Consider the following 55,182-nt stretch of genomic DNA (forward strand, 5'->3'; position numbering starts at 1 on the left):
ACATACGGAGACCGATAATGAAGATCCTGATGGTGCTGACCTCCCACGATCAGCTCGGCGACACGGGCCGCAAGACCGGCTTCTGGCTGGAGGAACTCGCTGCGCCCTACTACGTGTTCAGGGATGCGGGCGCGGAGATCGTGCTCGCCTCGCCCCAGGGGGGCCGGCCGCCGCTGGACCCGAAGAGCAGCGAACCCAGTTCCCAGACCGATGCGACGCGCCGGTTCGAGGCGGATTCGGATGCCCTGTCGGCGCTGTCGAACACGACCAAGCTCGATGCCGTCACCCACGACGCCTTCGACGCCGTGTTCTATCCGGGCGGGCACGGTCCGCTCTGGGACCTCGCCGAGGACCCGGCCTCGATCACGCTGATCGAGACGACGCTGGGCGCCGGCAAGCCGGTCGCGCTCGTCTGCCATGCCCCCGGCGTCCTCCGCCACGCGAAATCCCCCGACGGGACGCCGCTCGTCCAGGGCAAGGCGGTGACCGGGTTCACGAACAGCGAAGAAGAGGCGGTCGGCCTCACCGAGGTCGTTCCCTTCCTGGTCGAGGACGAGTTCCGGCGGAATGGCGGCCGGTTCTCCAAGCTCGGCGACTGGGCCCCGCACGTGGTGACCGACGGCCTGCTGATCACCGGCCAGAACCCGGCCTCGTCCGGGCCCGCCGCCGAGCGTCTGCTCGAGCGTCTCGCGAACACCTGACGGACAACCTCAGCCGTCCCCGAATGCCGACCGACCGAGACGCCATGCGGTCGGACGGCCGGCCCCGGGTCGGTGCACGCCGCCCGGTCCGGCGCAGGTTCGGACCGCAGCGGGGAGTCCCGCCCGCAACACGCATCGTGAAGGATACCGGCCCATGACATCCGACATCGTTTTCTCGGACGCCACCCAGCTCGCCGCCCTGATCCGCAGCCGCCAGGTCTCGCCGGTCGAGGTGATGCAGGCGCATCTCGACCGCATCGCCGCGGTCGATCCCAAGATCAACGCCATCGTCACCGTGGCGGAGCGGACGCTCGACGACGCCCGGGCGGCCGAAGCCGCGATCCTGGCCGGCGGCGAGCTCGGCCCGCTGCACGGGGTGCCGTTCACCGTGAAGGATTCCATCGACACCGCGGGCGTCCTCACCCAGCGCGGATCGCCGATCTTCAAGGGCCGCATCCCCGAGGCGGATGCCACGAGCGTCGCCCGGCTCAAGGCCGCCGGGGCGATCCTGCTGGCCAAGACCAACCTGCCGGAATTCTCCTACTGGATCGAGAGCGACAACCTGCTGTCGGGCCGGTCGAACAACCCCTGGGACCTGGAGCGCACGCCCGGCGGTTCGAGCGGGGGCGAGTCGGCGGCCATCGCGGCCGGCATGTCGCCGCTCGGCCTCGGCACCGACCTCGCCATCTCGGTCCGGGGACCGGCCGCGCAGACCGGCATCGTCTCGCTGAAGGCGACCCACGGGCGGGTGCCGATGACGGGGATCTGGCCGCGTGCGCCGCGGCGCTTCTGGCATGTCGGCCCGATGGCGCGCTCGATCCGGGACCTCGCACTCGCCTTCTCGCTCCTGTCCGGCCCCGACGGTGAGGACGGCTACGCGTCCCGCACCGTCGCGACCGATACCGGTGTCGGGTCCGCGCCCGGCCGTCCGCTGCGGGTGGGCTGGCTGGTCGAGCCCGGTTTCGGCCCGATCGATCCCGAGGTCGCCGCGACCGTCCAGGCGGCCGCCGAGGCCCTCAAGGGCGCGGGCTGCATCGTGGAGGCCGTACGCATCCCGGCGCTGGAGCGCGACTTCGCCCTCGACGTGTTCAACAAGCTCCACGTCATGGAGATGAAGCCGGCCTTCCGGGAGGCGACGGAAGGCCGGAGCCGGGACGAGCTCTACAAGATGGCCAGGACCATGCTGGCGCTCCCGGACACGTCGATGGACGACTACATCGCGGCCGAGCAGGCGGCCGAGCGGCTGCGGGACGGCTATGCCGAGTACTTCCGGCGCTACGACGCGCTGATCACCCCGGTCCTGCCGATCCCGGCCCACAAGCACGGCGTCACCGAATTCGTCATCAACGGGCAGACCGTCGATGCCACCTATCTCCAGGGCGCGACCGTACCGCTGAACGTCACCGGCCTGCCCGGACTGTCGATGCGGTTCGGGACCAGCCGCGAGGGACTGCCGATCAACGTCCAGGTCGTGGCCGGCTGGCAGGCCGAGACGACGATCCTGCACGTCGCCACCTTGTTGGAAGCGGCCAGCCCGGTCCGCGACCGTCATCCGAGCCTCTGAGGCGCTGGGCTCGGCACGGAGCGGGGCGTTGCGGCCTTGCTCCTCCCGGTCGGCGGGCCATGGGCCTGCCGGCCAGCGCAGGATGGTCCGGCGTACCGCGCGGCACGCCGAGCGTCGACCGATCGGGAGAACGCCCCGCCGAGCTATGCGATCTCGGCCGCGCAAACCCTCATGGCCGAACAGCGCGTAATTGCTCCGGCTGTCCGGTCCTCCCGGATCAAACGACCCCGTCCGGTTCGCCGGTTCGGGCTTTTTGTACGGCCCAAACTTTGCCAGCCCAGACGTTGCCAGAGCGCGCCGGCGCCGCGAAGAGACCGCGATCCGGCCCGCGGTGCGATCCCGACAGCGTGCGTCGCACCGTCCAAGACATCGTGCAGGGCCACGAGTGACCGACGGCAAGAGCGGTCATCGTTCTTCCACCGGGCCACCGCGCTGGGGTTTATCTCTCGCCTGGGCGCAAATCCGATCAGACTGCCGGCAGACCTCACCAGAACCAGATCACGCGGCCCGCAAGGTTATAGATCGGCACCCAAATCGCCGCGGCGGATAGGACGGAGGCTACGACCAGCGGCAGCGGCGGGCGGGTGCCCGACATCCTCGTCGGCCGCGCAGTCGAAATCACGTCGTCCACTTTCGTAACCTCAAAAATTGCCATTCGGCGGATCAGACCGTTGAACCACTCGATGACCGGGGCGGACGACTGCAAAATCCCCTCGGGATTTGCTGTACTCGCTGGAACCGGATGAGAGCGGCTCTATGGCAGAACCACCGGACCAGCACAGCTCACTCAGTCGGGTGGTCAGCCATGTCGTCACCGCTGGCCGGTAGCGGCCAGACGTGGGGCCGAAGGCGCGCAGGGCGACGGCATCGTGTTGGTCCCTCAGCTCAGCAAACCGATCCGAATGCTCCTGAGTCGGGGTCGTGACCTGAAGTCCGGCCGTGGTGCTGCGGGGCATGACCGACCGCAAACGTCACACCGCGAGGTCGGCACGGCGAGCGGGCGCGTTCAACGGGCCGGCGGCGGTGTTCCGGTCTGCGGATGCGACTGTGGCAAGCCGAGCTGCAGCTTCGGCCCAGCTTCGCGCGCCGGTTGAGAGAGGGGCCGGAATAAGCCGTTATCGAGAACGTCAACCTCTGGCTGCGCCAAGCTTCGCCTCGCCATCAACCTCGCTTGGCCTATGAGGAAATTCATGCGTTCAACCGTTTTCGGCGCCGTCGTCGCGTTCCTGATCCCGGTCTCAGCACTGGCCCAGGAGGCCGGTGATGCGGCGGCCGGCGAGAAGGCGTTCGCCCCTTGCAAGGCGTGCCACAACTTCCAGAAGAATGGTGTTGGCCCGGACTTGAAGGGCGTCGTCGGGCGCAAGGCCGGCACCTACGAAGGCTACAATTTCTCCGCGGCCCTCAAGAATTCTGGCATCACCTGGGACGAGGCCAACCTCCACGAATGGCTGAAGAACCCGAAGGCGAAGGTGCCGGGCAACAAAATGATCTTCCAGGGCATCGCGGACGACAAGAAGATCAACGACGTGATCGCCTACCTCAAGACGCAGTCCTAAACGGGCCGCGTTCCTGAGAGCTGCGAGCACATGAACCGGCTCCGACAGCATTGATCTTAGACCCGCCCGGCATCGCTGGCGCGGGTCTTCGTTGCGCATCGGGCAATCGAACGACGATATTAGACCGACGTTTTGAGGATCGAATTGTCTTGCTGCAACCCGTTTTGCGGGTCGAAGACGGTCGCCGGCGCAGCGGATTCGGCGTCGATTTCCTCGGTCCCCGCTGGCCCCGCCAGGCGGGGCTTTTCGTGACTTGGTCCGCCTTGACCGACAAGCTTAGGAACAGGAGGGGGCGGCGGAGACGATGCGGATACCATGCTTCTGCCGCGGGTTATCCAGTATCGACTGAACTGGAGATCCGCCGTGAAGAAGCTCCTCCTTGGTGCGTGCGCCCTAGCCCTGTCATCCTTCGTTGTGACGCAGACGACCACTCCCGCCGAAGCGCGCTCACGCCACATGAAATCGGCCAAACGGACCGGCATCCCGATCACGAACAACACCGGCGGACGCGGTTCATCTGGTTCTGCTGCGGGTGGTAATGCCGGCCAGCCCTCCCGTGGGTCGCGCTCGATCGGCGGCAGCGGCGGTGGTGCCGGCAACGGCGGCGGCGGCTGATCGCGATACGGCAAGGCGCTGACCGCGAGCCGCCGGGACGGGCCGGCTCAGGAGGGGCCTGCCGATCCGGAAGTTCGTCGCGGCATGCGGCTGAAGCCCCGCCGCCTCGGCCGTCAGGCCGGCAGGATATGGAGCATCCCGCCGATCGCGCCGAACAGGCCCATGCCGATCAGCCCCGCGGCGATGTAGATCCGCATGCGGCTTCGATCCGCGGACAGGGGGCGGGTTTCTTCGAGGTAGTCAGACCAATCGACCACGGAGCCCCGTCGGGTTGCACCAGTTGCAGGGCGCGTCCCCTATGCCCCGGCCATGACGGTGCGGTGACCTCGGCAGTTCATCGCGCCTGCTGCCGATCGCGCTGGGCATCCTTGCGCCGGTCCTTCCTCCGGCGGGTGATCGGGATCGGCGTCCCGCCCTCTCCGGCGGCAAGCTGGGTCGGCGCGACATCACGGAGGCGCTGCGCGCGGTCTGCATTGCCGTCCACGGCTTGCGTCAGGGCATAGAAGGCCGCCCGCGCGATGTCCGTCGCGGATGCCTTGGGGTGCTTCTCGCGGGCGGACGCGAGCAATTCCTTTCACTTGATCCCCGGCGCAGCCAGCCCGCGACGCCATCATCATTCCTTCCGTCGAGGGACGATGGCTCGGCTTGCCTGCATCGCAGGCCTCGATTCGCAGCCCCCACCGAGAGACGCGACACGGCCTGCTCGAAGCATGAAGGCGTCGTCTCATCCATATTACAATTGCATGACACGGCCACACCTTGGGCTTATCGGCCCTCGCGCCTTGTTCGCCCGAGGATCAACCCATATTCAGCCGACGTTCCTTCCCGAGACCGGAACCAACTCAGGGCGCGCCTTGCGGATAGGCGCGCCTTTTTCGTCCCACCACCGGCAGGCGCTTGCTCCGTCGATCCCCGGGCTCGCCCAACCCCCATTGCAGCTCGCAGTTCCTGAGCCACCGGCACCCGGAGTTACGCCTCCCGCGGCCTACCCGTACAACTGGCGTCCTCGACGAAGCCAAGACCGAGCACGCGCGCCACCCGCAGGACGGCGGATTGCGCGCCGCACCGCACCCGGCGGGCAGCCCGGAGGGCGCTGAGCGTGAGACCGCCACTCCGGGGCAGCGGTCGGGCAGATTACGGTGCGCCCAGGAGGGCCGCCTGGCGATACGCGCGGGGCGCCAGACCGTGGCGCTCCTTGAACCGGCGGGAGAAATGGGCCTGGTTGGCGAAGCCGCATCCATAGGCCAGGGTGCCGATCGGCACATGTACGAAGCCGCGATCGGATAAGCGATTGGCTGCGGCCGCGAGCCTGCGGTCCCAGATCCAATCCGAGATGTGCTGGCCGCGCTCGTGAAACAGCTCCTGCAAACGGCGCAGCGAAACGCCCATTGCGACGGCGAGTTGCGGGGGATCGAGGCTCGGGTCGCCCAGATGCGCCTCGACATAGGCCTTGGCGCGCTGGACGACGAGCGTGCCGTGGACGGGCCGGGGCGCCTCGTGGGCGAGCCGCTCGGCCAGGCAGGCCACGATCAGATCGATACCGATCTCCGACATACGGATGGCTGTATCCGGGGCGAGCTGACGACGGATCTTGATCAGATCGAGGAAGAACGTCCGCGCCAGGGACAGCGCCCCGACATCCGCCCCGACGGTCATGCTCGTAAACAGCCGAGCCGACCCGAGCACGCTTTCGAGCCGCTCGCGGGGAAGCTCCAGATACAGCGACTGATGGCCGGCGCTGGTTGTGAGAACACCCGGTCGGTGGTCGAGCACGACGAGATCGCCGGCGCGCTGCACCGAGGACCGATCATCCTGAAGGCTCGTCAGGACACCGGCGAGCTGGAAGGTCACGATCAGGGTCCCATCCTGACCTCTACGCTGAATCATGTCGCGCGATGTATTTGCGCGCACGGCGCCTTGCGTGAGGCGGGTCAGATCAAGGGACCCCACAGTCGCAGTCTCGATCGTGGCCTGGAACGGCACATCATCGAGCCGCTCCAACTCGATCGGTAGGCTGCGGTCAGATAGCGTTTCGCGCCAGATCTTGAAACTGTTCTCCCTATGCATTCCTTCCGTCGAAAACAGTGTCTGCATCGTTCTTGTCTGGCACGGCATCAGCAGATCGGGGTTTTAAAAACCCCGTTGCGATGACGGCGTCAAGTATCCGCACCGAATCCCCAGGGCTTCCGCGCGGGACCGAGGGCGACGACTGACGACAAAAATGACCGATGCCCGAGGCAGGTGGGTTCCGCTCGGTGTTCATTGCGCGACGTATGAGCTGCAGGATTGAAGCCTTGTCGCAGCGGCACGAGGTCTTCCGCTTCGCCGGGGCCTGGACCGTGCCGGGGCAGACGGCGAACACAACGGGATCGCACTGTCGGCTCGCGGTGCAACGGCGCGCAACGGGCGCGATCGGACCGAGCAGGCCAGCGTCCGCCCGATTCCGCGTGGGGTTTCGGACCGGCCTGCCCCTGTCTTGCCCTACGCTCAGGCGTGTTTTCGCCCGATCGGGTCCAGCGCTACGGTTTGGGCTTCTGGCTCGGCGGAGCCGCCTGGTCGGTCTGCGGCTCCATCTTGGAGGAATCCGCCTTGGTGGGCGTGTTGTTCTCGGCCTTCTTGTCATCGCAGCCGGTCACGCCGATGGCGAGCAGGGCGATGAGGGCGAGGGGCTTGAGGGCGTTCATGGCGGTCTCCAACACGGTCCCGTAACGGGCGCAGAGAACGCCGGGTGGATCAGGACCGTTCCGGATGCGCTGCTCCGTGCGTAAGCCAGTCAGTGAAGCTGAGGCGCCGTGCTCAAGCCGATACCGTGTGGCGCAAGGCCCGAGGCGATCCGCCGGCGCTCGGTCGGGCCGCAATGCTCGTCCCGGAACGCAAAGACGACCATGCCGGTGCGTTCGCAGATCACGCTCACGGATGTCGCACCGTTCCGGGTGTGCTGGCGGGGGTACTGCGCCAGGGCATGTGCGGTCGCGGCTTCGAGGCTGCGCGGCCAAAGCTTGGCGGCGACAACCCGGTGATCCTTCAAGAATTCAATCCTGTAGGCCACTGGCGTCCTCCATTTTCGATCACCATAGGCCCATCGTCAGGCCGCGACATGCAGTCGAACCGCATATCTTCGCACCGACACATGCAGCCTGCACACCCCGCGCGCGGGGTTCGGATGGGCGACGCCGCCTGTTTCGCCGACAATGGAGCAGTATTTGAATAATATTTTGCAATAATAATTTAATATTTTAGACAAATGGGCGCATCTCGAATATATACGGCAGATTGTCGGCCATCGGACGCATATGAGTTCAAGCAGGGCCCGCAAACCCTCATCTCCCAAAGCAATACTTAGCGGTGGTCAACCGAGGCCGGTCGTCGCTCGTGGCCGCGCCGGCAACACCGAAGCAGCTTGTCGCCACGAGACTATGCGGACTGAGGTGAAGACCGAGGTGGCAGCACGCCACTCGATCGGCTGCCCGGCCAGACGCGGCCTGGGCTTATTCCGGGTTGACGATCGCGTCGGCCAAGTCGCAGGCCATCGGTCAGAATGTGGATCTGGAGGCCCCAGGCCATCGCTCCAGTGCGCCGTCGGCCAGGGACTCACCAAGCTGGCGAGGCTCAGTCGCGCTTTGGCCGTCAGGCTGCGAGGCCTCTCAGGATGACGCCCACTGCAACGAACGCCCCTGCCGAGTAGGCGACCGTGAAGGCGAGGTCGAACATGATCTGCGGTCGCTCTTTACGAAGGCACGGCCGGCCGGGGCCGGTGCTCCGCCGCAGGGGCGGAGCCAAACCGACAACCCAGAGCTGAACAATTAGTTTCTTGCACGCCTCTGGATTTAGCCCCCCCGACGCAACCGCGGGACGATAAGAGCTCCAGGAGCGTCGTGCCGATGTCGTGGATATCGGCCCGTCGCCCATAGCGATGGCGTGACCGCGGGAGCGAGCGAACCAAGCCAGGCTCGCAACATCCCGAGCTTGCCGACGGATCGAGTGCCCGCCCGTGCCGGCCCAGACTTGGCTGATCCCGATCCCGCGGCGGGCGATGCGGCGCCCGCGATGGCCGCGCTGTTGCGTTAGGCGTGGCCGCAGACCTTCATGAAGGGCCGTTTCCGCCCCACCGCCTCGACGCGCCGCAACCGGCTTTGTCAGCCGTTCTCAGTACCCATACTCTCCACGCGCGGGACGCTGGGGCGCACCATAACCTGGGCCGCGCGGCTGGACGCGAGCGCCGTAATCGATCTCGCGTTGCGCCCGTCGATTGGCCAAGGCGCGCCCTGCCAGACACCCGGCAACGGCCCCGACGACGCCACGCTCGGCCAGGTAATGACCCGCGAGCCCGCCGATAATGGCACCCTTGATACAGCCCTTCGCCTCGGCCGAGCCAATGCCGACCAGTGTGATGAGCGCGACCGCTGCCGCTTTAGCTATGACCCGCACGATACCTCTCCCAACCTGTGCCGGACCAACAGCGCCGTTTGAAAGACGTTCCTCGGACGCGCAGCCGTCCGAGCGCGCTTGGGACGAATAGTGAGTCTGCGCGCCCGCAGGCGGCGTCGGGGACATTCTCAGTCACGAGAGGGACGTCCTTGAGCGGCCTATTGGCGATCGCAATGAATGCCGCTGGTTCCCCCGGATAGATTGGCTGCTGCATCTTTCCGGACTAGTTCTCGTTCAGGGCGACGTGCAGCCGCGCGCGGGTCCTCGGAGAGCGAATTCATGCCCTTTATCGAGCAGCCGAACGCGGAGGGCCACCGGCGGTGACGGGGTCCCACGCTGAACCCGACAAGGTGGCGGAGGTCGCCAGGCTGGCGACGGCTATCGCCGACCGCATCCTGGAGCAGAACGCCGCCGGCACGACGATCCCGCCGGAGCAGTTCACCATGCTGGTCCGGGCCGCCCGGATGCTGCTGGATAACGGCGCGCCCTGGCCCGCCTCCGTCGACCAGGTCGTGATGGAGGTCGCCAAGCGCATCGAGCAAGACGAAGCGCGGCCCGACCATGGTGCGGCCGCGTCTGAGGGCGACGATGCCGTGACGCACCTGACGCGGTTTCTCGGCGCGGTGAAGCGCTCCTGATGCGGGAAGCCTGGGGCCGCAATCCCGAATCCGAGGCTTGAGATCCCCCCGCTCGACAGCCGCGATCGCGACCCGTCCGACTTTGCCAGCTCCTCACCGCCGGTGGCGCGCGTAGAGCCTTGCGGCGAAAGTCCGCGCTCGGACGTTGGGGCGGACAGCTGCGGCCAACGGTTTGGCGATCGAAGCCATCGTGAGCGAGCCCGATGATGCGTCCAGCGCGGGTCCGGACCCGGCCCCTCCGCTTCCGTCGCAGCGTCGTGCGTGATCTGCGGAACCGGATCCGGTTCGCCCTCGTCGGCCTGCTGGTCCTCATCGGGCTGCACGTGGCCGCGATGATCGCCTTCGAGGGGCTGAGCCTCGGCGAGGCGGTGTGGCTGACGTTCACCACCATCACCACCACCGGCTACGGCGATCTCTCCGCCAAGACCCCCACCGGGCGGGCCGCCACCATTGTCCTGATCTACCTGTCCGGAATCTTCCTGCTGACCCAGGCCGGCGGTGCCTTCTTCGAATTCCGGATCCTGCGGCGTGAGCGCAAGCGTCGAGGCGAGTGGAGGTGGGACATGCGCGACCACATCGTCTTCGTGAACGCCCCGGCCGACGAGCCCGGCGACTATCTGCGCCGCCTCCTCGACCAGTTGCACCGGTCGCATGCCAACTTCGCCGGCGTGCCGTCCCTGATCCTCACCGAGGCTTTCCCGGACGGCCTGCCGCCCGATCTCGAGGACGATCCGCTCATCGTCCAGCTCAAGGGGCGCTTCGACGATCCCGCTGCGCTGGAAGCGGCCGGTGTCGACCATGCGCGGGTGCTGGTCATCCTGGCCGAGCAGGAGGGCGAGCGGTTATCCGACAGCCGAACCTTCGACATCATCCATCGCCTGCGCGAGCGGGGCATCAAGGTGCGCATCGTCGCCGAGTGCGTCGATGACCTGAACCGTGCGCGCCTGAAGCGGGCCGGGGCGTCGGCGATCGTCAGGCCCCTGCGCGGTTACCCGGAGATGATCGTCCGGGCGATCGTGGCACCCGGCACCGAATGGATCATCGAGCGCCTGTTCTCAAGCGAGGGTGACGAGTGCCTTCGCTTCGACGTCACGGTCGCCGATATCGTCTGGGCGGATGTCGTCTCCGCCATCCTCGCCGGAAACTTCGGCACCCCGGTCGGCTACGCCGATGAGGAGGGCCTGCCCCACAGCAATCCGCCGCCCCACAGCGTCGTGACGGCTCAGGCGCTGTTCGTGCTCGTGGGCGAGACGCAGCGATCGACCGACGCCGCGCTTCAGGGGCTGCTCGACACGCTTGCCAGCCGCCGGAAGGCCTGAGCGCGACGAGCGGGCGCAGGAAAAAGCCCGCCGCGATGGCAGATCCATCGGGTGGGCATTAAGCCGCGAACAGAGGTGTCACCGGCAGGCGTGAAGCCGCCGCCACCGTTCCAGGCAGCGGTGACGGCGGCAAGCCACGGCCGGACCGATCCGGCCGTCGACGCGGCCCGGCGCGTTACCCTACTTGCTGCTTCCCCCGCCGCCGCCGCCTTGAGGCGCGGCGCGCTCAGGCTGGTTCGCATTCCCGGCCGAGGACGAGCTGTTGGACCGCGTATCCGCCGGCTGTCCCGTCGGCGACGCCGTCACGGCACCATTGCTGCCGGTGGTGGAGTTTTGCGGGGTGACCACGCCCGAGGCGCCCGGATTTGCCGGCGCAGGAGCCGTGGTGGGCGCCTGTGCAGAGGCCTGCCCAGCGAGCAGAAGGCTGGAAACGGCGGCTACCGTGAGAACGCGAATGAGCATGGGGACCTCAGCGTGATCTGGAGGGTAAGGGACGCAGGGACGAGCGCCTTTGCTAGTGCCGGGCCCTTCGCCGTTGGACCCAGGTCATCGCGGGGCGTCGCATAGGGTGGCGCCGCATCCGAACGTCGGTGCGCAGGGCGAACGGTGACGAGACGCCCGCCCCCGGTCCGGCGGGAACAGCGGCAGCGGGAAGGCTCAAGCCGGCCAGGCCGGCACCGGCGAGCGCGGCGAGAATGAACAGACGCATGGCGGCCCTCCTGGCCTCGGCGCAGCAGGACGGCGTCGGCTTATGGGGAAGCCCCGACACGCGGTTCTGGTTCAATGAGCTTCCGTTGCCGCGGCCATCGTCCATCCCCAGGCACAAAGCATCACGTCGCCGCGGCGTGCGCAGCCGCGCGAATGGGCCCGGTCCGACGAGCCAGCCGCGTGATCGGCCGGCCCTGATCGCGCTCATCGTCAGGCCTCGGGGACCAGTGCCCAACTCGCGCGTTGGCAGCCTCATACAGTCCCGCCTGGAGCGTCCGATGCTCGTCCGATCCGCACTCCTTCTGATAGCCTTGACGTCGGGCGCTCACGCGGCCGCGTTCGACGACGTGAAGGGATATCTGGCGTCCTGCCTCCGGTTCGAGATGAACGGCGCCGATGCGCAACGGGGGGCGACGCCGGCATCCCGGGTGCGCTTCGCGCTGGAGCGGTGCGGGCCCGAATTCGATCGCCTCGAGCGGGCGGACGGACGGCGCCTCCGCAGCGATGGCGGGATCAGCCCCTCGACCAAGGCTGTGATCGAGAGCGTCATGGGCCGGAGCGGGAACGGCTTCTCCGCCGTCCGGTACTGACGATCCGACCGCTCCGACGGGGGCCGGTGGGTTCGATCCGGCCACCGCAGAGGGGGCGTCTCGGCCGTTCACTCCGGCTGCTGCGTTTCCGCTGGCGCCTTCTCGTCGGCCGGGGCGCGTGTGCCGCCGTGCTCGATCGTCCGCTTCACCTCATCGTTGCGCGGCGTGCCGATATCACCGGGCTCCGACGCCCCGAGCGAGCGCGGGCCCTGTGAGGTCCCACGGACCGGTGCGTCCTCGTAGCCGCGCTCGCCCGGTGGCGTCTCGGCGGGGTCGGTTTCGGAGCGCTTCGGGTCGATCATGGTGGCGTCACCCTTCGTGTCGGTCTTCGGGCAGCGGGCAAGCAGCCCGGCTCACGTCGGCTGCACCTCGGTGTCCTCGACGGCGGGATCGTCCTCTTCCGGCACGGTCGGCTTGGGCGGCGGCTCGATCTCGTCGAGGCGGGACGGATCCTCGATCAATGCGCCCGGATCCTCGCCCGGCATCGGGGTGTCAGCCTGAATCATGATGTGCGCCTCCGTGGTATCAGCGCTACGCTCCGTGAGCCCGGGCGTTCCCGTTCGATGCAGCTGTTCCCACTCTGTCGAGCGATGAGGCCCTGGGGGGGCCTGGCCGGTGCTGCGCTGGCGCGCCCCGTGTTCGCGCGCTCCTATGAGGGGCCAACGGTGTCGGCGGCAAAGGCCTGCCGGGATCCGAGAGGCTTCGGATGGCCGGTCGTGCTGTCGCGCGCCGTTTGTCGCTCCATCTCGGCGTTCAGCTCAGCGCCGAGCAGGACGATGACCACCGACAGCCAAATCCAGGTCATGAGCCCAACGCCGGCGCCCAGCGAGCCGTAGATCCGGTTGTAGCTGTCGAAGCTGGCGACGTACCAGGAAAACAGCGCTGAGGCGCAGACCCAGCCGAGCGCTGCGACGAAGCTGCCCCAGCTGACCCAACGCCATTTGGCCTCCCGCCGGCTCGGCCCATACCGATAGACCAGCGACAGGCCGAGACTCACGAGGATGAGGAGGGCCGGCCAGCGCAGGATCCGCAGGAAGGTGTCTGTCCGCGCGCCCAGGCCGATCTGGTTCAGCAGGAGGGGCAGGCCGACCAACATGCCGGTGGCGGCGACGACAATGAGGATCCCGCTGAGCGTGAACAGGAAGGTCGTCGCGTAGAGGTGCACCAGGGTCCGCTTCTCACGCTCCCTGTAGATCACGTTGAGCGCGTCGAAGAGCGCGCCCACGCCTGAATTCGCGCTCCAGAACGCGATCACAAGGCTGACCACCGACGCGGCGCTGAGCGTTCCGGTGCTTTGCTTGGTTATGCGCAGGAGCTGGTCGGCCAGGAGTTCGAGCACCCCGTTGGGGAGAACGCCCGTGAGCAGGCTCAGATGTTGGCTCAAGACGCTCGGGTCCGAGAAGAGGCTGTAGAGCGAAACGATCGTCGCGAGACCCGGGAAGGTCGACAGCAAGGTGAAGAAGGCGACGCCCCCGGCGGTGGAGAGGACACGGTCCCGGGGCACGGCCCAGAACACACGGTAGAGAATATCGCGCCATCCCGGAACCGGGATCTGCGTGGGCCGATCCGCCATGCGGCCGTGGCCCGGTTCGCGCGCCCGTGCGTGAGCCGCCTGGATCGCCGCGTCGTCAGGCGTGCGCGTGCTGACCGAGCGCCAGTCCTCACCGTCTGTCTCGTCTGGAGTCATGAGGCCCGCCGCGCAGGATAGCGCGGATCCTGTAAGCCGATTGCCGGTCTGTCCAGTGCGGCCGCGGGCCCGCCGCCTGCCCGGGCATCGCGCCCGTGAGCTCCGTCTCCCGAGCGGCATCGACCACGACACGCCATGCGGCGCGCCCGGATGAAATCGTTCCGCAATGCAGCGTGTTCGATCGCACCGCACATCACGGGCCGATCAGGCATCGTCATTGCAGATGGTTTCGACGGGCTTCGCTGAGGCCCCCACACGAGGAATGGAGCGCACGCTATGGTCTTGAAGGGCTTCTCCTACGCGATGATCGGCGCCTTCGCGGGCGGCCTGGCGATGACGGTGGCCGGTTCGGCCGGGGTGCTGTTCGGCATGTGAGCCGCCGGCGCCTGGCGGGCGCCCGGTCGGAAACTGACGGATCTGCGGCGGGGTGAGAGCCCCGCCGTTTTCGTGTGCGGGCCTGGGCCTAAGACTATGGGCGCCAGGCGGGCAGATCCGTCCAGGCCTCGCGGACGTATTCGAGACGCTGCGCGGCGCGGGCGGGGTCGATCTGTGCGATCTGCTCCAGGACATCACGCATGGCCTCGGATCCACCCAGCGCGGCAGCCGCCTCGCCCTGGCGACGCATCGCGGAGCGGTGGGCTCGCATGGCGGGTCCCGCCTTCGGTCCGGCTTCGATCGCCTCGAGCGTCCTGATCAGGGCGGCCACGATGGGGGCGGCCTCGCGCCAGGAGGGGGCCGGCGACGGGTCGAGCTCGGGCGCGGAGCTCGGTGCCGGCGCCGCGAAGTTGGTGGTCAGCGGGCGCTTCATGAAAAGGCTCCTCAGACGCTGGAAGAGGGACTGATAAGCGCTCTCAAGCGTTGGCACAGGGGGGCGCGCGTATGGCCCGGAGGCTTTGACCGCGCAGGTCCGGCACGGGGAAGGTCTCACGCCCTATCCTGCTGGGTCCAGGCGTTGCGCCCGGCGCGCGCACGACGCCGGCCGGGCCTGTGGTGATCGGCAAGGATCCTGTCCGGCCCAGGCGCGCCGAAAAGGCTGCCGCCCTCCTGTTCCGGGTCGAGCCGCCTGACGGCCGGGACCGACCATTCCGTCCGCCCATCGCTGATCGCCATCCCGTCCGGCCAGGAGACCATCTGCGAAGCGGGTGCCGAAGCCCTCCGGATGGCCCGAAACGGCATCCGCCTCAGGCGTGTTCCGGAACACGTCGGCCCGGAAAGCCTGGGCCTACATCGGATTCACGCCGCGACGGCAGTCGCGAACCCGATGGAGACGACGATGACCTGGACGAACCGCATCACCATAGCCGCGGCCCTGATCGGCGGCGCTGTCGCGCTGATGACCTACGCGCAGGCGCTGGGCCTGCCCGCTCACTTCGCCTGAGTGGGATGGAAAAGCTCCGACCCGGTTCGGGCAGGGCGTCGGTGGGCCTCGAACGCGGCCATCGCCTTGTCGGCGACGGCACCGTCGGCCGTCCGTCGCTTGTCCCATCGCACCCGCAGGGCCCGATCCGGCGTGAGGGCGCGAGGGGCGCAACGGGATCGCCGCGCCCCGAGATCGGGCCTGGTGGCGTATCAAGCGATAGCCTGAACGAGCGAAACAACGCCTCTGTGACGACCTAAAGTATAGTACTACAAATGCCATCCAGTTCGGATTAATACATATATTCGATGTCTAACTTGTGGTGTGTATTAGAGTTCATTAACCGCCACTCGCCATAGACCTATGTCGTAGCTCTGCTGTGAGGTGCGGACGGCCATATCGCGCGTTAAGGCGCCGGGCCGGGCGCGACGCGCCATGGCACGCTCACGCATGCGCAGCCTCGGCGCAGCTCGCGGTAGGATCTTATGGCACTTCGCATCGGCACGCGCATACAAGCCATGACGCTGACCGCCCTGGGCGGCATGGCGGTCCTGATCGGGCTGTCGACCTGGGATATGTCCCAAACGGTCACGGATGCCCGCGAGCTGAAGACCCGCGACCTCGTCGAGACCGCGCAGGGGGTTCTCACCTATTTCGAGGGCGAGGAGCGCGCCGGCCGGATGAGCCGCGATGCGGCGCAGCACGCAGCCGTGGCAGCGGTTCAAGGCCTGCACTACGCCGGAAGCGAGTACTTCTGGATCCAGGACATGCAACCGCGCATGGTATCGCATCCGAAGACCGAGCTGATCGGCAAAGACATCGGCGGGATCGTCGACCCGGCCGGCAAGCACGTATTCTTGGATGTCGTCGAGCTGGTGAAGCAATCGGGCGCAGGCTTCGTCCCATACCTGTGGCCCAAGCCGGGCCTCGACCAGCCGGTTGCGAAGATCTCCTACGTCAGGGGCTTCGCGCCCTGGGGGTGGATCATCGGCTCCGGCATCTATGCGGACGACACGGCTGCCCAGATGCGCCCGACCCTGATGCGTCTGCTCGGCGGGGCGGCCATTGTCGCGGCCCTGATCGGCATCCTGGCCACGCTCATCGGCCGCAGCGTCGTGCGGCCGTTGCGGGCCATGACGGAGTTCATGACCGGTCTCGCCGCCGGGGATCTCAGCCGCAAGGTGCTGGGCGCCGAGCGCCGCGACGAGATCGGCACGATGGCGGCGGCCGCGCAGGTGTTCAAGGACAACCTGATCCGCACCCAGGCGCTGGAAGCCGAGACGGCCCAGGCGCGTCTGGCCGCCGAGGCACAGCGCAAGGCCGGCATGCGCCAGATGGCCGATGGCTTCGAGGCGGCCGTCGGCAGCATCATCGGCCTGGTATCCGCGTCGGCCGCGAAACTGCAGAGCACCGCTCAAACGATGACCGCCACCGCGACCGAGACCGCCAGCCAGTCGATGACGGTGGCGGCGGCCGCGGAGGAGGCGTCCTCGAACGTGAACACCGTGGCGGCCGCCGCCGAGGAGCTGGGCTCGTCCGTGCAGGAGATCGGCCGTCAGGTCAGCGGCTCGGCCGAATTGGCGCGTCTGGCCGTCAGCGAAGCGGATCAGACCGGCGCGCTGGTTCAGGAACTCAGCACAGCGGTCGGCCGGATCGGCGATGTCGTCGGGCTGATCTCGTCGATCGCCGGCCAGACCAACCTGCTGGCGCTCAACGCCACGATCGAGGCGGCTCGGGCCGGCGACGCGGGCCGCGGCTTCGCCGTGGTGGCCTCCGAGGTGAAGGCGCTGGCCGAGCAGACCGCGAAAGCAACCAACGACATATCCGGCCAGATCGCGCGGATCCAGGCCTCCACCGGCGGCGCCGTGACGGCGATCGGCTCGATCACGGCGCGCATCCAGGAGATCAGCGGCGTTGCGACCTCGATCGCGGCGGCGGTCGAGCAGCAGGGTGCGGCCACCCAGGAGATCGTGCGCAATGTCGGCCAGGCGGCGGCGGGCACCGGCGAGGTGACCAGCAACATTTCCGGCGTCGCCGGGGCGGCCGAGGAGACCAGCGCGGCAGCGAGCCAGGTGCTGGGGTCGGCCTCGGAGCTGTCGCGGCAATCCGAGCACCTCGCCGCCGAGGTCGGGGGCTTCCTCGCCACCGTGCGCGCGGCCTGAGACGGTCGGGTTTTCTCGGGCCGCACCGGCCCGGGTCACCGACGGGGCGGCCCCCTTCACCGAGTGAAGAGGTAGCCCGCTCGGCCTCGATCGGCCGGCCTCCGCCTCAACGGCCCGATGCCGGCCTCAGGCGCCCCTGGGCCGAGAGACGAGCCCCGGCCTCCCGGCCGGATCGCTTGATCCGCCCCCGGCCGTTGCCGCCTATTCGTGGGGCTCGGTCGGCTCGACGCTTTGGCTCAATCGGCCGCCCTGGGGTGTCCCCATCGGGCTGTGCTTGTCGCCGCCGGTGGGACCCGATCCGTCGTTAGTCCCGGCGTTGTAACGGCTGGTCTCACGGCGCTGGTTCCGCGGCGGATCCTTATGCTTCGTGAGCGGCCGCCATGGGGCTGCCGGCGCGCCCAGACGGAGGAGCTGCGGAGAGCGCGTCAGCCATATGGCCATCACCACCCACGGGACAACGAACACCACGAAAGCAGTCAGACCCATGGCGCAAATCCAGATTTTGGCTAATGGATCTTGGATAAACGCGCCGAAAACTGTTTTTGATCCTTCGTGAAATCTGTATCCGTGCCGGGCGCGGCTGCCGACGGCGCACGCTGTCCCGGCCGACGGCCATGGACGGGCTGCTCGGCGGCCGAACGCGTGAGAGGACTGCAACAGCGCGTCCGTTTCACAAGGCCCTGGATAAACAGGGCTACGGTGCAACTCTGGGTGTTGAATGGCAGCAGCCACACTCGTAACAACCCAGCGAGGGTTCGTAGGCCCTCGTGAGAGTGGGCGCTTCTCATGGATGAGGTCGAGGAGCGGCGGCACGTCGTACTGCGCAACCTCGCCGTGCATGCCGGCGCGGCGCGAGGCCGGCTGCGTCTGTCCTTGGACGCCGCCGCGCGCCTGGCCTGCCTCGCGCCGGAGGTCATTGCGGCGATCGAGAACGGCAGCGGCTGCGCGTCCTCCCTCACGGTCGCGACACATCTCGCCCTGTTCCTCGGGCTGACCGAGCTCGGCTTGCCGCGCCCTCGGCCCGCCGGGATGGAGTAGCCGGTCGTCAAAAAACGCGGCGGGGGAAACTTCGGCCAGGCCGGTCACGTACCGGTCGCCCATGAGCGACATACACGACAAGCCGACCTCTCTGGATGCCGCGTTGGCGACGCAGATTCATGCTGCTCGCCTACGCGGCGCCTACTCGGTCGAGACGTTGGCCGCGCTCGCTCGGGTCGATGCCGAGCTGATCACCGCGCTGGAGAATGGCGCGCAGATCGCCGACGTCGGGGCCCGGGACCGGATCATGGATATTCTCGGTCTACGCCCGGATGGCCATCGCTACCCTGCCAGGTCGGTCGATCCCAATCTGCGCTCCCAGGGTTGAGCCTGCGCCCCGGGCTGCCTGTCTGCCGCGAGGTTTTGGTCCCGCCCCGCGTCGCGCTCGCGCTGAAACACCGCGATGCGGGCGTGTGGTTCGATGGCGCCGATCACGGCTCCGACGAGCTTGTCCCGGATAACAGCCGGTTGCTCGCTTAGCTCGGCATGCTCGGTCGCCAGGGCGAGGAGCCGAACGACCCCTGACGCGACGGCCTCAGCTTCACCAGCGAGACGCTGAGATCCGGCCCATGATCGCCTGCCGGCCCCGTACCGGGCCACCGCAAGAACTGAGCTATTGCAAAGGTTTCGGCCACGCTTGTGAGTAAGCGGGCTTGCAACAACCCATCATCGCCCAGCCAGAGACTATGCTGTGTCAGACGAATTCCGACAGCATCAGTTCCAGCTGAACATCGGCCAAGTAGTTCATGAGCCGATCAGCCATGCCGGGGCTCGCGCACTCGACCGAGACCGGGATGGGGAGGTCGGCCCGAGGAACGACGGCGATCACGGATTCGGCCTTGAGCGCAGCCTCACGCGCGGAAGACGCGGCGACGAGGCGTGCGCCCTGAGGAGTCTCGATCAGGATTGCGATGCTGGCCATGGCGCCTTCAACGAATGCACCGTCACGATCGTTTCGTCCTTTCCACATCTTCTTCGGTCATCGTATTGCACCGCCGCTCGAGGCCGCGGCATAGCGCGATCCACCGTCCGCCTCGCTCGATGCCCGCCGGCGGTACCGCTACGAAAAACCGGTGCCGCGACATGATCGGGCGGTCGGACAGTCGTGCATGAGCGGTCGGCCGAGCGGCATCATTTTGGTCAACGCGAAGGGGTCTGTGTGGCATGGCGCATGAGGGGCGACGTCCTCAATCTCGCATGGGCTTGGCCGTGGCGGTGGCCTTGGGGGTCGCGCTGGCCGGCGCCGGCACGATCGGATGGCGCTGGTACAGCTACGTGACGGCCGGCGCGTCGCCCTACGATGAGGTCGGGATTGAGGTGAACCGGCGCTTGCCCGAGCCACTCCGGGCATGGGGCTGCGCACGGATCAAGGAGCGGTTCCCCCGCGCCGTGCCGCCCTACGGATGCCAGCCGGGCCAAATCTGATTGGCTTGGCCCACTTCATCAGCGCGAGCGTGCCGCGCCTGTCGAGCCCATGAAAGGCCCGGGTCGGTCGATCGAGCCAGGGCGGCGCACATGCACCCTTCGGCAGCGGGAAGGCTGACGCGCCTGTGGGGTTCGGCCGCTCCCGGTCCGCGGACCGCAGCGGCGACGGAGGCGCGCGGCAATTGCGGGGTCCGCCGATCATCCCCCTTAGCTAAGCTTGGGAACACTCACGCCTGCGCGTCGTTCGGCGGCCTTGTTCTGGTCCTGTCGGCGCAGCCGCACCACGCACGAGAGCCGGATCCGGCCGCGCGGAGCAGACTGCCAATCAACCCATCGCCGACAGCCAGGTCTGAGACAAACGCCCGATCCAGGGGCCGGACCGACGCGATCCGGTCCCCGCGCGCAACCCGGATGCAAACCGGTCCACGCGCCTGCCCCAAAAGCCGGATGGATAAAATGCCCGCCCGGTTCGTTAGCGCGTGGACGAACGTCTCCGGTCAGGGCCCAACATGCGCAAACTCACTCTCCTCCTCGGTTTCATCGCCGTCGCGTCGCCCGCTCTCGCGGCGCCGACCGCGACGCGCGGTAACGAGGATCTGCAAACCTATTGTGCGGGCGACGCCATCACGTTCTGTGCCGGCATCGACCCGAACAGCCCGCAGATGGACGCCTGCTTCAAGAAGAACATGAGCCAGATGTCCCCGAACTGCCGCCGCGCGATCGACGCCTACAAGAGCGGGGGCGGGAAGTAGAAACACGCCCTGCAGTCTCAATGACTTACGATAGCGGAGGTCCTTTGTGTTCAGCCACGTGATGGTCGGCAGCAACGACATAACCCGGTCGAAGGCGTTCTATGACGCGCTCTTCGCGGCGACGGGGGGCGCCCCTGGCGTCGAGGACGCGCGAGGACACCTGGTCTACGCGCACCGGGGCGGACGCTTGCTCATCGGCAAGCCGATCGATGGAAAGGCTGCGGTCGGCGCGAACGGCGGCACCATCGGGTTCACCATGGACAGCCCGGAGGAGGCCAAGGCCTGGCACGATGCCGGCGTTGCCAATGGCGGGACCTCCATCGAAGACCCGCCGGGCGAGCGCAGCGGCGCGTCGGGTCCGATCTACCTCGCTTACCTTCGCGACCCTGACGGCAACAAGCTCTGTGCCCTGCATCGGATCGCCGGCTGACATCCGACCGTCTGGACGGGTGCCGACTTCCCCCGCCGACCCGGGATTGGTCCGGGCGGCGGGACCGACGCGATGAGGAGGCTGCCCAGCCGGATGGACCGCGTGTCACGTGGCGGTTTGTCTCATCGGCCGGGCGGGAAACGAAGGTCGAGCCGCTCGGTTCGCGGGATGGCACCCAAGCGCCGTTGGACGCCTCGGTGCACCGCTCACGACCCGGAGCTATCCAGGATGCACCGTCGCGAAATCCTCACCACGATGCTGGGCGCTACCGCTGCCCTCGCGATCACCCGCACCGCCATCGCCCAGGTCACCCCGGCCGGCGCGATCCCGTCGGGCGTCTATCTTCAGATGGCCACGACCGGCGGGATGTTCCTGGAGAATACCGCCCGCGACGCGCACGAGAAGACCAGAAACCCGGCGGTCAAGAAGTTCTCCCGCGCCGAGGTGATCGAGCAGGTCAACCTCTCCCGCAAGTTCGGGGCCTATACGGGCGGCGTCGGCCCGTCCGCGGCCGCTCCCGCCGGCCCGGGTGGCCTGATCGGGGGCCTCGTCGCGGCCCCGGTCGCCGTGGCAGGGGCTGCGGTCGGCACGGCCGCCGGCGTGGCGGGTGGCGTCACCGGCGGTCTGCTCGGAGTTGCACCGCCGCCCGGCGGGATGACGACGGACTCGCAGAAGGCGCAGATTCTCGCCCAGCTCAGCGCGATGCCGCCGGGCCCGCAATACGACGCCACGTTCGTGGCGCACGCGCTGCAGGGCCATCAGGAGGCGCTCATCATCCACGGGTCCTACGCCCAGTCCGGCGAGGATCCGGGCCTGCGCCGCATCGCCCGAGGGGCGCTGCCGTTGATCAACCTCCACATCGCGCAGCTGTCGCAGATGCAGGCCAGGATGGGCGGTCAGCCGGGCTGATGGTCCAGAGATCCGGGACCGGTCCCGCCTTTTGATCGCAGGCCTCCGGCCACGAGTTCGTCGGTTCAAAGGGGCGGGCCCGGTCCATGAGCCTCTCGGCGTCGTCCCGACGAAGGGCGGAAGCCGAGAGCGCCGGCAGGCGCCGGAACGGCGCGATGAACCCCCGGATGCGCTCGAAGGCGGCGGGAATCCTGTCCTGAAGGCAGGGATACGCGTCCGGTCGACCGCCGGACCCGGCAGCCGGTCCCGAGCCTCAGCCGCCACCGACCGCGCTCATCCGGCCGTGGGGCAGAGCGGGGACATGCGATCCTGCGCAGCGCTCTTGCGCCGGATGACGCGGATCAGCCGTTGCGGCGCCCGTCCCTCGCAGCGTCGCGACGCTGATCCTGCATCGCCCGACATTGCACAAACTCGGGCGTTCCGGGCTCGGCGCCGTAGCCCCGGCAGATCGCTTCGTCCTTCGCCGCGATATCCGCGTCGCTCATGAAGAGCTCGCCGCGTCCCGGGCGGTTGGCCGAGTTGCAGGCGGACAGGACGGCGGACACCGCCAGAAGAAGGACGACGCGTTTCATGATGCTCCTCACGTCGGATGAGCACCATGCCACCGCACCGTTGTCGATGACGCGGCCGCAACACACGCGGTCAGCTTGGCCCAAGCAGCACCGGCTGCCCCGTCAACGCGAAACCCGGTCAAGAACGACTTAACGGCCATTCCGGCCCGACCAGCCCGGGGAGGCGGCGCGGCTTGCTCAGGCAATCGCAAGATCCATCGCGCGAATGCTCTATGACAACCGCAACCCGATCGGGTGGGACACACGCGACGAGCTGCTTTATCCAGTCCGCGTGGAAGCCCGATGCCGCCCAGCGGCGCCATGAATACAAACATACGGATCGATCAGATGCGCAGACTCCTCCTTGCAGGCGCGGTCCTCTCATCGCTGTGCTGCCTGCCAGCCTTCGCCTTCCCGGGCGGATCCTACGCGGCGAGCTGCCGCCGCATCCACATGGAAGGCCCTTACCTCACGGCGCTCTGCGGTGATGGGTACAATGGCGCTCGCTGGAGCCGGATCTTCGCGCGCGACTGCGGCGGGACGGGCGTCAGCAACCAGCACGGCCACCTCGTGTGCGGCGGCTACTACCGTTAGGTCGTGAACCGATAATGGGTGGCACGATGACTTCGCAGCACCCCTTCGTAGCGGGAGCGCGCCCAAACGCCCACGATATCTGAAAATAGCGCTATTGCAGTGGGTTAAGGGGTAACTGGCGGAGAGGGGGGGATTCGAACCCCCGATGCCCTTGCAGGCATGCCGCATTTCGAGTGCGGTGCATTCAACCGCTCTGCCACCTCTCCGCAAGGTGCCTCGATGAGACGGGCGGTGCCTAGCACGCGCGCTCGGGCTTCACAAGCGATGTCGACGCGCCGGGCGCCGATCAGACGACGATCGTGATCGCCTGCGCGGCGCGGGTCAGGCCGGTATAGAGCCAGCGGGCGCGGTGCTCGCGGAAGGCGTAGGATTCGTCGAACAGGGTCACCCGGTCCCATTGCGAGCCCTGCGCCTTGTGCACGGTCAGGGCGTAGCCGTAGGTGAACTCGTCGGTCTCCCGGCGCAGGAACAGCGGGATCTCCTCGTCCGTGCCGGAGATCATCGCGCGCAGCACCTTGATGTCGGTGGCCCGGCGGCGCAGCGCCGGGTCGTCCTCGGGGACGACGTCGAGGCGGACCAGGTCCGGGCGCGGCGGGGCGCGCAGGGCCTGGACCGTCCAGGTCGAGCCGTTGAGCAGGCCCTTCACCCGGTCGTTGCGCAGGCAGACCAGCTTCTCGCCCACCGCCGGCATCGGGTCGGTGTGGCCGGCGAGTTCCCGGAGCCGGTTGTTGTAGAGGCGGCGGGTCTTGTTGAGGCCGACCAGGACCTGGTCGCATTCGAGCACCTCGGCCGGGTCGAGGGTGCGGCGGGAGACGATCCGGCTCTGCCCGTAGGTGCCGAGTTCCAGCCGGCCGCCCTCGCGCACCGTCATGGCCATGCGGACGATCGGGTCGTCCTTGGCCTGGCGATGGACCTCGGTGAGCATCACGTCGGGCTCGGCCTCGGTGAAGAAGCCGCCGCCCCGCACCGGCGGCAGCTGCGCCGGGTCGCCCAGCACCAGCACCGGCCGGTCGAAGGACAGCAGGTCATTGCCGAGGTCGGAATCCACCATCGAGCATTCGTCGATGATAATCAGGTCGGCCTTCGCGGCCGGGCCGGAGCGGTTCAGCGTGAAGGTCGGGCCGCCCTCCTCCGCCTCCTTGGTGCGGTAGATCAGCGAGTGGATCGTGGCGGCGTCGTAGCAGCCTTTCTGGCGCATCACCGAGGCCGCCTTGCCGGTGAAGGCGCCGTAGACCACGGTGCCGTCGACATCCTCGGCGATGCGGCGGGCGAGCGTGGTCTTGCCGGTGCCGGCATAGCCGAACAGCCGGAACACCTGGCTCCCGCCCGTCTTCCGCCAGGCGGCGATGGCCTTCAGCGCCGCGTCCTGCTGCGGCGCGTAAGCCGAGGGCAGCCCCGCGCTCACGGCCAGCGCACGGTCGGCGGCAGGGACGACAGGATCGAGGCGACGTTGCCGCCGGTCTTCAGCCCGAAGATCGTGCCCCGGTCGTAGAGCAGGTTGAACTCGACGTAGCGCCCGCGCCGCACCTGCTGCTCCTCGCGGTCGGCCTCGGTCCAGGCGGTGCGGAGGTTGTCGCGGACGATCTTCGGATAGGCTTCCAGGAAGGCGCCGCCGACATCGCGGGTGAAGGCCAGATCCGCCTGCGGATCCCCGGTCCAGCGATAGTCATAAAAGATACCGCCGATGCCGCGGGGCTCGTTGCGGTGCTTGAGGTGGAAGTATTCGTCGCACCAGGCCTTGTAGCGGGCATGGTCGACGCCGTGGGCCGCGCAGGCGCGCTCGAGGCAGGCGTGGAAGTGGCGGCTGTCCGGGTCGTCCTGGTTGCGCCGCCGCTCCAGCACCGGGGTGAGGTCGGCGCCGCCGCCGAACCATGCCTTGGTGGTCACGACGAAGCGGGTGTTCATGTGCACCGTCGGCACATGCGGGTTCCACGGATGGGCGATCAGCGAGATGCCGGTGGCGAAGAAGCGCGGATCCTCGGCGGCCCCGGGCATCTGGGCCCGGAATTCCGGGGCGAACTCGCCGTGGACGGTGGAGATGTGCACCCCGGCCTTCTCGAACACCCGGCCCTTCAGCATCGCCATGACGCCCCCGCCCCCGGGCTGGCCGGTATGGTCGGTGCGGTTCCAGGGCGTCTTCACGAAGGTCCCGGCGCCCGTCGGCGCGTCCGGGTGGAACGGTCCCTCGGCCTCGGCCTCCAGGGTCTCGAAGGCCGCGAGGATTCGGTCGCGCAGGGTCGCGAACCAGGCCGCGGCCTCGGATTTCATGGCCGTCACGTCGGCCTCGGACAGGGGGGCAGTCAGGGCTGCGCGGGGGTCGTCCGGCATCGTCATGCGCTAGGCTTTCCCACCGCGCCGATGGGGCGTCAATCGGCGGGTGGCAATTCGATTTGCCGCGCCGCCCGACGCCGCCTTCCCGGGCCGACGCGCCATCGCGGCGCACGGGCTGCCGGGCCGGTGTCCCCTTCGGCGGCGGGCGCTCTAGATCAGCCGGCCCCGCGCCGGTCCGGCGCCGCCTCGAACCGTCAGGACAGCCCGAGCCATGGCCGACACGCTCCGCCTCTTCACCTCGCCCTCCGCCTTCCCGAATCCCCAGCGCCTGCGCCTGTTCGCGCACGAGAAGGGCATCGCCCACCTGTTCGACGAGGTGATCTACGACATGGCGCCGGGGGGCGAGCAGCGGCACTGGCGCCATCTCAAGATGAACCCCTGGGGCGAGACCCCGACCCTCCTGCTTGCGGACGGGACCATGCTGTCGGAGACCGCCGCGATCGTGCGCTACCTCGACGCGGCCCATCCGGGGCGCCGCATCACCGGCGATACGCCCCTGGAGCAGGGGCTCGACACGATGTGGGAGAACCGGATCTGGGTGCACATCCTCTACCGCATCACCACGATGTTCCACGTGCTGCACCAAGGACTCGGGCCCAAGCTGGAGCTGACGCACAACCCGCAATGGGGCGAGCATTGCCGCAAGGAAGCGCTGGGGCATGCCGCCCTGGTCGACCGCCACCTCGCGGACGGCCGCGCCTGGATGCTCGGCGGCGATGAGCCGACCTTTGCCGACATCACGCTCTGCACGGCGATCGCCTTCTCGAAATTCCCGGTCTGCGCCACCCCGCTCGACGAGCGGTTCGAGCAGCTCGACGCCCTGTGGCGGCGCTGGCAGGCGCGGCCGAGCTTCAAGGCGGCCTATGCCGATGGCGGCAGCGGGCTGGCGGAACTCGACCCTCTCAAGACCGCGTAGGACGGGTCTCGGGTTTCGGTTCGGCGGATGCCCGGCGCCGAACCGCGCTTCCGCCTCAGCGCTGGCCGCTCTCGCCCACCGGCTTGAGCAGGCCGGTGGCGCTCGCCACCAGCTCGCCTTGCACGTCGCGGATCTCGGCCTCGCAGAAGATCACCGAGCGCCCGGCGCGGGTGACGCGGCCCTCGGCGAGCAGGACGTCGCGGCCCGGGGCGAGGAAGCGGGTCTGCATGTCGAGGGTGACGACCGGCCGAGCGGCGCTCAGCCGTGCGGCGGTGCCGAGGGCAACATCCAGCAGGGTGCAGATTACGCCGCCATGCGCGATGCCGAGATTGTTGGCGTGCTCGGGCCGCAGGGCCAGGCGCAGCCGGGTCCGGCCCTCCTGCACGTCCAGCGCCTCGATCCCGCAATAGGTCACGAACGGGATGTGGGCCCCGAAGACGGTGCCCTGTTCCGATGGTTGATCCACGCCGCTATCCCCAGATCATGTTCCGCCGACATCGTCATCGCGCGGGCGGTATACAATCCCACGCGGCCGATCCCACGGAGCGGGACGTGTTTCCGGTCTGTTGCGAGACCGGACAGGGATTTTCGCAGACGAAGCCCTCCGGTTGACGGCCCCGAAAGGCGTAACGCGCGCGGCCCAAAAGGACCCGATCCCGTTCAAGTGCGGCTCGCCGCTATCGGTTTGCTCGGGCGACGATTTCAGCTGCACCCGCGGCTTGAGTAATATGCGTGTTCACGACCGACGCATTGTGTAAGGAAACTCTCGACGACGACTTGATTTTGCTGCACAGACGATAGAACCGTGCACCACCGTCGGATAGAGGGAGTCATCGATGGACGACATCGCCACAGATCAGCAGCAGACCTTTATCGAGCAGGCATCGGACATCGTGTCCGCGTATGTCTCGAACAATTCCGTCCCGATCAGCGAATTGCCCGCGCTCCTGGCCGGCGTTCACGCGGCCCTGGCGAAGCTCTCCGCTCCGGCAGCCGCCGTCACCGAGACGGCCGACAAGCCGACGCCGGCGCAGATCCGCAAGTCGGTGACCCCGGATGCGCTGATCTCGTTCATCGACGGCAAGCCCTACAAGACACTGAAGCGGCACCTGTCGCGCAACGGCCTGACCATCGAGCAGTATCGCGAGCGCTTCGGCCTGCCGCGGGACTATCCCTCGACCGCCGCCAGCTACTCGGCCCAGCGTTCCGAGCTCGCCCGCAGCCTCGGCCTCGGCCAGCAGCGCCGCAAGTCCGCGGCGCCGGTGCAGGAGCCCGATGAGGAGCCGGCCGAGAAGCCGAAGAAGGCGACCCGTGCGCGCAAGGCCAAGGAAACGGCCTGATCGAGCAAACGGTCTGATCTCGAGAGACCCGATCCAGGGACCTCGATCAGACCGATGATCCCGGGCGGCGGCGCGCATGCGTGCCGCCCGGATCGCATGAGCCTTGTCGCAAGCTTCGCGGCCTCGGCGTCGATCAGGCGAAATCCGCCAGATCGTCGGCCACGTCCCCCGCGGCCCTCTCCGTCTCGGCCTTTTCGGCCTCGCTCTTTTCGGCCGTGTCGGCCTCGGGCCGCCGGCCCGGCGATGGCGGCCGACCGCCCTCCCCCGGCGTATCGCCGTCCGGCCCGTCGGTGGTTTTGTCCGGCACCCGGCTCGCCATTCTGTGCTCTCCCGTCGTTCGTGCGGTTGTCGAGCAAAGACATCAGTCTTGCGCCCGTTCCGCACCCGCCGCCACAGGGGTGCCGGCTGAGGGGCTGCCGCGGCCTTCCCCAAGACCTTGTAAGCAGAGCGCGATAACCCGAACCCGGGACGAAGCGCCGCTCAGGCCCGCTTCGCGACGCGCGCGACGATTGCGTAGGATGAACGCAGATTACGGCCACGGGAGCAGGGATTGGGCAATCGCTACGGGCTGGAGATTCGCGCAGCTGCGGGGCCCGACGCTGCGGGCCTCGCCGACCTGTTGGGCGAGGCGGGCGTCGCGGTCGGCGTGGTCGATCTCGCCGTCAGGCTCAACGCTCTCCAGAGCAGCGGCGGCACGGCGCTTGTTGCGGTCGAATGGGGGCCGCCGAGCGGGCTGATCGCGCTCAGTCCCGTCCGCACGCTGGATGCCCCGAAGGCCTTGGGCCTCATCACGATCCTGGTCGTCGCGTCGGATTCCCGCCGCAAGGGCATCGGCCGGGTGCTGCTGAAGGCGGCCGCGCGGGCGGCGCGGCAGGCCGGGTGCGAGCGGCTGATCCTCAGCGTCGGCCCCGGCCAGGATGCGTTGCACGCCTTCTGTCTGGCGGCCGGCTTCACCGGCGACGGGCAGATCCTCACGCGCCCGTTGCTCAAGCGAGGCTCCACGGACCCTTGAGATCCGCGACACCATGGGCGCAGCCAGCGGGCCGTATCGGGCGTTGACCTCATGAGACTGGAGTTCGACCGATGCTGCGATCCGAGACCCCGCCGCCGCCCGGAAACCTGCCGGCCGATGCCCCGCCGGATTCCGAGAACCCGACCTCGGCCCAGCTCAAGGGTGACATCGACAGCGGCCGGACCGGCGACAAGATCCCTCATGTCGATGTCGGGGCCGCCCCGCTCGGCACCTGCGACGAGGCCGGAGGCACGCCCCCGACACCGCAGCGGGTCCGGCTCGCGCGGCTGACCGAGCGCGCGCCCTCCGAGAAGGCGGCAGCGGGCGTCATGCAGCAGCGCACGCCCTGGATCACCCCGGCCTATGCCGGCGCCATCGTGGCGATCGCGGCCGTGCTAGCGATCGCTCTCTGGTTGACGCACTGACCCGGAGCCGGAGCCGGACAGTACCGGGATGGTGCAGGACGGCACGGTGCCGATGCGGGCAGCTTAAAGGTCGATTCACGTCGATGCGGTTAGCGTGAGCTTACTGCAGTCTTGCGTAACCCGATCCTCATGCCCCCATCCGTCGACGCTCCGCCGGACCTGTCCGGGCTCCTCGAATTGTCGCGGATCGAGAATCTCGATCTGAAGCCGGTGATCCTCCGGGTGCAGACCGACCTGTTCGTCCGGTCGCCCGGCCGGGATCGGGCCCAGGTCGAGATCTTCGAATCCCTGGCCTGCGGCCTGATCCCCACGGTGGACGACGAGACCGCCGAGGTCGTCGCCCGCAAGCTGGCCCCCTTCCCCGAAACGCCCCCCTCCGTCCTGGAGGCCCTCGCCGTCCGGGGCGGCACCGTCCGCGACACGGTGGTGACGTTGGCCCCTGTGCTGAGCCACCGCCTGATCGAGGCCGCGCTGGCCGACGGCTCCGACATCGCCGCCCGCATCGCGGCCCGGGTCGGGCTGAGCCGCGAGGCGGTCGACGAACTCTCCCGCGAAGGCCGTCCGGAGATCGACCTCGCCCTCGCGGCCAATCTCGGCATCACCCTGCGCGGGGCAGCGCTGGCCCGGCTGGTGAGCCGCGGCCGCGGCGTCGCCGAACTGGCGCGCCTCCTCCTCGCCCGCCCCGACGTCTCGGCCGCCGACCTCGTGCCGCTCTACCTCCATGCCGACCCGATCCGCCGCGAAGTGATCGGCCGGACCGTCGAGGCGACCGCCGCCCTGCGCCCCTGCCCGCCCCCGCCGCGCGGCCTCGGCGAGACGCTGACCGGCCTCTCTTCCAACCAGGACGTCCCGACCTTCATCGCGGCCCTGGCCGACGGCCTCGGCCTGGCGCACGATTTTCTTACCGTGGTCGCCGAACCCGGCGCGCGCTACGACCTGTTGACGCTCGGCCTGCGCGCCGCCGGCCTGCACGAGGAGGAGGCGGTCTACATCTTCCTCACGCTCAACCAGGGCGTGGCGCGGTCCGCCGAGCGGGTGGCCGGGCTGGTGCGCCTGTTCCGGACCGTGAGCCGGCCGGCCTCGCGCGACCTGATCGCGGCGATCCTCGACACCCCCCTCGCCGAGCGCGGACGGAGCGAGGCCCACCAGCCGCTGCACGGCCCGGAGGCCAAGCTGCGTCAGGGCCCCGAGCGCGCCGGCGCGCAGCGCCCGCCCCTGCCGATGCGCGCCTTCCGGGCGACCGGCGGCGAGGCCGGCTGACGCACAAAGGTCAGGGATCCAAAGGAGCACAGCCCTTGTGCGCGTGAAGGGCGAAGCCCTTCCTCATCAGGGCTCCGCCCTGATAACCCGCCAAAGGGCTAGGCCCTTTGGGAACCCGTGGCTCTATGTCGGTTCAGCGGGGCTCCGCCGGACCATGCCAGGCAGGCTGCCGGTCGGAGGCTTCCAGCGTGTCGTTCGAGGCGGGCTCGTCCACGCCGGCGCGGCGGCTCAACTCGGCCATCAGGCCCCGGGCCAGCACGGCGCGCACCGCCCGGCTCTCGGGGGGAACCGCCTCGAGGGCGGCCGGCAAGGCCGCCTTGGCGCCCGCGACCGCCGATCCGGTGAGCTTGCGCGTCTCCGCGGCCGGATCCGTACCGTTACGCAGCATCGCCAGATACGAGAGCGCGCCGATCACCAGCGCGGCGCGCAACAGGAAGGTCATCGGACGGGCTCCTTCGCGGACATCGCGCGCTATCGAAACCCGAAAATGCGTCGGGTTTCGTGAACTCCGCCGCAACCCTCCCGGTTTTCGGCGTCCATGGTGAACGAAGCCCATTCCCGGGCGTCTGGTTACCTTGCGGAAAGCATCCCGAGCAATCGGACAAGTCCCGCAACACTCGTTTAAGCCGCCCCTGCGACTGTCCGGTAGTCGTTTTGAAGTCGAGCCGGAGGCGCGAGGAATGTCGATTGGCATTCACCGCGGCGCGTGTGAGCCTTGCCTGTTAAAAAAGCCCTGACTTCTCTGCTCGACGACCGCCTCGCGGGTCTGGTCCACGAATCCGTGGCGGACGATGCGAGCGTGCGGTTCCGGCATGAGCGTTTCCTGATGTCGCGCCTCGCCACCGGCATGGTGATGATGGCGGCGCTGCCGCCCTATCTCGTCTGGCGCGGCGTCCCGTCGGGCATCGAGGTGCTGGCGATCGCGAGCCTGCTGCTGCCGGTGCTGGCCGCCGTCCTGCTCGCCCGCACCGGCTCCCTCTGGGTGGCGCACGCGGTGTCGTCGGCGGGGCTGACCGGATTGGTGGTCTGCCTGGCCGGCCTCACCGGCGGCGCCGCCTCCCCGGCCGCGGTCTGGCTGGTGGCGATCCCCCTGGAGGCCTTGGTCTCCGGCTCGATGCGCGCCACGGCGGCCGCCGCCGTCCTGGCCGTGCTCGGCGTGCTCGGTGTCGTCTCCCTCGGCTCCTGGGCCGGCACCGTGCCGATGATGGACATCTCGGCCAGCGTCGCCCTGCCGGTCTTCGCGATCACGGCGATCGGCCACGTCGCCGCCCAGGCCCTGGAGCACATGCGCAACGAGGGCACCTGGCGCGAGCGGCTGCGCGACAACGAGGCCCGCGACCGGCTGCTGCTCTCGGCGATCGACGACCTCGTGACCTGGCACGACCGCAACGGCCGGGTGCTCGAGGCCTCCGTCTCGGCGAGCCGCCTGGTCGGCAGCGACGCGGCGCGGCTGCGCGGCCACGGCCTGCTGGAGCGGGTCCATGTCGCCGACCGGCCGGCCTTCCTTAAAGCGGTCAGCGATGTCGCCGCGACCGGACGGCCCGCCACCCTGCCGCTGCGCCTGCATGTCGAGCCGGCCGCTGGCCGTCCCGACGGCGCCCGCCTGATCCATGCCGAGATGCGCGCCCACCGGATCGAGCACGGCCCCCACGATGCGGCCATGACCGTCGTGGCCGTGACCCGCGACATGACCGAGCATCACCGCCACGCCGAGGAGCTGGAGCGCGCCCGCGCCGAGGCCGAGCGCGCCGACGCGATCAAGGGACGGTTCCTGGCCAACGTCACGCACGAGCTGCGCACGCCGCTCAACGCGATCATCGGCTTCTCCGAGGTGCTGGCCGGCGAAGGCGCGATCAGCCTCAGCCCGGATCAGGCGCGGGAATATGCCGGGATCATCGGCTCGTCCGGCCACCACCTGCTCGGCGTCGTCAACACGCTGCTCGACATGAGCCGGATCCAGAGCGGCAATTTCGACTACGCGCCGGAGATCTTCGATGCCGCCGCGCTGGTCCGGTCCTGCTGCGACCTGATGCGCCTCAAGGCCGAGGCGGCCGGGGTCACCCTGGTGGCCGCCGTGTCGGGACCGATCGAGATCACGGCCGATCCGACCGCCTGCCGTCAGGTGCTGATCAACCTGATCTCGAACGCCGTGAAGTTCACCCCGCGGGGCGGCCGGGTCGACCTGTCCCTGCGCCCGGGGCCGGACGGGCTCGACATCGTCGTGGCCGATACCGGGGTCGGCATCGGCGAGGGCGACCTGCCCAAGCTCGGCACGCCGTTCTTCCAGGCCGGAAGCGGCGGCTACAAGCGCCAGCACGAGGGGACCGGCCTCGGCCTCTCGGTGGTCCAGGGCCTGGTCGGCCTGCATGGCGGCGCGCTGCAGATCGAGAGCGCGCCCCAGGCCGGCACCGTCGTGACCGTGACGCTGCCTCTGGTCTGCCGGGATCCGGCCGCCGCCGCCGGCCCGGCCCCGATCCGCACCGCCGTGCGGGGCGCCAGCCCCCCGCGCCGGTCGGTGGTGCGCCTGCCGCTCGGCCTGTTTGACGCCGAGCCGGCCGCCTCGGAGCCGACCCTGCGTCGGGCCGGCTGAGCCATCGATCCGCGAGAAGGAGACACGATGTCAGGCTACCGCGAGATCACCGTTCCGGGGGAGGCACGCTCCGCCCGCCGTCCGGCGCCGCGCCGGGCCGCCGCCGCCCCGAGCGACTGGCGCGGCGTGCTGGTCGGTGCGTTGAAGGCCACGGGCGCCTCGTGCCGGAACAGCCCCGGCACGGTGCTGAGCAGCCTCGTCGCCGTGGGCGCGGCGGGCTTCATCTGCTTCAACGCGCTGGGGCACCAGTCCGGCCGCCATCCGGCGCCGATCCTGCCGAAGGTCGCCGCGCAGAAGGCCCCGCCCCCGCGCGAGGCGGCGGCCCCGAAGGAGGCGATCCGGGATGTCGCCAAGGAACCGACGCAGCCCGACCGGACCGCCCCCGCCAAGCAGGCCGCCCGCGACCCGATCGCCGAGCTGATCCGCTCCGACGAGACCACCGCCTCGGTGACGCCCCGGGCCGTCCCGGCTCGGAGCACGGCCAAGCCGGTGCAGAAGGATGCGCCCAAGGAGGCTTCGAAACCGGCGAAGTCCGAGAAGGACGCGGATCCGGTGCTGCGGGCGCAGAAGGCGCTCTCGAAGCTCGGCTATCCGGTCAAGCCCGACGGCGCCATGGGGCCGGGCACGCGCGCGGCGATCGAGAAGTTCGAGCGCAGCGCCAAGCTGCCGGTGACCGGCGAGGCGTCGGGGCAGACCCTGCGCGCGCTGATGTCCCGCGCCGGCGGCCAGGGGTAGAGCGCCCGCCGCCGGGGCGAAGACCGATTCGGCGGCCGGCGCGTGGTGACAACGACGACCGACGAGGTCCCGCCGGTGCGATGCGCTCAGTATTGCGTGCCGGTGAAGCGGCAGATCGTCTTGCAGCGCGGGCCGCCATTGCCCTGCCACGACTTCGCGTGACCGATCGACCCGGTCATATCCTGCGTCGGATTTCCGCCCGGGCGATGGACCACGATGTTGCAGGCATCGCTCGGCGTCCGCTGGTAGCGGGGGCACGACCGCGACTCGCGATTGCCCAGCAGATCCATCAGCGTGTCCGCCCCGGCGCTGGCCGGCGCGCTCACGGTGAACACCGACGTCATGACCAGTGCAGCAATCCAAGCGAATCTCGGCATGCAGATGCTCCTTTCCGCGCCGCCTCCTGCAGTTTTGAGCGGCTTATGCTCAGTTAATCATCAGATTTCAGAGTATATGTGCGGAAACACACATCGATAAATTTGGTTTTAATCCCGAATATCTCGGAAATTCTTTCGGGAATATTTTGCGCCCTCCATCGTATGTGAGGATACCGCAGCGACGAGGCGCTCCGAGCCGATCGTCCGGTTGCACCGGTCGGCGCTTTCGCGCATCCCGGGGACGCTTCCGGGAGGCCCGACACGCATGCGCCTGCGCTCCGATTTCTGGGTCTCCGCCCATCTGCGCCGCCTCGGGGTCGAGGGCATCCCGGCCGTGCTGCGCCGGCGCGGCTCTCCCGAGGCCGGGGCGATCTTCGTGAAGGTCGACCGTCTCGACGGCACCGCCGACCTCTACGGCCCCGCCCCCCAGGCCCTGTTCGAGGCCGAGGACAGCGGCGACCGCCGCTTCACCGCCCTGATCACGGGCGGCACGCCGCTCGACGTCGAGGAGCGGTTGACCAAGGAGATCCGGTTCGATTCCGACCTCTGGATCATCGAGATCGACGATCGGCAGGGGCGGCATTTCTTGGAGCTGGCCGAATAAGCTTCCGTCTTCGAGACGATACCTTCTCGGCCGCTTTCATATCATCCGGACCGCGGCATATCGGTCTTTCCGGCGTATTCAAATATATATTTCCGATATTCGCCCGAGTAACAACCGGTTCATCCCCGCGGTTGTCTGACGAATATGCAAATAGCCAGGCTTCAGCGAATAGAATAGCCAGCTTACGCTTATTTCGACCGGAAACCCATGTTCCGAATTTAACTGTCAGTTTATGGAGTGTTTGTACGCCCAGCCTGACGGGGATCTGGTGATGGACATGAAGATATCGTTCGTTCTGAGAGGTCTGATCGGGCTGCTCGCGATAGGCTTCCTCGCGCAAGGCGTCATGAGTGTGCTGCAGCTGCGCGCCGTCAACGCCAATGCCCGAGATCTCTCCGACAACTGGATGCCCAGCGTGCAGGCACTGGGCGACCTGAAATACAGGATTACACGACTCCGGCTCGCCGATGCCCGCTATGTGACCGCGCTCGAGCCCGTTTCCGAACTGGACTCGGTATCCGCGCGCCGCCTCAAGGAGGTCGAAACCGTCGCCACGCGCTACGAGCCGCTCATCGCAAGCGCGGATGAACGGGCCGCGTGGCAGGTCTATCAACAGAACTGGACCGCGTATCTCGGCTTTCGTGCGAAGATCATGGCCGCCGCCCAAGCGAAAGATCAGGGCATCTTGAACACGCTCTTCCAGACGTCGCGCAAGACGTTCGACGAGGTGATCCAATCCCTCGACCGCAGCACGGCCTTGAATGTCTCGGGGGGCGATGACGCCAAGGCCAAGGCCGAAGCGTCCTACGAGCATGCCCTCTGGATGATCGGCCTGCTCTGCTGCGCATCCTTTGCCTTTGGGCTCGCCGGCATCGTCTATGTGCTCGTCGGCGTGACGCGCCCGATCAACCGCCTGATCCTGCGCATGCGGAATTTGGCGTCCGGCGATGTCGAGGCCTCGGTGCCCTACACGGACCGCACCAATGAGATCGGCTCCATTGCCGCCGCCGTTGAGGCGTCTCGGGAGAACCTGGTGCGGACGCGGCAACTGGAAGAGGAAACGGTGCTGGCCCGCGCTTCCGCCGAGGAGCAGCGCAAGGCCGGGATGCGCCAGATGGCCGATGCTTTCGAGGACGCGGTCGGCGGTATCGTCGGCATGGTCTCCTCGGCCGCCACGGAGCTTCAGACGACCGCACAGACCATGACGGTCACGGCGGGGGAAACCGCCAACCAGTCCGGCTCGGTCGCCGCGGCGGCCGAACAAGCCGCCGCCAACGTCAACACGGTCGCTGCGGCGGCCGAGGAACTCGGATCGTCCGTGCAGGAGATCGGGCGTCAGGTTTCGGGCTCGTCCGATCTGGCCCAGACGGCGGTGGGCGAGGCCGACCAGACCATGCAGCTCGTCCAGGCCCTCAGCCAAGCCTCCTCCCGGATCGGCGACATGGTCGGGCTGATCTCCAACATCGCGAGCCAGACCAACCTTCTGGCGCTCAACGCCACCATCGAGGCGGCGCGCGCCGGCGAGGCCGGCCGGGGCTTCGCGGTGGTCGCCACCGAGGTCAAGGAACTGGCCACTCAGACGGCACGGGCGACGGAGGAGATCAGCGGCCAGATCAGCCAGATCCAGGGCGTGGCCGGCCAAGCGGTGGCGGCGATCGGCTCGATCACCACCCGCATCCGCGAGATCAACGGCGTGGCAACCTCGATCGCCGCCGCCGTCGAACAGCAGGGTGCGGCCACGCAGGAAATCGTCCGCAACGTCGCTCAGGCGTCCGCCGGCACCAGCGAGGTGACGAGCAACATCACGGGCGTCGCGCGCGCCTCGGAGGCGACGGGATCGGCGGCCAATCAGGTGCTGTCGGCGGCCTCCGAGCTGTCACGCCAGTCCGAGCACCTGAACGGCGAGGTCCTCCGGTTCCTCTCGACCGTCCGGGCGGCCTGAACCGGGACGGTTACGGCTTCGAGGCGGGCCGCCTTCATGGGCCCGCCGCAAAGCCCGGGATGGACGAGAACCGATCCAACGCCGCTTCGGGTGACCGACCATTGGAGGCTGGCGCGCGCCTCTACCCCCACAGATCCGCCTCCGGCGGGTGCACGATGCTGCCGTCGTAGCGCAGCGGCGGGTCGCGGTCGCGGGCGAGGAGCAGCGGGCCGTCGAGGTCGACGAAGTCGGCCTGGGACGCCAGCAGCGTGGCGGGCGCCATGCCGAGCGAGGTGCCGAGCATGCAGCCGACCATGACGGAGAGGCCCCGGGCCCGGGCCTCGCGGGCGAGCAGGATGGCCTCGGTGAGGCCGCCGGTCTTGTCGAGCTTGATGTTGATCGCGTCGTAGCGGCCGGCCAGCGCGTCGAGGCCGGCGCGGTCGTGCAGGCTCTCGTCGGCGCAGACCGGGACCGGGTGCGGGATCTCGGCGAGTAGGGCGTCGGCATCGGCCGGCAGGGGCTGCTCGATCAGGGCGACGCCGGCCTCCAGGCAGGCCGCGAGGTTGGCCTCGACGGTCTCGGGCCGCCACGCCTCGTTGGCGTCGACGATCAGCCGCGCTTGTGGCGCGCCCGCCCGCACGGCGGCGATGCGCTCGGGATCGCCGGCCCCGCCGAGCTTGACCTTGAGCAGCGGACGGTGGGAGGCCGCCCGGGCGGCCTCGCCCATGCTCTCGGGGGTGCCGAGGCTCAGCGTGTAGGCGGTCACCGCCGGGGCGGGGGCGGCCAGCCCGGCGATCTCCCAGGCCCGGCGGCCCTGGAGCTTGGCCTCCAGGTCGAACAGGGCGCTGTCGAGGGCGTTGCGGGCGGCGCCCGCCTTCATCCGCGTCGCGAGTTCGTCCCGCCCGATCCCGGCGCCGATCGCATCCGCCTGTCCCTCGATCAGGGCGACGACGCTCTCGACGCTCTCGCCGTAGCGCGGATACGGCACGCATTCGCCGCGCCCGACCCCGTTCGCGTCCGTGAGGGTCGCCACCACCACGGCGATCTCGGTGCGGCTGCCGCGGGAGATCGTGAAGGCGCCGGCGATCGGGAAGCGCTCGACGGACAGGGTCAGGCGGCGGGCCATGTCAGACCTCCGGGAAATCGGCGACGATCCGGTCGACCAGCCCGGCGACGCCGAAGCGCACCGGATCGGTGGCGGGCAGGCTGTGCTCCGCGGCGAGCTTGTCGAGCAGCGCCTTCGCCTCGCTCTCGCCGAGCGCCTGCGTGTTCACGGAGATCCCCACCGGCTTGATCGCCGGGTTGGTCAGGCTGCCGAGCTGCACGGTGAGGTCGATCACCTGCTGGAGGGTCGGCAGCGGGTGCTTCACGCCGCGCATCGTGCTCCGGGTGGGCTCGTGGCAGACCACGAAGGCATCCGCCTGGGCGCCGTGCAGCAGACCGAGGCTGACGCCCGCGAAGGAGGGGTGGAACAGCGAGCCCTGGCCCTCGATCAGGTCCCAGTGATTCGGGGCGGCCTCGGGGGAGATCGTCTCGACGGCGCCGGAGATGAAGTCGGCCACCACGGCGTCGATGGCGACGCCCCGGCCGGAGATGAACACGCCGGTCTGGCCGGTGGCGCAGAAATCCGCGTCGAGGCCGCGCTCGCGCATGCCGCGCTCCAGGGCCAGCACGGTGTACTTCTTGCCGACCGAGCAATCGGTGCCGACGGTGAGCAGGCGCCGGCCCGCGCGCTTGGTGCCCTTGCCGGTGGGGAAGCGCTCGTCGGTGTGGCGCACGTCGTGGAGCTGCCGGCCGCGGCGCGCGGCGGCCTCGGCGATGGCCGGGACCGCACCGAGCTTGACGTGCAGGCCGCTCGCGACGTCGAGCCCGGCCTCGATCGCCGCCACGATCTCCTTGACCCAATGGTCCGGCAGGACGCCGCCGGCGTTGACGACGCCGATCACCAGGGTCCGGCAGCCCTTGGCCAGGGCCTCGGGCAGGGTCATGTCGGGGATGCCGAGATCGGCGGCACAGCCCGGGAGCCGCATCTGGCCGACGCACCACTCGGGGCGCCAATCCTTGATGCCGTAGGCGGTCTTGGCCGCCAGCGTGTCGGGCACGTCGCCCAGGAACATCAGATAGGGCGTGGCGATCTGCATCGGTCGGGAAACCTTCTGGGGAAACCGGCGCCCCGTCTATGCGGGATCGCGGCTGCCCGGCGCAATGCACGATGGCGGCCAGGGCGGTGGACGCCGCCCCCGCCCGGCGCGTCGCCGGCCTATGCCCTCCGCCGCGGCGCCGGATTTATCCGCGCGTTTCGCACTTTCGACCGGCCGCGACCGGAACGGGCCGCCCGCGAGCACGATTGCCGTTGCACCCCGCGCTCCCGATTTGCGACTTGTGCCGATCGAGCCGCCATCCGCAACCGGAGGCCCTCCGATGATCTTCATGACCGACGCCGCGGGGGCCCTGACCTATGTCAGCCCCGAATGGCACGGCCTGACCGGACAGAATCAGCGCGACGCCGTGGGCCAGGGGTGGTTCGAGCGGCTGAACACCGAGGACGGCGCGGTCTTGCGGGCGGTCATCAAGGAGGCGGCGCAGGCCAAGGCGGAGTTCATCGTCCGGTTTCGCCTGTCCCGCGACGGCGGCGGCTCGATCTGGGCGGCGGCCGGCGCGGTGCCCTCCTACGGGCCGCCCGACCATACGTTTCTGGGTTTCCTCGGCTCGATCACCGAGCTCGTCCCCGGCAGCGAGGCGCTGTCCGCGCAGGGCGGCCTCGGCCGCTTCGTCCCGCCGCCGCCGCGCCCCTCGACCGCGCCGGCCTCCACCCTCGACCTGGTGGCCGACCACCTGCTGATGGCCCACGGCCTGATCGAGGTCGATGGCGGCAAGTCGGCGCTGGCGCCGCTGCGCGAGGCCCTGTTCCGGGTCGGCCAGGAGATCGCGCAGAAGATGACGGTGTCGCCGGTCTCGTCGACGCTCGAGAACGGCGACACGCTTCACTGACGCCGGTCCCGGCGCTCACCGGGACCGGTCGCGGCGGGCGCGATCAGGCGGCGCGTCGTCGCGCCACCGCGGCCTCGTCCGCCACCGTCTCGGCCGGCGCGACGCGGCCGGTGGCCCGGACCATGCCCTCGGCGCCGGCGAGCGCGCCCGGGCGCAGCTCCAGGCCGAGGAAGCGCGCGCGCTCGAACGGGCCCGGCAGGGTCAGGCCCTCCGCCAGCGCGGGGTCGAAGCCGAAGCGGGTGTAGTACGGCGCATCGCCCACAAGCAGCACGGCGCCGTGGCCGAGCGATTCCGCCCGGCCGAGGGCGGCCTGCATCATCACCGAGCCGAGGCCCTGGCCCTGGATCTCCGGATCGACCGCGAGCGGCCCGAGCAGCAGCGCCGGACGGGCCAGGCCGGCCTCGACGTGCCACAGGCGCAGGGTGCCGACGAGGCGGCCGCGCCGGGTCGCCGCGAAGGCGAGGCCGCGGGCGGGCAGCCGTCCCTCGCGCAGGCGCTCCGAGGTCCGAGCGCGTCGGTTGCCGGCAAAACAGGCGTCGAGCAGGCGCTCGCGCGCCGGGACGTCATGGATGCGCTCCGCGCGGATCTCGATCATGACTGTGCCCTCCCCGGGCCGACAAGCGGGAGAAGCAGACGTTTGCCGGAGGGCCGAACGCCCTTCGCCAAGATGGAGGCTGGAGATCGACGTCCGGCGGCTCGGGGCCGCCGGACATGTCCTACGCAGATTCAGATGACGATCTGCTGAAGGGGCGGGAAGCCGTTGAAGGCCACCGCCGCGTAGGTCGTGGTGTAGGCGCCCGTGCCCTCGATCAGGACCTTGTCGCCGATCGAGAGCGAGACCGGCAGCGGGTAGAGCTGCCGCTCGTAGAGCACGTCCACCGAGTCGCAGGTCGGCCCGGCGATGACGCAGGGCTCGGTCCGGTCCCCGTCCCGGGTGGTGCGGATCGGGTAGCGGATCGACTCGTCCATGGTCTCGGCCAGCCCGCCGAACTTGCCGATGTCGAGATAGACCCAGCGCACCTCGTCGGCGTCGGCGGACTTCTTCGACACCAGCACGACCTCGGCCTCGATCAGGCCGGCATTGCCGACCATGCCGCGGCCCGGCTCGATGATCGTCTCCGGGATCTGGTTGCCGAAATGCTTGGTCAGGCCGCGGAAGATCGCCTCGCCGTAGCTCTCCACGCCCGGCACCGCCTTGAGGTACTTGGTCGGGAAGCCGCCGCCGAGATTGACCATCGACAGGAAGATGCCGCGCTCGGCGCATTCACGGAAGATCGCCGCCGCGGAGCCCAGCGCGCCGTCCCAGGCCTCGGTATTGCCCTGCTGCGAGCCGACATGGAACGAGATGCCATAGGCCTCCAGCCCCTGGCGGTGGGCGTGCTCGAGCACGTCGGTCGCCATCTCGGGCACGCAGCCGAACTTGCGCGACAGCGGCCAGTCGGCGCCGGCGCCGTCGCACAGGATGCGGCAGAACACGCGCACGTCGGAGGCCGCGACCGCCGCGGCCTCGGCGGCCCGGGCGATCTTGTCGACCTCGGCCTGGCAATCCACCGCGAACAGGCGGATGCCGAGCTTGAGCGCGCGGCCGATGCAGCGCTCCTTCTTGATGGTGTTGCCGAAGGAGATCCGGTCGGGGGTGGCGCCGGCGGCCAGCGCCATCTCCATCTCGGCCACCGAGGCGGTGTCGAAGCAGGAGCCCATCTCGGCGAGCAGGCGCAGCACCTCGGGGGCCGGGTTGGCCTTCACCGCGTAGAACACGCGGGTGTCCGGCAGGGAGCGCGCGAAGGCGGTGTAGTTGTCGCGCACGACGTCGAGGTCGAGGACCATCACGGGTCCCTCGTCCTGACCGAGGTCACGGCGCACGCGCAGGAAATCACGGATGCGATCGGTCATGGTCGTCTCCCGGCACGGGTTCGCGAGCGCCCGTCTCGCGGGCGCGCTGTCGATGTGACGACCCCACGGGTCGCCGGCGTCAGGGGGCGATGCGTCGCGCGGACCCACGCGCTTTGGAGACGCGTCGATCCAGGCGGGCGCAGAGCACCCGGAAGCTGCCGTGGATTGGAAGGGATGACCCCCACCGCACGCCGGGCAAAGAGAAACAAGCCTCTTCGGTGCCGGCCTTTGGAGGGCCGACGAGACCAAAAAAGCCCGTTCGTCGTTGCTTTAAGCTGCGTCCCCCGTGGAGAGCGGGGTTCGCCGGTTTCGCCTCCGGCTGCCGGTTGTTGTCGGGGTCCGGTGTTGCCACCTGGATGCCGGCCGTAGGGATCCACCCTTGCGACCATCGATCCTTTAAGACCCCTGGCGGCTGTCCGGCAGTTGACCGGATGCCCACCAACCGGCACGCGGCCACAGGCACGTGCGAAATTGGGCAGGGCGCATATACGGAGATCGACCCCCGACAACAAGGGGATTGCGGCCCGATCGACCCGTATTTCCCCGCCAAATCCGCACCGCGGCCGCGGCGTTGCAAAAACGGCGCAGTCCGGGTGCCGCCGCCTGGCCGCGCGGGCTTCCCAAGCGGTCCGGAAGCGGGCATCTGACCGCCGGAGCGATGTCCTCAGACGAGCGTATGATGGCCGGGCCGAACAGATCGAGAGCGGTGCCCGATCGCCTCGCCGCCGTGCCCGGCTCCGGCGCCTCACTCTTCCGTATCGGCCTGGACCGTTCCGGCTTCGGCGCCGGCGCGACGGCCCGGGCGTGAGCCCCCCCGTGAATGCCGCCGCCGGCATGCCGGTGCCCGCGCCCCGCGGTGACGCGCTCCCGGAACCGCTGATCCGCACCGCCGATCTCGCCGATCTCGATGCCCTGGTCGCCCTGGAGCACGCCGCCTTCGCCACCGACCGGGCGGAGCGCCGGGCGATCCGTCACGCGATCCGGTCGCCCAGCATGGATGTGCTGGCGGCACTGATCCCGGGGCCGGACGGGGATCGGGAGCCGGTCCTGGTCGGTGCGGCGGTGCTGGAGCGCCGGCGCGGCAGCCGGATCGCCCGCCTCGCCTCGATCGCGGTGGCGCCCAATCGCGGCGGCCTCGGGCTCGGCGGGAAACTCCTCGACGCCGCGGAGGCCCAGGCCCGCGCCCATGGCTGCGACCGCCTGCGCCTCGAGGTCCGCGCCGACAACGGCGCCGGCATCCGCCTCTACGAGCGTCGCGGCTACACCCGATTCGCCGTGCAGCCCGCCTATTATGAGGACGGGATGGAGGCCTGGCGCTACGAGCGCGGGCTGTAGGGATCACGCGCCGGGCCGCCCCATCGCGGCCATCGGCTCCTGCGGCTGCACTGATCCGGCGTATCGCGCGAGACCCAGCCCTGACGCATGCTCGGCGAACGGGACCGGCACCCGGACACGGGTCGCCGATTGTTATGGTGCGCAGATCAGTCGCGACACCGGAAACCGAACCGATATTATATCTCTCTTGTTTGAATCAGGCACATCCTGTTGGATATTTATGGAATAATGGCGCTTGAGCAGCGCATATGTCAGTACAGATCATTGAACAAATTTCGCATCTCCGCTTTACGATCTTGAGATTTCAACATATTATCTATCCCAAGCGACAGCCTGTCCTTCCGGGGATTGAATTTTAAACATCAATTTTACGAATGAGCAAAAGTTTTGTCGATCACTCAGTTTGAAATGTTAAAAACGGCGGCACGCATATCCCGTCCCGTTTTATATTCAGAGTTCAGAGACTGAAGATGCCGCGCCTAACCGGTTTCTCGATCCGCACGACGATCTGTCTCGTCCTGTCGGCGATGGGGCTGATCATCCTGAGCTACGCCACGAGTACGCTGATCGAGGTGCGCAGGCAGGCGGTGCAATCGGCCCAGGTCGCGACCCTCGCCCAGGTGAGCCGGGCGTCGCTCAACGGCCTGCTGGCCACGCGCCTGGCACGGGGCGTCGCCTTGCAGGGCATGTCCGGCGACAGTCCCGCGGACGGGCCGACCCTGGACACGCTCGACACGAACGATCGGCTTGTCCGTGACGCCACGACGGAGATCGTGACCCGCCTGCGGGATCAGGATCTGCCGGCGGTCGGGGCGACGCTCGGGCGGCTTCAGGCCGCGCAGGACGCGGTGACGACCCTCCGGCCCCGCCTCGGCAAGGGCATCCGGCTGGCCAAGACGGAGCGCGAGGCCGGTCTGACGGAGGAGACGAAGCGGATCTGGCAGGAGATGCTGGATGCGCTTTCCGCCACGGCCGATGCCGTGGACGCCGCGATTCCCCTGTCGGATCCGGTCCTGCGCCGCAACCTCGAGATCAAGCGCGCGGCCTGGGCGATGCGCATGGCGAGCGGGGCCGTCGGGCTGCGCATCCAGTCGACGCTGGCGGCGGGGCGGTCCTGGCCCCTGGCCGAATCCATGGTGGCATCCGCGGAGCTCGGCCGGATGGAAGCGGCCTGGGCGCGCCTGAGCGAAGCGGCCCCCGGGGCCTCGGATACGGTCCGCGCGGCGATCTGGAGGGCCGGGGCCAGCAATTTCGAGGGGACCGGCCTGGCCCGCCGGACGAGCCTGTACGACGCGTTCAGCCAGCAGAAGCCGCCGGGCATCACGCTTCTGGAATCGCGGACCCGCAACACGGCCGATCAGCAGACGATCGTGGATGTCGGCACGGCCGCCCTCGACGAGATGATCGGGCGCGCCGACAACCTCGTGCACGCGGCGAACGCCGCGCTGGCGCGGAATGCCGTGGTCCTGCTGGCCGCCGTGCTGCTCGTCGGCCTGGGCCTGCTCGCGGTGTTCCGCGGCGTCCTGAGGCCGATCCGGCGGATCACGACCACGATGCAGGTGCTCGCTGACGGCGATACATCCGTCGAAGTGCCCTTCCGCGACCGTCGCAACGAGATCGGCGAAATGGCCGCGGCCGTCCAAGTGTTCAAGGACAATCTGATCCGCGCCCATGCGCTGGAACAGGAGACCGCCCGGGCGCGGCTGGCCGCCGAGGAGCGGCGCAAGGCCGGCCTGCACCAGCTGGCGGAAAGCTTCCAGCAGGCGGTCGGCGGCATCATCAGCCTCGTGTCGTCCTCGGCGACGCAGCTGCAGGCCGCCGCCCAGACCATGACGACCACCGCGACCCAGACCGCCAGCCAATCCACCACGGTGGCGGCCGCGGCCGAGCAGGCGACATCCAACGTCAACACCGTGGCGGCGGCGGCCGAAGAGCTGGGCTCGTCGGTCCAGGAGATCGGGCGGCAGGTCGACGGATCGGCCAAGCTCGCCCAGGTCGCCGTCGACGAGGCCGGCCAGACGGGCATGCTGGTTCAGGAATTGAGCAGCGCCGTCGGCCGGATCGGCGATGTCGTCGGGCTGATCTCGAACATCGCCGGTCAGACCAACCTGCTGGCGCTCAACGCCACGATCGAGGCGGCCCGGGCCGGCGAGGCGGGGCGTGGTTTCGCCGTCGTGGCCTCCGAGGTGAAGGCGCTCGCCGAGCAGACCGCCAAGGCCACCGAGGAGATCGCCGGGCAGATCGCCCGGATCCAGACCTCGACCGGCGATGCCGTGACGGCGATCGGGTCGATCAGCACGCGCATCCGGGAGATCAACAATGTGGCGACCACGATCGCCGCGGCGGTGGAGGAGCAAGGCGCGGCGACCCAGGAGATCGTGCGCAATGTCGGGCAGGCGGCGACCGGGACCGGCGAGGTCACCCGCAACATCGCGGGCGTCGCGGGTGCCGCGGACGAGACCGGCAACGCGGCGAGCCAGGTGTTGAGCGCGGCGACCGAGCTGTCGCGGCAATCCGAGCACCTCAATGCCGAGGTCGCCCGCTTCCTCGACACCGTCCGGGCCGCGTGACGGACCCGCGCCGGGTCACCGGATCGTGCGATCCGGGGGCCGCCCTGTTCCCGCCCTGTTAGGAGAGTCTTACAGCCCCGACCCTACATCGCTGAGGCCGCCCCGAGACCTCGCCGCGCATGAGACGCCGTCCATGGCCGTGATCGCCGCCTTCGTGATCAATGCGGGGCTCAACTTCGTCCTCGGACTGCTGATCGCCCAGCTCCTCGGGCCGGCCGATTTCGGCCGGTTCGCCCTGGCGACCACCGGGGCGGTCGTGCTGAACACGGTGCTGTTCGAGTGGCTGCGGCTCTCGGCGACGCGGTTCTATTCGGGGCGCGTGCGCGTGGACGAGCCCTGGATCCGGCACGGGCTCGACCGGGCCTATCTGCGCATCGGCCTGCTGCTGCTCGGCGCCGCCGCCCTGTGCGGGGCGTTCGGCTTCGGCGGCGACGGGGCGGGCGGGCGCGAGGCGGTCCTGTGCGGCACGGGGCTGGCCGCGCTCGGCATCGGGGTGTTCGACTACCATGCGGCTCTGGCCCGCGCCCGGTTCGACGGCAAGCTGTATCTCGGCCTCGTGGCGGTGAAGAACGTCCTGGCCTTCATCCTGATGGCCGCGGCCGCCTGGTGGCTGCCGCAGCCGGCCTGGGTGCTGGCGGCGGCCGGCCTCAGCCAGCTCGCCGCCGTGATCCTGCTGCGCCATCCGCTGCGCGACCCCGCCATGCCGTTCGAGCGGCCGCGGCTCACCGCGACCTGGGGCATCTTCGCCCGCTACGGCCTGCCGCTGATCGCCGCCAACACCGCCTATCAGTGCCTCGCCTTCGTGAACCGGGGCGCGATCGCCGGCCATGCGGGCTTCGCCGAGGCCGGCTATTTCGCGCTCGCCGCCGACGTCACCTCGCGCTCGCTGATGACGCTGGGCACCGCCCTCGACCTGCTGCTGTTCCAGTTCGCCGTGCAGGCCGAGGAGCAGCATGGCCGCGCGGCGGCCGAGGCGCAGGTCGCCGAGAATGCCGGCACCGTGTTCGCCCTGCTGGCGCCCTGCGCGGTCGGGTTCTGGGCGGTGCTGCCGGCGCTCCAGGGGCTCGTGGTGCCCGACGCCTATCGCGGCCCGTTCGAGCGCTACAGCGTCGCGCTGATGCCCGGCCTGTTCTGCCTGGCGATGATGTTCTACGCCCTCAACCCGGTCTTCCAGATCCGCCGCCGGACCTTGCCCGTGATCGCCGCCGCCCTGGTCGGGCTCGCGGTCAACGGCGCCGGCCTGCTGCTGCTGCCCGCACTGATGGGCGGGATGGGCGTCGCCCTGGCCCAGACCCTGGGGCTTGCCGCCGCCGCGCTCTGGCTCGGCTGGCGGGCGCTCACCGGCTCCGAGCGGATCGTGCTGCCCTGGGGCCAGATCGGTGTGGCGGCCCTCGCCTGCGGGGCGATGGGGCTGGCGCTCGCGCCGTTCCGGCACCTGCCGCCCGCCGCCGCGCTCGCGGTTCTGGTCCCGGCCGGGGCGGCTCTCTACGGGGCGCTGGTCTGGATCTTCGACATTGCCGGCCTGCGCCGTCAGGTCGTCGCGCGCCTGCGCCCGAACCGGACGATCGCCGCGGGATAGGCCGGCGCGTCTTCATCGTCCACGCTTCGCCAAGCCCGCGACGCCACCTCCGCTTGAATCCGCCGCGCGTTCCGGCGAAACCGGGTCTGGAACAAGTCCAAAAAGAACCGGGGCGGAGACGATGGGCGGCTACGAGCCCGGCACCGAGGCGGAGGCGGAAGACATCGTGCGCGCGGCCGCCGGGCGCGGCGAGCGCCTGCGGCTGGCCGGCGGCGGCACCGCCGCGGGGCTCGGCCGGCCCGCGCAGGACAGCGCGACGCTCTCCGCGCAAAAGCTCACCGGCGTGACGCTCTACGAGCCGGCCGAGATGGTGGTGGCCGCCCGGGCCGGCACGCCGCTCGCCGAGGTCGAGACGCTGCTCGCCTCCCGGGGCCAGATGCTGCCGTTCGAGCCGATGGACTGGCGCGGCCTTTACGGCACGACCGGCGAGCCGACGCTCGGCGCCGTGGCGGCGACCAACAATGCCGGCCCCCGCCGGATCAATGCCGGGGCGGCCCGGGACAGCCTGATCGGCGTGCGCTTCGTCAACGGGCGCGGCGAGGCGATCAAGTCGGGCGGCCGGGTGATGAAGAACGTCACCGGGCTCGACCTGGTGAAGCTCATGGCAGGGGCGCACGGCACCCTCGGGCTGCTCACCGAGGTCACCTTCAAGGTGCTGCCGGCCTGCGAGCGCGTCGCCACCCTGGTGTTTGCCGGCCTCGACGATGCCCGGGCGGTCGCGGCCCTGGCGGCGGCGCTGGGCTCGCCGTTCGAGCTCACCGGCGCGGCGCACCTGCCCGCCGGCATCGGCGCCCCCGAGGCCCGGACGCTGATGCGCCTCGAAGGGTTTTCCGAGTCGATCGATTACCGGACCGGCGAATTGCGCCGCCTGCTCAAGCGCTTCGGAAGCCCGGAGCTTCTGGAGGGCGAGGCCGGCACCGCCCTGTGGCGGGCGGTGCGCGACGCCAGCCCCCTGGCAGAGCCCCGCGACACGGCCCTGTGGCGGATCTCGACGGCCCCCACCCACGGGCCGGCCCTGGTGGCGGCGATCGCGGCCGGGCGCGAGGCCCGCTGGTTCTACGATTGGGGCGGCGGCCTGATCTGGCTCGCCACCGGATCGGCCGGCGATGCCGGCGCGGCCCTCGTGCGCGCCGCTCTGCGCGACCAGGGCGGCCACGCGACGCTGGTGCGCGCCCCCGATTCCGTGCGGGCTTCCGTGCCGGTGTTCCAGCCCCTGGCGGACCCGCTGATGCGGATCACCGCCGGGATCAAGACGGCGCACGATCCCGCCGGGGTGCTGAACCCCGGCCGGATGTACGCGGGCGTTTGAGACGGGTCCCCTCCCCGCCAGACCGGGGAGCGCAGGCAGGAAGGCATCGTGCAGACCAATTTCAACCTCGCCCAGCTCGCCGATCCCGCCATGGCGGCGTCGGAGAAGATCCTGCGGACCTGCGTGCATTGCGGCTTCTGCACCGCGACCTGCCCGACCTATCTCCTGCTGGGCGACGAGCTCGATTCCCCGCGCGGGCGGATCTACCTGATCAAGGACATGCTGGAGGGCGGCAAGCCGGCCTCGCAGGAGGTGGTCAAGCACATCGACCGCTGCCTCTCCTGCCTGTCCTGCATGACCACCTGCCCGTCGGGGGTGCATTACATGCACCTCGTCGATCACGCCCGGGCGCATATCGAGACGACCTTCGCGCGCCCCGCGGGCGACCGGTTCCTGCGCGCGCTGCTGGCGCAGATCCTGCCCTACCCGAACCGGTTCCGGCTGGCCTTGATCGCCGCCAAGCTCGGCGCGCCGTTCCGCGGGCTCGTGGCGCGGCTGCCCCGGGTGGGGAACCGGCTGGCCGCGATGCTCGATCTCGCCCCGGCCCGGCTGCCCGGCAGCGAGCCGACCAACCGGGCCGGCCGCTTCGCGCCGGAAGGCGGAGCGGCGACCAAGCGCGTCGCCCTGCTGCGCGGCTGCGCCCAGAGCGTCCTGCGGCCGGATTTCAACGCCGCGGCGATCCGGCTGCTCAACCGGCACGGGATCGAGGTGGTCCATGCCGAGGAGGGCTGCTGCGGGGCGCTGACCCACCACATGGGCAAGGAGGCTTCCTCCCACGCCCTGGCCAAGCAGGCCATCGACGCCTGGGACGCGGAGATCGCCAAGGGCCTCGACGCGATCCTGGTCACCGCCTCGGGCTGCGGCACGACCATCAAGGATTACGGCTTCATGTTCCGGGAGGACCCGGCCTATGCCGAGAAGGCGCAGCGGGTCTCGAGCCTCGCCAAGGACGTGACCGAGTACGTGGCCCAGCTCGAGCTGGCGGAGACCGTGGAGAGCGACCTCGTGGTCGCCTACCACTCGGCCTGCTCGATGCAGCACGGCCAGGGCATCCGCACCGAGCCGAAGACCCTGCTCAAGCGCGCCGGCTTCACCGTGAAGGACGTGCCGGAGGGCCATATCTGCTGCGGCTCGGCCGGGACCTACAACATCCTGCAGCCCGAGCTCGCCGCGAAGCTGCGCGCCCGCAAGGTCGCCAATATCGAGCGCATCCGACCCGACGTGATCGCCACCGGCAATATCGGCTGCGCCACGCAGATCGGGAAGGGCACCGGCATCCCGATCGTGCACACGGTGGAGTTGCTGGACTGGGCCACCGGCGGCCCGAAGCCCGCCGCCCTCGATGGCGTCGCGCCGCGGCTGGAGGCGGCGGAATAGGGCTGCGCCGACGCTTGCTTCTCCGCCGCAAGCTACCGGCCTCATACGCCGCCGGATGAAGCGGAAGTCCCCTCTCCCGTGCGGGAGAGGGACAGGGTGAGGGATGCGACCTCTCCAGAAACACCTGACCCCTCACCCCAACCCTCTCCCGTGCGGGAGAGGGGGCGCGTGACGGCCTGAACAAGCCGATATGTGAACGTCGTAGCCTATGCTTGAGGAGAAGCGCAGCGCCCGGCCGTCCGATGCCGGACCCAATAAGAACTTTGCCCGGTCGAACCAGAGCGCCGCGCCCGGGCGCCGTGACGATACCGTGACATCGTCCCGCGCTTGACCCTTGCCAAATCCCTGCGGCCGTCTGTAATGATACTGACCCTTCTCCGGTCCCGCCGGCCGTCGTAACGGTTTGCGGACGCGGCCGAATTCCTTTGCGGAGACGGACGCGGCGTCGCGGTGGGCCTTTTCGGCTCGCCTTGCGGCGGCGGGTGTCTTTCCCGATCGGACAGGTGTCGCACGACGCGGTGGAGATCCTCCGCCGCATCCAGGAATTCACGGCCGGTCTCACCCGGCCGAGATTGTTTCGCGAGGTCGGAACCAGGATGGACGGACGCACGGCTCAGCATGGCGCTGCGCGTGCCCCGGAGGCGCAGGACATGCGTCGTACCGGCCCGTTCCCCCTACCGGCCAAGTTCAACCCCAGGCGCCCAGGGCGCCGAACGGCGGTTGACGGCAATTTCCCCTCGAACCCAGCCGCCTCGGTGACGAGGCCGGCTCCATGCCAGGCCACAAGCAGGTCGGGCGAGGCGCCGCCGGGACCACGGGCACGGAGAACGACGTCGGCCGCCATGCCGAGAGTCCGACATGGCCAACAAAATGCTGATCGACGCGATGCACCCGGAGGAGACCCGGGTCGTCACGGTCCACGGGTCTAGGGTCGAGGAGTTCGACTTCGAAGCCGCCAACCGGCGCCAGCTGCGCGGCAACATCTATCTCGCCAAGGTCACCCGGGTGGAGCCGTCGCTGCAGGCGGCCTTCGTGGAGTATGGCGGCAACCGCCACGGCTTCCTCGCCTTCAACGAGATCCATCCCGACTATTACCAGATCCCGCTGGCCGACCGGCAGGCGCTGCTCGAGGACGAGGCCCGCGACGCCGAGGAGCACCGCGAGCGCGAGGAGCGCCGCCGACGGTCGCCCCGCCGCTCCCGCGGTCGCCGCGCCGAGGCCCGCTCCCGCACCGACGAGACGGTGAGCGCCGAGGACGTGTCCGAGGCCCCGCTTGGTTCGGAGGCTGCGCAGGTTCTCGAGTCCCATCAGGATTCGGACTTCCCGCAGGCCGCCGAGTCCTCGGAGGCCCAGGCGTCTGACACCGAGACCCCGCAGACCGAGCGTCACGCCGAAGGGCACGTGGCCCAGGATGCCCAGGCCGGGCAGCCCGACACCCTCGCCGAGAACCCGGAAGCCGTGCAGGAGGCCGTCGCCTCCGAGCAAGCCGCCGGGGACATTCCCGCGCAGGCCGTCGAGGCCGCTCCGGCGACCGAGCCCAAGGCCGAGACTGAGACCGAGGCCCGGCCCGAGCAGCCGGCGGCCGACCGCGACGAGGCGGTCGAGCCCGAGGCCGTGGTCGCCGTGGCCGAGGCCCTGACCGTCGCCGACGCGCCGGCCGAGACGATCGCCGAGGACGCCGCCGAGGCGTCCTCCGTGCGGAGCGGGTCCGTGACCGGAGAGGCCGACGACGAGGCGGATCTGGAAGACGAGGACGAGGACGAGTCCGACTCGGACGAAGAAGACTCGGACGAAGACGATTCGGACGACGAGGACGAGGATGAGTCCGACGAGGAATCGGATGAGGATTCCGACGACCCCGACGCCGAGCCCCGGATCGCCCAGGTCGGCGGCAACGGCGACGCGCTGGCCGAGATCCCCGAGCGGCCCCGCCATTATCGCCGCCACTACAAGATCCAGGAGGTGATCAAGCGCCGCCAGATCATCCTGGTGCAGGTGGTCAAGGAAGAGCGCGGCACGAAGGGTGCGGCGCTCACCACCTACCTGTCGCTCGCCGGCCGCTACTCGGTGCTGATGCCCAATACCGGCCGCGGCGGCGGCATCTCCCGGAAGATCACCTCGGCGGCCGACCGCAAGCGCCTCAAGGAGGTTGTGGCCGATCTCGAGGTGCCGGAGGGGATGGGCGTGATCCTGCGCACCGCCGGCGCCTCGCGCTCCAAGCCCGAGATCGCCCGCGACTTCGAGTACCTGATGCGGCTCTGGGAATCGGTCCGCGAGCTGACCCTGACCTCGATGGCCCCGGCCCTGGTCTACGAGGAGGGCTCGCTGATCAAGCGGGCGATCCGCGACCTGTACAACAAGGACCTGGACGAGGTTCTGGTCTCCGGCGAGGAGGCCTATGCCGAGGCCAAGGACTTCATGCGGATGCTGATGCCCGGCCAGTCCAAGGTCGTGAAGCCCTACCGCGACCCGACGCCGATCTTCGCCCGCTACGGCGTCGAGCAGCAGCTCGACGCGATGTTCTCGACCCACGTCTCGCTGAAATCCGGCGGCTACCTGGTCATCAACCCGACCGAGGCGCTGGTCTCGATCGACGTGAACTCCGGCCGCTCGACCCGCGAGCACGACATCGAGGACACCGCGCTGCGGACGAACCTGGAGGCGGCCGAGGAGGTCGCCCGCCAGCTGCGCCTGCGCGACCTCGCGGGCCTGATCGTCATCGACTTCATCGACATGGAAGAGAAGCGCAACAACCGCGCGGTCGAGAAGAAGCTCAACGAGTGCCTGAAGAACGACCGCGCCCGCATCCAGGTCGGCCGGATCTCGCCCTTCGGCCTGATGGAGATGAGCCGCCAGCGCATCCGCACCGGCGTGCTCGAATCCTCCTCGATCCCCTGCGTGCATTGCGGCGGCTCGGGCTATGTGCGGGCCACCGCCTCGGTGGCGCTGCACATCCTGCGCTCCATCGAGGAGGCGCTGCTCAAGTCGGCCTCCCACAACCTGATCCTGCGCACCCGGACCGAGGTGGCTTTGTACATCCTCAACCAGAAGCGCGGGCACCTGCGCGAGCTGGAGCTGCGCTTCGGCGTGACGATCACGATCGCGGCCGACGAGCGGCTGGCTGTGACCACCGCGTTCCAGCTCGACCGCGGCGAGCCGGCCCAGCGCGCCGAGGGCCCGGTGACGGGCGTGCGTGCGCAGGCGATCTCGCCCGCCATGGAATTCGATGACGAGGAAGAGGTCGAGGAGACCGACGAGGCCGAGGCGGATGCCGAGGGCGAGTCCGACGAGGGCCGGTCCGAGGAGCGCGCCGACGGGTCGCGCGACGAGGGCGCCCGCGAGGACGGGACCCGCGATGAGGGCGACGGCCGCCGCCGCCGCCGTCGGCGCCGCCGGCGCGGTGGCCGCCAGGACGGCCGGTCCGAGGAGGGCCAGGCCGAGGGCGAGCGTCAGGACGAGGACGATCAGGACGAGGAGCGCGGCACCGAGGAGGCGCCCGAATCCGTCGAGGCCCCGATCGCGGCCGTGGCGTCCGAGGGCGCCGAGCCCGACGAGACCGTCGCCGGTCCGGACGAGAATGCCCGGACCGAGGAGGACGGCGCGCGCCGCCGTCGTCGCGGCCGCCGGGGCGGTCGCGGCCGCGCCGAGGGCCGGACCCGCGAGGGTGGCGACGCCGAGGGTTCGGCCGAGACGGAGTCCGATGCGGTCGCCCTGTCGGCCGAGGAGCCGGTGAGCGCCGAGGCCGTGGCCGAGGCGGTCGAGGCCGCCCCGTCCCCCGTCCACGACGAGGTCGCCGTCGACCTGCCGGTCGCGCCGACGCCGGCGCAGGAGGCCGCCGCGCAGCCGACGGAGCCGCAGGCCGCGGAAACGCAGCCCGAGCCGGCACCGACGGAGGCCGCCCCGCCGCGCGAGCCCGTCGCCGTGGTGCTGACGCAGCCCAGCGATCCGGACCGCCCCAAGCGTGCCGGCTGGTGGTCCCGCACCAAGGCCGCCCTCACCGGCGAATAAGGCCCCGCGGCGCCCCCGGACATCACGGTCCGGGGGCGCCGACCGGCGAGCGGACGCCTGCGTCCAATTCCAATAAGGGATGGTTATCCTTCATCTTCGGTTGAAGGTTTCGTGCGAATATGGCTCCCGAATCGACCTTCGCAGGAGCCCTCGCATGTTGAGTTTGCGCCGCAAGCGCCCGGTCCAGGATCTGGCTGGGACCGCGGCGACGGCCGACGCCCAGGCGGCCTCGCCCGTCGCGCCCTCCGGGGATGCGCTCCTGCCGAAGGCCCCCGAGCCCGATCGCGAATTGATGTCGCTCCTGGCGCGCCTGTCGGCGGCGGCCTCCGATGCCGGCACCTCGATCGGCTGGATGACGCATGACGCCTCCGGCACCGCCGAGCAGGCCCGGCTGATCGCCGCCGCCAGCGAGGAGCTCGCCGCCAGCACCAGCGAGATCGCGGCCCGCTCCTCCTCGGCCGCCGAGACCGCCGAGACCGCCCGCGCCGGCATCGCCACCTGCGTCGATGACCTGCAGCGCGCCAGCGACGGCATGCGCGGGATCGAGCAGGGCACCGAGGAGATCGGCAGCCGGCTCGACAGTTTCTCGGCCGCCGCCTTGCGGATCGAGGAGATGGCCGGGACCATCGCGGCGATCTCGGCCCAGACCAATCTGCTGGCGCTCAACGCCACAATCGAGGCGGCCCGGGCCGGCGAAGCGGGCCGCGGCTTCGCCGTCGTTGCGGCAGAGGTGAAGATGCTCTCCGCGCAGACCGCGAAGGCGACGGACGAGATCCGCGCCCGGCTCGGCGGATTGCGCGAAGAGATGGCGGCGATGCAGGCCGCGGTGACGCGCAGCCGCGGCGCCGTCGAGACCGGCGCCGCCGCGATGGTGCGGGCCAATGTCCGGGTCGAGGCGGAGAGCGGCGCCGTCGCCACCGTGGCGGCCCAGATGCGCGAGGCCTCCGAGATCATGGGCCAGCAGATCCAGGCGACCGGCGAGATCGCCCGGAGCGTCGGCCGGATCGCCGAGGGCACCGACAAGGGCCGCCGGGAGATCGGCGATGCGCTGGGCCAGCTCGACCGGATCGAGGATCTCGGCCGCACCCTGCTCGACCGGCAGGCCGGCGACGACGCGGCGATGCGGCTCGCGCGTATCCCGGCCGATTGCGCCGCCTGGCGCCGGGCCATGGCGGCGACCCTCGTGGGGATGCGCTCGGTCGATACGCCCCCGGTCGGCATCCCGGCCGATCCGAGCCGCCCGGCCGCCGTGGAATCGGCCCTGACCCGGGCCCGCGACCTCGCCGCGTCCCTGGCCCGGCACATCCGTGCCCAGGCCTGGGACGAGGCGACCACGGCCTTCACCAGCTTCGAGGCGGCCCTGGACGAGGCCAAGGCGGCGGCCGGAGCCTGAGGCTCAGTCCGCGACCAGCCCGTCCAGGCGCATGCGGGTGATCAGGGCGACCTCCTCCAGGGCGGTCGCTTCCTCGTCGGCCGGGTCCCGGGCGAGCCGGACCTCGAAGGCGGCCAGGATCTCGGCCCGGCTGCGCCCGCGCACCGCGATGATGAACGGGACGCCGAACCGCGCCCGGTAGGCCGCGTTCAG

Annotated in this window: 55 protein-coding genes and 1 tRNA gene (1 of these 56 only partly in view); 31 read left to right on the forward strand and 25 right to left on the reverse strand. The window is 69.6% G+C overall.

Features of this window, described 5'->3' with window-relative positions; all coding sequences use genetic code 11:
• Window positions 1-17 precede the first annotated feature (17 nt).
• Both LGR69_RS13845 and LGR69_RS13850 read left to right on the forward strand, forming a co-directional pair.
• On the forward strand, window positions 18-701 hold the full coding sequence (locus tag LGR69_RS13845; RefSeq protein WP_230366371.1) for a type 1 glutamine amidotransferase domain-containing protein: 684 nt from the start codon (window positions 18-20) through the stop codon (window positions 699-701).
• Window positions 702-855: 154 nt separating this feature from the next.
• Window positions 856-2,265, forward strand: coding sequence for an amidase (locus LGR69_RS13850; RefSeq protein ID WP_230366372.1), 1,410 nt, complete (start codon window positions 856-858; stop codon window positions 2,263-2,265).
• Window positions 2,266-2,749: 484 nt separating this feature from the next.
• On the opposite strand, the gene LGR69_RS13855 is transcribed toward LGR69_RS13850, so the two are convergent.
• Complete coding sequence (locus LGR69_RS13855; RefSeq protein WP_122161546.1) at window positions 2,750-2,971, reverse strand: hypothetical protein; 222 nt, start codon at window positions 2,969-2,971, stop codon at window positions 2,750-2,752.
• A gap of 484 nt (window positions 2,972-3,455) precedes the next feature.
• On the opposite strand from LGR69_RS13855, the gene LGR69_RS13860 reads away from it, so the two are divergent.
• A complete protein-coding gene (locus LGR69_RS13860) occupies window positions 3,456-3,821 on the forward strand; it encodes a c-type cytochrome (RefSeq protein ID WP_230366373.1) in 366 nt (121 codons plus the stop codon).
• Window positions 3,822-4,184: 363 nt separating this feature from the next.
• The gene (locus LGR69_RS13865) at window positions 4,185-4,436 is read left to right on the forward strand and encodes a hypothetical protein (protein WP_230366374.1); all 252 of its coding nucleotides are present in this window, start codon (window positions 4,185-4,187) and stop codon (window positions 4,434-4,436) included.
• A gap of 113 nt (window positions 4,437-4,549) precedes the next feature.
• Here the strand turns inward: LGR69_RS13865 and LGR69_RS13870 are convergent, their stop codons facing one another.
• From LGR69_RS13870 to LGR69_RS13895, 6 genes are all read right to left on the reverse strand, one after another.
• Window positions 4,550-4,693, reverse strand: coding sequence for a hypothetical protein (locus LGR69_RS13870; RefSeq protein WP_230366375.1), 144 nt, complete (start codon window positions 4,691-4,693; stop codon window positions 4,550-4,552).
• 77 nt (window positions 4,694-4,770) lie between these two features.
• Window positions 4,771-5,004, reverse strand: coding sequence for a hypothetical protein (locus LGR69_RS13875; RefSeq protein WP_230366376.1), 234 nt, complete (start codon window positions 5,002-5,004; stop codon window positions 4,771-4,773).
• A gap of 566 nt (window positions 5,005-5,570) precedes the next feature.
• Window positions 5,571-6,530, reverse strand: coding sequence for a helix-turn-helix domain-containing protein (locus LGR69_RS13880; protein ID WP_091862192.1), 960 nt, complete (start codon window positions 6,528-6,530; stop codon window positions 5,571-5,573).
• A 425-nt stretch (window positions 6,531-6,955) separates the two neighbouring features.
• On the reverse strand, window positions 6,956-7,120 hold the full coding sequence (locus LGR69_RS13885; protein ID WP_163006132.1) for a hypothetical protein: 165 nt from the start codon (window positions 7,118-7,120) through the stop codon (window positions 6,956-6,958).
• Between the two features lie 89 nt (window positions 7,121-7,209).
• Window positions 7,210-7,485 carry a hypothetical protein gene (locus tag LGR69_RS13890; RefSeq protein ID WP_230366377.1) on the reverse strand — a complete coding sequence of 92 codons (276 nt, stop codon included), beginning with the start codon at window positions 7,483-7,485 and terminating at the stop codon, window positions 7,210-7,212.
• A 1,097-nt stretch (window positions 7,486-8,582) separates the two neighbouring features.
• Window positions 8,583-8,864 (reverse strand): hypothetical protein, encoded by a 282-nt coding sequence (locus tag LGR69_RS13895; protein WP_081496979.1) that lies wholly within the window; start codon window positions 8,862-8,864, stop codon window positions 8,583-8,585.
• 320 nt (window positions 8,865-9,184) lie between these two features.
• Here LGR69_RS13895 and LGR69_RS13900 point away from each other — a divergent pair, with 320 nt between their 5' ends.
• From LGR69_RS13900 to LGR69_RS13910, 3 genes are all read left to right on the forward strand, one after another.
• On the forward strand, window positions 9,185-9,502 hold the full coding sequence (locus LGR69_RS13900) for a hypothetical protein (protein WP_230366378.1): 318 nt from the start codon (window positions 9,185-9,187) through the stop codon (window positions 9,500-9,502).
• Between the two features lie 257 nt (window positions 9,503-9,759).
• On the forward strand, window positions 9,760-10,821 hold the full coding sequence (locus LGR69_RS13905) for an ion channel (RefSeq protein ID WP_230366379.1): 1,062 nt from the start codon (window positions 9,760-9,762) through the stop codon (window positions 10,819-10,821).
• Window positions 10,822-11,840: 1,019 nt separating this feature from the next.
• A complete protein-coding gene (locus tag LGR69_RS13910) occupies window positions 11,841-12,119 on the forward strand; it encodes a hypothetical protein (protein WP_230366380.1) in 279 nt (92 codons plus the stop codon).
• A gap of 68 nt (window positions 12,120-12,187) precedes the next feature.
• Here LGR69_RS13910 and LGR69_RS13915 read toward each other — a convergent pair whose 3' ends face one another.
• The 4 genes from LGR69_RS13915 to LGR69_RS13930 form a co-directional block, all read right to left on the reverse strand.
• Entirely contained in the window at window positions 12,188-12,421 is a 234-nt protein-coding gene (locus LGR69_RS13915) for a hypothetical protein (protein ID WP_230366381.1), read from the reverse strand.
• A 51-nt stretch (window positions 12,422-12,472) separates the two neighbouring features.
• The gene (locus tag LGR69_RS13920) at window positions 12,473-12,625 is read right to left on the reverse strand and encodes a hypothetical protein (protein WP_007563507.1); all 153 of its coding nucleotides are present in this window, start codon (window positions 12,623-12,625) and stop codon (window positions 12,473-12,475) included.
• A 143-nt stretch (window positions 12,626-12,768) separates the two neighbouring features.
• Window positions 12,769-13,806 (reverse strand): YihY/virulence factor BrkB family protein, encoded by a 1,038-nt coding sequence (locus LGR69_RS13925; protein WP_091862160.1) that lies wholly within the window; start codon window positions 13,804-13,806, stop codon window positions 12,769-12,771.
• A 469-nt stretch (window positions 13,807-14,275) separates the two neighbouring features.
• Window positions 14,276-14,614, reverse strand: coding sequence for a hypothetical protein (locus tag LGR69_RS13930; protein ID WP_007563513.1), 339 nt, complete (start codon window positions 14,612-14,614; stop codon window positions 14,276-14,278).
• Window positions 14,615-15,648: 1,034 nt separating this feature from the next.
• Here LGR69_RS13930 and LGR69_RS13935 point away from each other — a divergent pair.
• From LGR69_RS13935 to LGR69_RS13945, 3 genes are all read left to right on the forward strand, one after another.
• Window positions 15,649-17,325, forward strand: coding sequence for a methyl-accepting chemotaxis protein (locus LGR69_RS13935; RefSeq protein ID WP_230366382.1), 1,677 nt, complete (start codon window positions 15,649-15,651; stop codon window positions 17,323-17,325).
• A 786-nt stretch (window positions 17,326-18,111) separates the two neighbouring features.
• Window positions 18,112-18,363 (forward strand): hypothetical protein, encoded by a 252-nt coding sequence (locus tag LGR69_RS13940; protein WP_007563520.1) that lies wholly within the window; start codon window positions 18,112-18,114, stop codon window positions 18,361-18,363.
• Between the two features lie 61 nt (window positions 18,364-18,424).
• The gene (locus tag LGR69_RS13945; protein ID WP_007563522.1) at window positions 18,425-18,691 is read left to right on the forward strand and encodes a helix-turn-helix domain-containing protein; all 267 of its coding nucleotides are present in this window, start codon (window positions 18,425-18,427) and stop codon (window positions 18,689-18,691) included.
• 366 nt (window positions 18,692-19,057) lie between these two features.
• Here the strand turns inward: LGR69_RS13945 and LGR69_RS13950 are convergent, their stop codons facing one another.
• A complete protein-coding gene (locus tag LGR69_RS13950; protein ID WP_230366383.1) occupies window positions 19,058-19,333 on the reverse strand; it encodes a hypothetical protein in 276 nt (91 codons plus the stop codon).
• 964 nt (window positions 19,334-20,297) lie between these two features.
• On the opposite strand from LGR69_RS13950, the gene LGR69_RS13955 reads away from it, so the two are divergent.
• From LGR69_RS13955 to LGR69_RS13965, 3 genes are all read left to right on the forward strand, one after another.
• On the forward strand, window positions 20,298-20,540 hold the full coding sequence (locus LGR69_RS13955) for a hypothetical protein (RefSeq protein WP_007563528.1): 243 nt from the start codon (window positions 20,298-20,300) through the stop codon (window positions 20,538-20,540).
• A gap of 46 nt (window positions 20,541-20,586) precedes the next feature.
• Complete coding sequence (locus LGR69_RS13960; protein ID WP_230366385.1) at window positions 20,587-20,970, forward strand: VOC family protein; 384 nt, start codon at window positions 20,587-20,589, stop codon at window positions 20,968-20,970.
• A gap of 228 nt (window positions 20,971-21,198) precedes the next feature.
• Entirely contained in the window at window positions 21,199-21,879 is a 681-nt protein-coding gene (locus tag LGR69_RS13965; RefSeq protein ID WP_230366386.1) for a DUF4142 domain-containing protein, read from the forward strand.
• Window positions 21,880-22,220: 341 nt separating this feature from the next.
• Here the strand turns inward: LGR69_RS13965 and LGR69_RS13970 are convergent, their stop codons facing one another.
• The gene (locus LGR69_RS13970; RefSeq protein ID WP_007563534.1) at window positions 22,221-22,451 is read right to left on the reverse strand and encodes a hypothetical protein; all 231 of its coding nucleotides are present in this window, start codon (window positions 22,449-22,451) and stop codon (window positions 22,221-22,223) included.
• A 327-nt stretch (window positions 22,452-22,778) separates the two neighbouring features.
• Between LGR69_RS13970 and LGR69_RS13975 the strand changes: the two genes are divergently transcribed.
• The gene (locus tag LGR69_RS13975; RefSeq protein WP_230366387.1) at window positions 22,779-23,024 is read left to right on the forward strand and encodes a CVNH domain-containing protein; all 246 of its coding nucleotides are present in this window, start codon (window positions 22,779-22,781) and stop codon (window positions 23,022-23,024) included.
• Between the two features lie 116 nt (window positions 23,025-23,140).
• On the opposite strand, the gene LGR69_RS13980 is transcribed toward LGR69_RS13975, so the two are convergent.
• The 3 genes from LGR69_RS13980 to hemF form a co-directional block, all read right to left on the reverse strand.
• Window positions 23,141-23,230 (reverse strand) — tRNA-Ser (locus tag LGR69_RS13980).
• 80 nt (window positions 23,231-23,310) lie between these two features.
• Window positions 23,311-24,429 (reverse strand): ATP-dependent DNA helicase, encoded by a 1,119-nt coding sequence (locus tag LGR69_RS13985; RefSeq protein ID WP_007563537.1) that lies wholly within the window; start codon window positions 24,427-24,429, stop codon window positions 23,311-23,313.
• The gene (hemF, locus tag LGR69_RS13990; RefSeq protein ID WP_091860816.1) at window positions 24,426-25,358 is read right to left on the reverse strand and encodes an oxygen-dependent coproporphyrinogen oxidase; all 933 of its coding nucleotides are present in this window, start codon (window positions 25,356-25,358) and stop codon (window positions 24,426-24,428) included. The genes LGR69_RS13985 and hemF overlap by 4 nt, the downstream gene beginning before the upstream one ends.
• A gap of 208 nt (window positions 25,359-25,566) precedes the next feature.
• On the opposite strand from hemF, the gene LGR69_RS13995 reads away from it, so the two are divergent.
• Entirely contained in the window at window positions 25,567-26,271 is a 705-nt protein-coding gene (locus LGR69_RS13995; protein WP_091860818.1) for a glutathione S-transferase family protein, read from the forward strand.
• 55 nt (window positions 26,272-26,326) lie between these two features.
• On the opposite strand, the gene LGR69_RS14000 is transcribed toward LGR69_RS13995, so the two are convergent.
• Complete coding sequence (locus tag LGR69_RS14000) at window positions 26,327-26,737, reverse strand: PaaI family thioesterase (protein WP_230366388.1); 411 nt, start codon at window positions 26,735-26,737, stop codon at window positions 26,327-26,329.
• A gap of 370 nt (window positions 26,738-27,107) precedes the next feature.
• Between LGR69_RS14000 and LGR69_RS14005 the strand changes: the two genes are divergently transcribed.
• A complete protein-coding gene (locus tag LGR69_RS14005) occupies window positions 27,108-27,611 on the forward strand; it encodes a Ros/MucR family transcriptional regulator (RefSeq protein WP_007563545.1) in 504 nt (167 codons plus the stop codon).
• A gap of 133 nt (window positions 27,612-27,744) precedes the next feature.
• On the opposite strand, the gene LGR69_RS14010 is transcribed toward LGR69_RS14005, so the two are convergent.
• On the reverse strand, window positions 27,745-27,930 hold the full coding sequence (locus LGR69_RS14010) for a hypothetical protein (RefSeq protein ID WP_230366389.1): 186 nt from the start codon (window positions 27,928-27,930) through the stop codon (window positions 27,745-27,747).
• A gap of 231 nt (window positions 27,931-28,161) precedes the next feature.
• Between LGR69_RS14010 and LGR69_RS14015 the strand changes: the two genes are divergently transcribed.
• The 3 genes from LGR69_RS14015 (at window position 28,162) to LGR69_RS14025 (ending at window position 30,308) form a co-directional block, all read left to right on the forward strand.
• A complete protein-coding gene (locus tag LGR69_RS14015) occupies window positions 28,162-28,623 on the forward strand; it encodes a GNAT family N-acetyltransferase (protein WP_230366390.1) in 462 nt (153 codons plus the stop codon).
• Between the two features lie 71 nt (window positions 28,624-28,694).
• On the forward strand, window positions 28,695-29,048 hold the full coding sequence (locus tag LGR69_RS14020) for a hypothetical protein (RefSeq protein ID WP_091860829.1): 354 nt from the start codon (window positions 28,695-28,697) through the stop codon (window positions 29,046-29,048).
• Between the two features lie 129 nt (window positions 29,049-29,177).
• The gene (locus LGR69_RS14025) at window positions 29,178-30,308 is read left to right on the forward strand and encodes a DUF2336 domain-containing protein (RefSeq protein WP_230366391.1); all 1,131 of its coding nucleotides are present in this window, start codon (window positions 29,178-29,180) and stop codon (window positions 30,306-30,308) included.
• A gap of 133 nt (window positions 30,309-30,441) precedes the next feature.
• On the opposite strand, the gene LGR69_RS14030 is transcribed toward LGR69_RS14025, so the two are convergent.
• Entirely contained in the window at window positions 30,442-30,750 is a 309-nt protein-coding gene (locus LGR69_RS14030) for a hypothetical protein (RefSeq protein ID WP_007563554.1), read from the reverse strand.
• A 273-nt stretch (window positions 30,751-31,023) separates the two neighbouring features.
• On the opposite strand from LGR69_RS14030, the gene LGR69_RS14035 reads away from it, so the two are divergent.
• Window positions 31,024-32,898, forward strand: a complete 1,875-nt coding sequence (locus LGR69_RS14035) for a PAS domain-containing sensor histidine kinase (RefSeq protein ID WP_091860838.1) — start codon at window positions 31,024-31,026, stop codon at window positions 32,896-32,898.
• 27 nt (window positions 32,899-32,925) lie between these two features.
• The gene (locus LGR69_RS14040; protein WP_230366392.1) at window positions 32,926-33,633 is read left to right on the forward strand and encodes a peptidoglycan-binding domain-containing protein; all 708 of its coding nucleotides are present in this window, start codon (window positions 32,926-32,928) and stop codon (window positions 33,631-33,633) included.
• A gap of 86 nt (window positions 33,634-33,719) precedes the next feature.
• Here the strand turns inward: LGR69_RS14040 and LGR69_RS14045 are convergent, their stop codons facing one another.
• Window positions 33,720-33,977: a hypothetical protein gene (locus tag LGR69_RS14045; RefSeq protein ID WP_085985795.1), complete on the reverse strand. Its 258-nt coding sequence runs from the start codon at window positions 33,975-33,977 to the stop codon at window positions 33,720-33,722.
• A gap of 298 nt (window positions 33,978-34,275) precedes the next feature.
• Between LGR69_RS14045 and LGR69_RS14050 the strand changes: the two genes are divergently transcribed.
• Together LGR69_RS14050 and LGR69_RS14055 are read left to right on the forward strand one after the other, a co-directional pair.
• Entirely contained in the window at window positions 34,276-34,614 is a 339-nt protein-coding gene (locus LGR69_RS14050; RefSeq protein WP_091860844.1) for a DUF1491 family protein, read from the forward strand.
• A gap of 271 nt (window positions 34,615-34,885) precedes the next feature.
• Complete coding sequence (locus LGR69_RS14055) at window positions 34,886-36,556, forward strand: methyl-accepting chemotaxis protein (RefSeq protein ID WP_230366393.1); 1,671 nt, start codon at window positions 34,886-34,888, stop codon at window positions 36,554-36,556.
• A 121-nt stretch (window positions 36,557-36,677) separates the two neighbouring features.
• Here LGR69_RS14055 and dgcA read toward each other — a convergent pair whose 3' ends face one another.
• A complete protein-coding gene (dgcA, locus tag LGR69_RS14060) occupies window positions 36,678-37,661 on the reverse strand; it encodes an N-acetyl-D-Glu racemase DgcA (protein WP_007563565.1) in 984 nt (327 codons plus the stop codon).
• 1 nt (window position 37,662) lies between these two features.
• Window positions 37,663-38,676 (reverse strand): N-acetyltransferase DgcN, encoded by a 1,014-nt coding sequence (gene dgcN, locus LGR69_RS14065; RefSeq protein ID WP_230366394.1) that lies wholly within the window; start codon window positions 38,674-38,676, stop codon window positions 37,663-37,665.
• Between the two features lie 280 nt (window positions 38,677-38,956).
• On the opposite strand from dgcN, the gene LGR69_RS14070 reads away from it, so the two are divergent.
• A complete protein-coding gene (locus LGR69_RS14070) occupies window positions 38,957-39,526 on the forward strand; it encodes a PAS domain-containing protein (protein WP_230366395.1) in 570 nt (189 codons plus the stop codon).
• Window positions 39,527-39,569: 43 nt separating this feature from the next.
• Here LGR69_RS14070 and LGR69_RS14075 read toward each other — a convergent pair whose 3' ends face one another.
• Both LGR69_RS14075 and LGR69_RS14080 read right to left on the reverse strand, forming a co-directional pair.
• Complete coding sequence (locus tag LGR69_RS14075; protein ID WP_122161571.1) at window positions 39,570-40,121, reverse strand: GNAT family N-acetyltransferase; 552 nt, start codon at window positions 40,119-40,121, stop codon at window positions 39,570-39,572.
• Between the two features lie 131 nt (window positions 40,122-40,252).
• Window positions 40,253-41,419, reverse strand: a complete 1,167-nt coding sequence (locus LGR69_RS14080; RefSeq protein WP_007563574.1) for a type III PLP-dependent enzyme — start codon at window positions 41,417-41,419, stop codon at window positions 40,253-40,255.
• 834 nt (window positions 41,420-42,253) lie between these two features.
• Between LGR69_RS14080 and LGR69_RS14085 the strand changes: the two genes are divergently transcribed.
• From LGR69_RS14085 to LGR69_RS14115, 7 genes are all read left to right on the forward strand, one after another.
• Entirely contained in the window at window positions 42,254-42,754 is a 501-nt protein-coding gene (locus tag LGR69_RS14085) for a GNAT family N-acetyltransferase (protein WP_050732150.1), read from the forward strand.
• A 470-nt stretch (window positions 42,755-43,224) separates the two neighbouring features.
• Window positions 43,225-45,324, forward strand: coding sequence for a methyl-accepting chemotaxis protein (locus LGR69_RS14090; protein WP_230366396.1), 2,100 nt, complete (start codon window positions 43,225-43,227; stop codon window positions 45,322-45,324).
• A 133-nt stretch (window positions 45,325-45,457) separates the two neighbouring features.
• Window positions 45,458-46,903, forward strand: a complete 1,446-nt coding sequence (locus LGR69_RS14095; protein WP_091860859.1) for a lipopolysaccharide biosynthesis protein — start codon at window positions 45,458-45,460, stop codon at window positions 46,901-46,903.
• Between the two features lie 121 nt (window positions 46,904-47,024).
• On the forward strand, window positions 47,025-48,212 hold the full coding sequence (locus LGR69_RS14100; protein WP_230366397.1) for an FAD-binding protein: 1,188 nt from the start codon (window positions 47,025-47,027) through the stop codon (window positions 48,210-48,212).
• Window positions 48,213-48,260: 48 nt separating this feature from the next.
• Window positions 48,261-49,589 carry a glycolate oxidase subunit GlcF gene (glcF, locus tag LGR69_RS14105; RefSeq protein ID WP_230366398.1) on the forward strand — a complete coding sequence of 443 codons (1,329 nt, stop codon included), beginning with the start codon at window positions 48,261-48,263 and terminating at the stop codon, window positions 49,587-49,589.
• Between the two features lie 858 nt (window positions 49,590-50,447).
• On the forward strand, window positions 50,448-53,597 hold the full coding sequence (locus LGR69_RS14110) for an Rne/Rng family ribonuclease (RefSeq protein WP_230366399.1): 3,150 nt from the start codon (window positions 50,448-50,450) through the stop codon (window positions 53,595-53,597).
• A 154-nt stretch (window positions 53,598-53,751) separates the two neighbouring features.
• On the forward strand, window positions 53,752-54,990 hold the full coding sequence (locus tag LGR69_RS14115) for a methyl-accepting chemotaxis protein (protein WP_230366400.1): 1,239 nt from the start codon (window positions 53,752-53,754) through the stop codon (window positions 54,988-54,990).
• 3 nt (window positions 54,991-54,993) lie between these two features.
• On the opposite strand, the gene uraD is transcribed toward LGR69_RS14115, so the two are convergent.
• Window positions 54,994-55,182, reverse strand: the final stretch of a protein-coding gene (uraD, locus tag LGR69_RS14120; protein ID WP_007567338.1) for a 2-oxo-4-hydroxy-4-carboxy-5-ureidoimidazoline decarboxylase. It continues 321 nt past the right edge of the window; 189 of the gene's 510 nt are visible here — the last part of the coding sequence; its start codon lies beyond the right edge, outside the window; it ends in the stop codon at window positions 54,994-54,996.

The sequence above is a fragment of the Methylobacterium brachiatum genome (assembly GCF_020523825.1).
GTDB classification, from domain to species: Bacteria; Pseudomonadota; Alphaproteobacteria; order Rhizobiales; family Beijerinckiaceae; genus Methylobacterium; species Methylobacterium brachiatum.

Bases quoted from the DNA above. Each gene is read 5' to 3' on its own strand.
- hemF (WP_091860816.1), bottom strand. From the start codon at position 25,358: ATGACGATGCCGGACGACCCCCGCGCAGCCCTGACTGCCCCCCTGTCC.
- LGR69_RS14100 (WP_230366397.1), top strand. From the start codon at position 47,025: ATGGGCGGCTACGAGCCCGGCACCGAGGCGGAGGCGGAAGACATCGTG.
- LGR69_RS14115 (WP_230366400.1), top strand. From the start codon at position 53,752: ATGTTGAGTTTGCGCCGCAAGCGCCCGGTCCAGGATCTGGCTGGGACC.
- LGR69_RS13885 (WP_163006132.1), bottom strand. From the start codon at position 7,120: ATGAACGCCCTCAAGCCCCTCGCCCTCATCGCCCTGCTCGCCATCGGC.
- LGR69_RS14080 (WP_007563574.1), bottom strand. From the start codon at position 41,419: ATGACCGATCGCATCCGTGATTTCCTGCGCGTGCGCCGTGACCTCGGT.
- LGR69_RS13975 (WP_230366387.1), top strand. From the start codon at position 22,779: ATGCGCAGACTCCTCCTTGCAGGCGCGGTCCTCTCATCGCTGTGCTGC.
- LGR69_RS14075 (WP_122161571.1), bottom strand. From the start codon at position 40,121: ATGATCGAGATCCGCGCGGAGCGCATCCATGACGTCCCGGCGCGCGAG.
- LGR69_RS14040 (WP_230366392.1), top strand. From the start codon at position 32,926: ATGTCAGGCTACCGCGAGATCACCGTTCCGGGGGAGGCACGCTCCGCC.
- LGR69_RS14025 (WP_230366391.1), top strand. From the start codon at position 29,178: ATGCCCCCATCCGTCGACGCTCCGCCGGACCTGTCCGGGCTCCTCGAA.
- LGR69_RS13965 (WP_230366386.1), top strand. From the start codon at position 21,199: ATGCACCGTCGCGAAATCCTCACCACGATGCTGGGCGCTACCGCTGCC.
- LGR69_RS14020 (WP_091860829.1), top strand. From the start codon at position 28,695: ATGCTGCGATCCGAGACCCCGCCGCCGCCCGGAAACCTGCCGGCCGAT.
- LGR69_RS13945 (WP_007563522.1), top strand. From the start codon at position 18,425: ATGAGCGACATACACGACAAGCCGACCTCTCTGGATGCCGCGTTGGCG.
- LGR69_RS13925 (WP_091862160.1), bottom strand. From the start codon at position 13,806: ATGACTCCAGACGAGACAGACGGTGAGGACTGGCGCTCGGTCAGCACG.
- LGR69_RS14010 (WP_230366389.1), bottom strand. From the start codon at position 27,930: ATGGCGAGCCGGGTGCCGGACAAAACCACCGACGGGCCGGACGGCGAT.
- LGR69_RS13845 (WP_230366371.1), top strand. From the start codon at position 18: ATGAAGATCCTGATGGTGCTGACCTCCCACGATCAGCTCGGCGACACG.
- LGR69_RS14030 (WP_007563554.1), bottom strand. From the start codon at position 30,750: ATGACCTTCCTGTTGCGCGCCGCGCTGGTGATCGGCGCGCTCTCGTAT.
- LGR69_RS14085 (WP_050732150.1), top strand. From the start codon at position 42,254: ATGCCGGTGCCCGCGCCCCGCGGTGACGCGCTCCCGGAACCGCTGATC.
- LGR69_RS14045 (WP_085985795.1), bottom strand. From the start codon at position 33,977: ATGACGTCGGTGTTCACCGTGAGCGCGCCGGCCAGCGCCGGGGCGGAC.
- LGR69_RS13955 (WP_007563528.1), top strand. From the start codon at position 20,298: ATGCGCAAACTCACTCTCCTCCTCGGTTTCATCGCCGTCGCGTCGCCC.
- LGR69_RS13850 (WP_230366372.1), top strand. From the start codon at position 856: ATGACATCCGACATCGTTTTCTCGGACGCCACCCAGCTCGCCGCCCTG.
- LGR69_RS14005 (WP_007563545.1), top strand. From the start codon at position 27,108: ATGGACGACATCGCCACAGATCAGCAGCAGACCTTTATCGAGCAGGCA.
- LGR69_RS13935 (WP_230366382.1), top strand. From the start codon at position 15,649: ATGGCACTTCGCATCGGCACGCGCATACAAGCCATGACGCTGACCGCC.
- LGR69_RS13930 (WP_007563513.1), bottom strand. From the start codon at position 14,614: ATGAAGCGCCCGCTGACCACCAACTTCGCGGCGCCGGCACCGAGCTCC.
- LGR69_RS13920 (WP_007563507.1), bottom strand. From the start codon at position 12,625: ATGATTCAGGCTGACACCCCGATGCCGGGCGAGGATCCGGGCGCATTG.
- LGR69_RS13995 (WP_091860818.1), top strand. From the start codon at position 25,567: ATGGCCGACACGCTCCGCCTCTTCACCTCGCCCTCCGCCTTCCCGAAT.
- dgcN (WP_230366394.1), bottom strand. From the start codon at position 38,676: ATGCAGATCGCCACGCCCTATCTGATGTTCCTGGGCGACGTGCCCGAC.
- LGR69_RS13880 (WP_091862192.1), bottom strand. From the start codon at position 6,530: ATGCAGACACTGTTTTCGACGGAAGGAATGCATAGGGAGAACAGTTTC.
- LGR69_RS14095 (WP_091860859.1), top strand. From the start codon at position 45,458: ATGGCCGTGATCGCCGCCTTCGTGATCAATGCGGGGCTCAACTTCGTC.
- dgcA (WP_007563565.1), bottom strand. From the start codon at position 37,661: ATGGCCCGCCGCCTGACCCTGTCCGTCGAGCGCTTCCCGATCGCCGGC.
- LGR69_RS14050 (WP_091860844.1), top strand. From the start codon at position 34,276: ATGCGCCTGCGCTCCGATTTCTGGGTCTCCGCCCATCTGCGCCGCCTC.
- LGR69_RS14090 (WP_230366396.1), top strand. From the start codon at position 43,225: ATGCCGCGCCTAACCGGTTTCTCGATCCGCACGACGATCTGTCTCGTC.
- LGR69_RS14070 (WP_230366395.1), top strand. From the start codon at position 38,957: ATGATCTTCATGACCGACGCCGCGGGGGCCCTGACCTATGTCAGCCCC.
- LGR69_RS13915 (WP_230366381.1), bottom strand. From the start codon at position 12,421: ATGATCGACCCGAAGCGCTCCGAAACCGACCCCGCCGAGACGCCACCG.
- LGR69_RS14110 (WP_230366399.1), top strand. From the start codon at position 50,448: ATGGCCAACAAAATGCTGATCGACGCGATGCACCCGGAGGAGACCCGG.
- LGR69_RS14055 (WP_230366393.1), top strand. From the start codon at position 34,886: ATGGACATGAAGATATCGTTCGTTCTGAGAGGTCTGATCGGGCTGCTC.
- LGR69_RS13860 (WP_230366373.1), top strand. From the start codon at position 3,456: ATGCGTTCAACCGTTTTCGGCGCCGTCGTCGCGTTCCTGATCCCGGTC.
- LGR69_RS13940 (WP_007563520.1), top strand. From the start codon at position 18,112: ATGGATGAGGTCGAGGAGCGGCGGCACGTCGTACTGCGCAACCTCGCC.
- LGR69_RS13970 (WP_007563534.1), bottom strand. From the start codon at position 22,451: ATGAAACGCGTCGTCCTTCTTCTGGCGGTGTCCGCCGTCCTGTCCGCC.
- LGR69_RS13950 (WP_230366383.1), bottom strand. From the start codon at position 19,333: ATGTGGAAAGGACGAAACGATCGTGACGGTGCATTCGTTGAAGGCGCC.